The organism is Mesorhizobium sp. M7A.F.Ca.US.008.03.1.1 (assembly GCF_003997495.1).
In the GTDB taxonomy this organism is placed as follows: domain Bacteria; phylum Pseudomonadota; class Alphaproteobacteria; order Rhizobiales; family Rhizobiaceae; genus Mesorhizobium.
Window position 1 is genome coordinate 1 of record NZ_RZRU01000007.1, and the last position, 55,289, is coordinate 55,289.

The following is a 55,289-nucleotide window of genomic DNA, read 5'->3' on the forward strand; positions in this document are numbered from 1 at the left end:
GAACCATTCGACGGCAGGCAGAAACAGGCTTGGCGTGATTACCCGCGCTGGCGACGAGATGCTTCGAAGCGTGCTGGTGGCGGGCGCCACTGCCCTCATCCAGCACATGCGGCGCGGCAGCAAACGGATCTGGCCCTGGCTGCAGGCCCTGATTGCGCGCAAAGCCCCCAAGCTCGCGGCGGTGGCGCTGGCCAACAAGCTGGCGAGGATCGCTTGGAAGCTGATGGTCAGCGGCGAGCATTACAGCCCCATCGACGCCATCCGCCCGGAGCCTGTGCAGCCGTAAGAGCATTAAGCCAGTTCAGCTTGAGCCGCGCGCTCAAGCTGAGGCCGGAACTTGCAAGCAGAGGAGAAGATGGTGTGACCGGTCGAACCGGGACCAGCGAGGCATTCCGAGGTGCTCACCGGCAACCAATGCCGCGTACGTGTTTGGAACTCGCTATCCGTGAAGCCCATCTTGGCCAGCGCTCACAAATCCGCGCGCAAAAGGCCGGACATATGAGCGCAAGCGATCCGATCAAACTATCTCAGCCAAGCCTTGCAAGCAGGGGGCCGTCCACATATGAGCACCGGAAGCGCAGAAAACGCCATCAGATGGCCTCCGGAGTAGAGTTTCCAAACAGGCTCTCAGACCGTCCAGAAATAGCGTACAATGTGGAAGAACACCGGCGCAGCGAAGACCAGGCTGTCGGTGCGGTCCATCATGCCGCCATGGCCTTCGATGAGATGGCCCCAGTCTTTGACGCCCTGGTCGCGCTTGATGGCCGAGGCGACCAGCCCGCCGAGGAATCCCATCGAGCAGGCGACGAAGGCCACGGCTGCCGCCTGCAGTGGCGAGAAGGGGGTCACGAACGACAACAGCGCGCCGAGCAGGCTTGCCGACACCAGTCCGCCGATCAGCCCTTCCCAGGTTTTCGACGGCGAGACGTTCGGCGAAAACCGGTGTTTTCCAAAGAGCTTGCCGAAGATGTACTGCAGCACGTCGCTGCCTTGCACGACGATGATCAGGAAAGCGATCAGCAGCAGTGTACGGCCTTCGAAGCCCGGCACATTGAGTGTCAGCAGGGCAGGGACATGGCTGACGCAATAGACCGAGATCATCACCGCCCATTGCTGCGCGGCGATGCGCTCGAGGAAGCGTTCGGTGTCGCCATGCAGCGCCGTGATGGCCGGCATCAACAGGAAGCAGTAGACCGGAATGAAGATGACGAAGAGCCCGTACCAGGCGGTCCACACCAACCAGTACTGAAACGGGATGATGATGCCGAACATGCCAAGCAGCACCCAATGGTCGCTGCGGCGCGTATGCGTCAGCGTCACGAATTCGCGCAGCGCCGCGAAGGAGATCAGCGCAAACAGGATGGTCATCCCGTAACGACCGAAGAAGAAGGCGACCGTCATCAGCGCAACCATCACCCACCAGGCGTTGATGCGCTGGGTCAGATTGACCAGCGTCGAACTGAGCGGCTTCGGCGCTCGCGCCGAAAGTATGGTGGCGACAACGCTGGCGGTGGTCAAAACCGCCAGCAGGCCGATGATCAGGATGGAGATCTCGTGGCGCATCAATCGTCTCGCTCGGGACGCGGGTTGAGCGCCAGAAGCGTGGCGTGGGCGCGTTCGAGGAAGGCGCGGCGTTCCTCGCCCGGGCCAACCGCGACCGGCGCGCCGAAGACGACGCGGCACAGCAGCGGCACCGGCAGGAACTGGCCCTTGGGCAGCACGCGCGACATGTTCTCGATCCAGCACGGGATCAGCTCGACCTCAGGCCGCGCCGTCGAGAGATTGTAGAGCCCGGAGCGGAAAGCCAGCAGCGGCTCTTCGGTCATGTTGCGGGTGCCCTCGGGAAACAGGATCAGCGAGTGGCCCTGGTCGAGAACCGACAGCATGATCTCGATCGGGTTTTCCTCAGGTTTCGTCCATTGCCGGTTGATGAGCACGGACGACAGCATGTCCTGCGCGATGAAGCGGCGCAGCCGCGACTTCCCCCAATATTCGCCTGCGGCAACCGCGTGCGTGATCGCGCGCTCCCTTTCGCTGAGACAGGCCGACAGCAGGATGAAGTCGCCATGGCTGGTGTGATTGGCGAAATAGATGCGCTGCCGGTCGGACGGCAGGCTGCCGCTCCAGATCGGACGCACGCCGGTCACCATCCAGGCCAGCGCCGAGAGGCCGACGGACGTCACGGTCTGCAGCAAGGTGAAGGTTTTCAGCGAAAGCTTGTTCATCGCGGCGCCCAAAACCCCGCCGCCAGAAGCGCTGCGGCAAACAGCGCCAGGGCCGCGCGCTGCTTGAACAGCAAGCGGTTTGTGCCGGCCATGCGGTCTTCGAGCGAGCGTGTCGCGGACGGGGCCGGTTTCAGGCGCATGCGCGTCAGCATGTCATCCACCGCGCCGCCGCCGGAAGCTTCGTCGTCATGGCTCGCCATCACCCGGAACAGCAGCGCGTCGAATGCCAGCAGCGCCGACAGCGCCAGCACGGCGACAGCGCTCGCGGCGGTGATCGACAGGGCGAAGGCCGCCGGCAAGTTTTCGAAAGCGCCGCGCGTCGAGGCAGCCAGCGGCGCAAGAATATTCGCGGCCACCACGAGTGCAGCCGGCCAAGCGGCCTGCCGCATCAACATGCCGGCGAAGCGGTCGGTGCGGTCCTGATAGGGATTGCCGGTCATGACGCCACCCGCTCCGTGGCCTCGGCGAGATGAACCGGCCGGCCGGCGGCCGCGAGCATCTCGCGGGCAAGCGCTGGCGTCGTGGCCTTGCCGGTCGCCACCAGCCATTCGGCGACGACGCCAGCGCTGCGCTGGAAGCCAAGCGCGCAGCACACCAGGACGGTGCCGTCGCGACGCGCACTCTCCAGCGCGCCGGCTGCCTGCTGCCGTATCGCCGCCGGCGGTGGCAACAGGTCGACCATCGGAAAGCTGATCCAGCGGCAAGCGGCTGCCGCCGGCTTTTCAAGTTCGGCGGCGAGGTCGATGACCGTGCCGAAGCTGTTGGCCTCGCGTGCCGTGGGAAAGCGTCCGAGAAAGACGCCGTCGGCAATCGCCACCTGGGGAGCAAGATTGCGCGTCCACGCCCATATGTTTGCCCGGGCGCCGAGGCGGTAAGGCAAGAGCAGGACACGGCTTGCCAGCGTGATGCCGCCATCGGCGGATTTCTGGAACACTTTTTCGCCTGCCCCTGCATAGGCGAGGGCGACGATGGCCAGCGCCAGCGCCGGCCAAAGCAGGAAGAGCGCGACAGCGCAAACGAATGCACCGAGCGCAGCACCCGCCAACGCGAGCACGGCGCCCAGCGCGTAGAACCGCGCCAGCCGCCGCGCTTTCGCATCATTGGTCAGCCGGAAGCCTGAAAACGGCAACGCGCCGCTGCGCGGAAACAGCCACAGCGCAAAGAACCCGAGCAGCGCGCCGGTCGGGATGTCGATGAAATGATGCTGCCAGGTCGTCAGCACCGAGGCGCCGATGAGGAAGCACCAGCCATGCCAAAGCGGCAGGAGCAACCCGCCGAGTCGGTGGCGCCAATGATCCCAGATGATCACCAGAAGGGCGATGTGCAGCGAGGGCGCCTGGTTGAACGGCTTGTCGAAACCGCCGAGCACGGCAAACAGGAAGCCCGGCAGGCCGGTCGTCGCCGGTCGCACGAATGTCGCGGTCAGCGGGAACAGGATGAAGCAGATAACGGCGACGATCTGCGCGGTGAGATAGCGTGCGGCCAGACGGTCGACCCCTTGCCTGTCGTTGTTGAGCAGCAGCGACAGGCCGTAGAACAGGTTGATCGACCAATAGGGCACGATGGTCCAGGCGACGAACGGAATGCTGTGTTCGAAGGAGAACACGATGCTGCCGACATCGTCGCGCCGCGACGCCAGCCAGTTGGCGAAGCCGTAGCTGAGGTAGAAGAACGGCGCCAGGAATGCCAGCCAGAGGGCTGTCCTGACGACCACCCGGCTATAAGGTTCGGCACGCGCCATGGATGCAGGCGATGAGACCATGCTGTTCAGCGGCGCCGCGCGACCGAGACGGTGAAGATGCCCCATTGGTCGATGCGCTGGTCGAGCTTGTCGAAACCGGCAGCTTCGACGAGCTGGTCCATCTCGCCCTGCGTGCGCCGCCGCATCACCCAGGCTTCGCCGCCACGATGCGAGGTCAGGCTGCGTGCGATCATCTCGAGTTGCGGGTGCCAGGGCTGGTTGGTGTAAAGCAGCAGGCTGCCCGGCTGCATGGCGCTGGCCAGTCCACCGAGCGAGCGGGCGATCATCGCATTGTCCGAGAACAGCTCGTAGAGGCCGGAAACGATGGCAAGGTCCGGAGCCGGATCGATCGAAGCGAGCATGTCGGCATCGAAAGCGTCGGCGCGCTGGAACGAGACATCAGCCGCCAATTGCCGCTCAGCGATCAGCTTGCGGCCAAGCTGCACGTTGAGGTCGGAATAATCCTGCAGGCGCACGCTCGCCGGCTGGTCGGGGCTCTTCACGATGGCATCGAGAACATAGCGGCCGTGGCCGGCGGCGATGTCGAGAATGTGCGCCGGCCGACCTGCGGCCTTGAGCGTCGCCAGGCACGAGCCGATGAGTTCTTCGAGATGCAGCTTGCGCTGGCGGATGCCGCGCCAGCCGATGGCCTCCAGGAAGACACGGTCGACGACGCGGCCAAGAGGTGTGAGACCCCGCGCGTCGTTCTCATAGACATAGTCAAGCGTCGAGCCGGAATCGAAGCCGGTGGCGATGCCGGTCTTCATACCCATCGAGACCCAGGCGCCCATGCGGATGGAGGCGCGGCTGAATGCCCAATAGAGGCCTTTGGGCGACAACAGAGCGAGCGGCGAGGCAAGCCTGTCGGCCTCGTCGCGGGTGTAGCCGGCAATGTCCGCCTGCTTCAGGTCGACAGATACGTCTGGTGCTGCAAACTGCTTCGCCAGGAACGGCCGGATCAGGTCGAGGGCCTGCGCGCGGTCGCGCTCGCCCAGCGTGTCGTGGAAGAAACCCGGTAACACATGGCGTTCCTTGGCGCGGCTGCCGAGATTGACGAAAAACTCATGCTGCGGGCCGTGGCGCACCACCCAGTCGCTGCCCGAGAGCAGAAGCTGCGTCGGCACGGTGATGGCGCGGGCATCAGTGACGATGCGGGCGGCATGCTGGTAGAGTTCGACCAGGATGTTGGAGGCGATCGGCCGCGTGATCAGCGGATCGCTCTCGAAGGAGGCGATGCGCACCGGGTCATGGGTCAGGAATTTCGCCTTGACGTAGGAATTGACGAAGAAGCGGCCCTTGAGCTTCTGCCAGAGTGCGATGCCTTCCCTGGCGAAGGGCACGTAGAGTTTTACCGAGAAGGCCGGTGAGGCCAGCACCATGGCGCGCAACTTCGGCGCATAGTCATGCACCCAGGCGGCGGCCAGCACGGCGCCGAAGGACTGTGCGATCAGCGCGATATCCTGCGTGGCGAAGCCATCCCTGGCGGCAATCTCGCGCATGAAGCAGTCGATGTCGCGCACCAGCGCCGAGAAGGAAGGGGCATAGCCGCGCTCGCCGGACGAACGGCCATTGCCGCGCGCATCCCACGCATAGAAGGCGTGGTCCGGCATCCGCAATTCGTCGACGAGATGGGCCATGCGGCCGCCATGCTCGTGGCCGCGATGGAAGAGCACCACCGCACCTTTGGCATTGGCCGAAGCCGCCGGCCAGAATCGGTAGAAGATCTCCGTCCCGTCATGGCTGCGCAAGACCCGCTCCTGCGCTTGCCGCGCAAGGCTTTCCGTGGCCGCGGCGGCGATCGGTTCGTGCATCATGGTCTTTCCCTCTGGCGGCCCCACTGGCGGCATGGCGAGCCTCGATGCTCAGCTGGCGCTGCCAATAAGGCCGGCGCGTATCCGGTTTATGGCGGTCAGCAGCGAAAGCGTTGCCATGGCCGGAAACACACATGGCGCTATCGATGCCGGCCACAGCCCTGCGGCGTACAGCACGGCGACGACGCCGAGCGCCAGCGCCCTGTCGCTCTTGCCGAACGGCCCGGCGTAATTACGCTCGATCTTGGCGGCGACGCCGAGCACGCCGGCAAACTCGGTCAGCACGGCCGATATCGCGAAGGCGACGACGCCCCATGCGCCAAATTCCGGAAAGACGGCAAAAGGGAGTATAAGCGCGAGGTCCGAAACGACGTCGCACAACTCGTTCAGATACATGCCCAGCGTCGAGGCTTGGCCATGCTCGCGCGCCAGCATGCCGTCCACGGCATTCAGTGCCATGCGCACGAACATCACCGCGGGGATAAGCAGCAGGAGCCAGCGCCAATCATGCCAGATCGCAATGGCCGCGCCGGCAGTTATCGACATCACGGCCGCCAGGATGGTTACGCTGTTTGCGGTGACCCCGATTGCCGCCAGCCGATTGACCAGCGGCCGCAGTCGACCCTGAAAGGCCGGCTTGAGAGCGTAAAGCGTCGGCATTGCGTTGATCCCCCGATCCTGTTCAGCGGCTGTACATCAATATGCCGGACGCGGCCAGCGTAGACGGCGCGCGGCCATCATGCGTTCGCAAATCGCTAACCATGATTGGTCCGGCAAAGCCGTCATGGCACATTTGCCGGCTTCTTGTGCAACGCGGCATCTTGAATAGTAAGCACGCTTATTATATATGTCACTCATGGTTTCTGATGGCATCGACAGATTGGGCTTCTTGATCCACGACGTGCAGCGCCTGATGCGCAAGCGCTTCGAGGCGAGGGCCAGTGGCTTGGGTCTTTCTTCGGCGCAATGGCGGCTTCTGGTCCGCGTTGCCAAGGAAGACGGTGTCGCGCAGGCGCGGCTGGCCGAACTTCTCGAAATCGAGCCGATCAGCGTTTCGCGCCTGGTCGACCGCATGGAGGAGGGAGGCTGGATCGAGCGTCGTTCCGACGCCGCCGATCGTCGCGTCCGCATGATCTTCCTGACGCCCAAGGCAAGCGATGCCTACGCCGTGATCAAGAGCATTGCCGGAGAAGTCTATGAGGAATCGCTGGTCGGCGTGAAGCCGGAAGCCCGTCGCGTCCTCATCGAAGGGCTCGAGGCGATGGTCCGCAACCTGACCGACGACGAGACGCCGTCCATTGAAAAAGTGAAGAATACAGAGGGCGCAGCAGCATGAACGCGGTAGCCAAGATAGACGAGAAAGTGACTGAGCTGGAGATGGAAGCGCCGGAAAAGCCGGCCGCGGCCCCAATCCCAGCCGCAGCGGCGGTTGCTCCTCCGGTGCAGCCAGCCCCGGCACCGGTGAAGAAAAAGCGTCGGCTGGGCCGCTTCCTGCTGATGGTCGCGCTGCCTGCGGCATTGGCTATCGGCGGCGGTTATGTCTGGGTCACCGGCGGCCGCTATCAGGAGACGGAGAATGCCAATCTGCAGCAGGCCAAGGTGTCGATCGCTTCCGACACGGCCGGCCGCATCGTTAAGGTCGACATCTTCGATAACCAGCTGGTCAAGCAGGGTGACGAGCTGTTTGCCATCGACCCCGAGCCATACCGGATCGCGCTGGCGCAGGCCGACGCGGCGGTGGCGGGAGCGCGTCTCAATGTCGAGCAGTTGCGCGCGGCCTATGGCCAGTCGATGGCTCAGCAAAAATCCGATGCCAGCCAGGTCGCCTTCGCCCAGTCGCAGTTCGATCGCGCCGCCGATCTCGCCCAGAAGGGCATCAATGCCAAGTCGTCGCTCGACGAAGCCAAGAATGATCTCGACAAGGCCAAGCAGCAGCTCGCCGTTGCCGAGCAAGGCATCATCAGCGCCAAGGCAGCCCTTGGGGGCAATCCCGATATCGAGACCGACAAGCACCCGACCGTGATGGCCGCGCTCGCCGCGCGCGACAAGGCGGCCTACGACCTGGCGCAGACCACGGTCAAGGCGCCGGCGGACGGCATCGTCAGTCAGGCCTCGTCGTTCAAGGTCGGCCAGTATGTCGGTTCCGGCACGCCGCTGTTTTCGCTGGTCGAGACCGGCGACACCTGGATCGATGCCAATTTCAAGGAAACGCAGCTCACCCACATGAAGCCCGGCCAGAAGGCCGAGATCGTGGTCGACACCTATCCAGGGCGTACCTTCGAGGCGACGGTCAAGGCGATCGGCGCCGGCACGGGAGCCGAGTTCTCGCTGCTGCCGGCCCAGAATGCCACCGGCAACTGGGTCAAGGTCACACAGCGCATCCCGGTTCGTCTCGAACTGACCGATGCAGACGCCAAGATGGCGTTGCGCACCGGCATGAGCGCCACCGTTACCGTCGACACCGGCGTGGCGCGTGGCCTGCCTTCGATCTTCGGGCACGCCACGGCTGGCGAGGCCGCGCAGTAACGTCAACAGAATGCCGCAGGACCAGCGGCGGAGGTGAATAGCAGGATTGGTCTGATGGGAGGAGCTGGAGGATCAGCGTTTGGGCGCGCCGCGTAGCGGCCTGGCCGAAATCTGAAATCTCCGAGGCAGACCCGTCGGTCCTCATGTTTCCGGGCGGCAGGCATCCGCTCATCAGAGACTTTCAGTCGATGTAACCCCCACATCGACAATCGCGTCCCACCGCGACGAGGGTCTCTCAACGGAAGGCGTCGCCGCCCGGAAACCCCTTGTACACGTTTTTGTTACCTGCTGGAAGTTCCACGCCATGAGCACGCCCGAACCCTTCAAAGAAGTGCCGCATCGCGGCCTGATCACGGTCGCGCTCATGCTGGCGACGATCATGCAGGCGCTCGACACGACGATCGCCAATGTCGCGCTGCCGACTATGACCGGCGATCTCGGCGCCTCACCCGACAACATCAACTGGGTGCTGACCTCCTACATCGTCGCCGCCGCCATCATGACGCCGGTCACCGGCTGGCTGGCCGACCGCTTCGGCCGCAAGGAACTGTTCCTTGGGGCGGTTGTCGGTTTCACCGTGTTCTCGATGCTGTGCGGTATCGCCTGGAGCCTGGAGAGCATAGTGTTCTTCCGGCTGATGCAAGGCGTGTTCGGCGCCGCCATCGTGCCACTGTCGCAGACCTTCCTGCTCGACATCAACCCCAGGGAACGCCACGGCCAGGCAATGGCCATCTGGGGCGCCGGCATCATGCTGGGGCCCATCCTGGGTCCGACGCTCGGCGGCTGGCTGACCGAGAATTTCAACTGGCGCTGGGTGTTCTTCATCAACCTGCCGGTCGGCATCATCGCCTTCCTCGGCATGGCCGCCTATCTGCCGGCGGTTGCCCGGCGGGTGCGCAGCTTCGATTTCTTCGGCTTCGCCATGTTATCGCTCGGTGTCGGCGCGCTGCAGCTGCTGCTCGACCGCGGCGGCGAGGTCGACTGGTTTTCTTCGGTCGAAATCTGGATCGAGCTTGCTCTTTCGATCACCGGATTCTGGGTGTTCATCATCCATACGCTGACGGCGGAACGTCCTTTCATCGACCCCAAGATCTTCCTCGACCGCAATTTTGTGACCGGGCTGGCATTCATCTTCGTCATGGGCGTGCTGATCCTGGCCTCGATGTCGCTGCTGCCGCCGATGCTGTCGACCATCTTCGGCTATCCGACCGTCACCATCGGTGTCGTGTTGGGGCCGCGCGGTGTCGGCACCATGATTTCGATGCTTGTCGTGGGGAGGCTCATGAGCAGGATCGACGCCAGGATTCTTGTCGTCATCGGCTTTCTGCTCACGGCGCAATCGCTCTACACCATGTCCAGCTTCACGCCGCAGATGGACAATTGGCTGATCCTCAGCTCCGGCGTCATCCAGGGCCTGGGGATGGGAATGGTGTTCGTGCCGCTGTCGACCGTCGCCTTCGCCACGCTTGACGTGCGCTTCCGCACCGATGCCACGGCCCTGTTCAGCCTGGTGCGCAATCTTGGCTCGTCCATCGGCGTGTCGGTCGTGACGGTTCTCATGGTGCGCAATACGCAGGTCAACCACTCAGAGCTTTCGGCCTTCATCAACCCGTTCAATCCGAATCTGTGGGCGGTCTCTCCAGCCGCCGCGAGCGGCGATCCGACGGCGCTTTCGCAGGTCGATCGCCTGGTCAATCTCCAGGCGATGATGATCTCCTACGTCAACGACTTCAAAATACTCATGGTGATGACGCTGCTTGCCATTCCGTTTGTTTTCCTGCTGCGCAAGCCGAAGCAGGCGCCTGCCGGCGGCGCGCCAGCCGCGCATATGGACTAGCTTTCCATCAAATCATCTTGGGTGTGGCGCACGAAGCCGGCACGTTTTTCCTATTTCCCGAGCACCAGGCTCCAGTAACGGAGCTTGCTGTCGCCGCCGTCGCGCACATAGGCAAGGCCGAAGCGTGTGAAGCGCGGGTCGAGCATATTGCGGCGATGGCCCGGTGAATGCACCCAGATGTCGAACAGCTTCTCGAGGTCGAAACGACCCTCGGCGATGTTCTCCGCCGCGGCACCGGAAATTCGATTGTCCTTGACGCGCGAGGCGAAATCCTTGCCCCAGCCGGTGGTGTGGCTCATGCGGCGGCGCTGCGCCATGTATCCTGCCTGCTGCAAGGCGGCCTGTTCGAGCTGCCGGTCGGGGACCAGCGGCGCGAGCCCGACCGAGGCGCGGATGCTGGCCAGCGTGCTGGTGGCGGAGGAGGAGACCCCGGCGCCTTCGCCGGTTGGCAGTGAAACGGTGCTGCAGGCGGCGAGGCCCGCCAGGGCCGCGAGGCCGGTCAGCACCATGCGCCTGTTCAGATTCGGGATCGGGTGGTTTTGGATTTTCGCAATGGTCATGCCCCTGAGATAACGTCGATCATGGCTTTTGCCGGGCAGTGCAGCGAAAATCGAAGATGTCAGGCGGCTGTTTCGAGATCTGCGTCCGAGGAAATGCCCATCCGGTCGTCTTCCGTATCCACCCACCACGAGCCCAGCGCGTCGATGAGCGGTACAAGCTTGCGGCCAGGCGCGGTAAGGTCGTAGTCAACCCGCAGCGGATAACCCGGACGAACCGTGCGCCGCACGATGCCGGCTTCCTCCAGCTTGCGCAGTTCCAGCGTCAGGATGCGATGCGACACCGTCGGGTTGTCGCGTCTCAGATCGCTGAACCGCTTGGTGCCGTCCTTCAGATAATAGAGCAGCAGTGTGGGCCAGCGACCACTGAGCACGCGCATGGTCTCTTCGATCGGGCAGCGTGAGACGACGTCTTTCATGGGCGGGTCCTGGTTACAGAATTGTGCGTAATTTACATGGGACGACCAGCGTTTAGGGTCAAGTTTCGCTGCGCGGCGTGATCCCCTCAATCACGGAAGAAAACAAATGGAACCTATCCTGCTTTATGGCTTCCCGGCGGGAAGCTCGATGGGGCTCGTCGCTGCCTTCGAACGCGTCGGGCAACCCTATCGCCTGTGCCGCGTCGACATGCTCACCGAGATGAAAAATGATGCCTATGCCAGCATCAACGACCGTCAGGAAACGCCGGTGCTGATCACCGACGAAGGCCGGGTGCTCACCGAGACAATGGCCATCGCCGCATGGCTCGAAGCCCGTGACACGCAGCGCCGCATCAGCTTCGAACCGCGCACGCCGCAAGCCGACCGCATGCACCAGCTGATGGCCTTCGTGAACACCGGTTTCACCGCCGCCTTCAGCCCGCTCTGGGTGGCATTGGAAATGGCGGCGGATGAACCGGCGCTGAAGGCGACCTTGCGGGAGTTCGGTCGCAAGGCCGTTGCGGAACGTCATGATCGGCTCGAGGCGATGATCGCCGATACGGATTTCCTGGTCGGCGACGGGCTGACTCTTGCCGATACCACGCTGATCGGCGTGGCACGCTGGGCGGAATTTCACCAGGCGATCGACGGCGCCGCCTATCCCAAGCTGGCCGAATTGCGCCTTCGCATCGAAGCCGATCCGGCCGTGCGTTATGCCCTGGCTGTCGAGGATGGCGAACAGCCCGCCGGTTCTGGCGCCTGCCTTGGCCACGTCCCCCTTATCGAGGTGATCGATCGCTTCGCGGCACCGGCGCAATCGTAGCGATACTCTATTTCAACCAGGATGTGCCTTTGTGAGAGGCACTGATCTGCCGGAGTGCGGTCGCCGCACTCCGGCATTGTTAAACGCGACCGCCATTTTTCTCAACGCTATCGCTTGCGCCGCCTGACGTCAGTCGTTTCTCATTTCACCAGAGTGATCATCCGATCGGCATACATTGTGCGATTTCCAAGCGCCGCCGCGCAGTCCGACTTGACGGACGAGTTTCCGGTCATCTGTATCGTATTGCCGACAAGCCTGAGACAGTCGCCCTGGGCGCTCATATCGGAGTTGCCGGCGTAGGAAATCGGCGCGTCCGGCGCGTAGATGAAACCGCTGAGCACCGAATTTGCGCCGCCATTCAATGTCAGGGCAGACGTGTTGCCGTGGTCCTGGAAAATGGTGATGCCGGCATAAGGGCCGCTGGTGGGTGGGGAAAGGTTCACCTTCTCATTGGCATTTATGTACATCTGAGCGCTTTCCATGAGGAATATGGTCACGCCCTGGCCAGCCAGGCTGCCGTTCCCCCCCGGCTTTATGGTGGTGCCGCGCATGATGTAGACGCCCGGATTGAGCGTGATGTCCCCCGACAATGTCTTGTCGCAGTAAGTGCCGGGCGACAGCGTGTAGGTTTTGCCGTTCGGGACAGGCAAACACAATGTGTAAGGGGGAGGAACGACGTCGGCCAATGGATCAAAGGATGCGTACCTATGTTCGTGCGGCGTTCCGCAGGCGAGACTGGCGCTGGGTGGCAACAGCCCGCTGGTGCCGCCGACGGTTGAGACACAGCCGGCTGAAACCAGTGCGGAGCCACCCCTGTTGACGGAATCGGACGCGTCCGAGTTCGCTGCGATCACGCAATTGTCCATCGAGACGTTGGTCGAGCCCTGCAGGTTCACGGCGGCGGACGCATGCGGATCGAGCGCCAGCACGCAGGCCTGCGCGCCAGGTTTTATCTTGACCGAGGCCGAGCGATAGGCCTGCCAGGGGGCCGAGGCGCTGATGAAGCTTGGGCGGCTTATGCTGGACGACAGCGAGATAAAGTAGGCGCTGGGGCCGCCGCTTGCCGTTGCCGCGAAAGCGGAGACGCTGCCCAGATATTCCTGCTGGTCGGCCACGCTCATATTGGCGGCGAAGAATTGCAGCCCAAGCTGCTGGACATCGCCGGCCGCCATATCGGGAGAGAACTTCGTGCCGATGGCTAGCCCGGCCGCGTCCAGCGAGTTCTGCAGTTGCGATGCGTCATGGCTCGTGCCGATCAGATCAACGGCGCCGGCCAAACCAATCATTATCGGCAGCATCGCGATGGCGGTGGTTATGGCAAAGTTGCCGCGCTCCGAAGACCAGAAGCTTTTCAACGCGAACATCGCCCCTCGCCGAACTTCGTAAAGCTCAGGTGATACGCCAGGGGTCTCTACGAGTAATTTAAGTAAATGCTAAAATACGTAAATGCTAAAATGCGGCACAATGTTTGGCCAAAACGAAGCCTGCCAAGGCACGACCATATGAGAGGTGATACGGAGAGTTGAGCACAACGAGGAACTTCTCCGTAGTCCATCGACGCGGCGACAATCGTCGCCAACTGTGCTATCGTGCCCTCTCGTTCTTGAAGTGGCAGCTCTGGCGGCCATCCTGGCGGTGACCGCCCCGACACACGGGAGGAAGGTTATGGCCGGCTTTCATGTCATGGCGGACGCACGTGGAATGCATGTGCAGCCAACGGTGCGCCGCATCACCACGTCGGACCTTTGGGATGCGCTGCGCCTCGGCGTCGAGGATTTCTGGGCAAAACCATCGCACTATGTGTTCCTGTGCCTGATCTATCCCATCGTCGGCCTGATCCTGACGCAGTGGACGTCCGGCGCCAACGCGATCCAGCTCATCTATCCCCTGATGTCGGGTTTCGCGCTGCTCGGGCCATTTGCGGCGCTCGGCCTTTACGAGATCAGCCGCCGGCGCGAACTCGGCATGAACACCTCCTGGCGGCATGCGTTTGATGTGCGGCGCTCGTCCGCGGTTCCGTCGATCGCTGTCATCGGCATCATGCTGGTGGCGCTGTTCCTGTTGTGGCTCTACACCGCGCAATCGATCTACACTGGCCTGTTCGGCGACCAGCCGCCGGCCTCGATCGGTGGCTTCATCCGCGACGTGCTGACCACCAGCAAGGGCTGGACGCTGATCCTTGCCGGCAATGCTGCGGGCTTTGTCTTTGCCGTAATCGTGCTGGCCACCACCGTGGTTGCCTTCCCGCTGCTGCTCGACCGGGACGTCGGCGCCGTTTCGGCGATCGAGACCTCGGCGCGGGCGGTGATGGCCAACCCGCTGCAGATGGCGCTCTGGGGCTTGCTGGTCGCCGTGCTTCTGGTGATCGGTTCGATCCCGCTGTTTGCCGGGCTAGCCGTCGTCATGCCCATCCTCGGCCATGCCACCTGGCATCTCTACCGCAAGGTGGTCGAGCCGGAGCGGGCGCAGCAGACAAGACGGCCGATGTAAGGTCTGCGCTCTCAGCGCTGCGCGTCGGTCGCCATCTTCAGCGCCAGTGCCGCCAGCACCGTGCCCATCATCCAGCGCTGGATGACCAGCCACAATGGCCGTCCGGCGAGGAAGGTGGCGATCGAACCGGCGGTCACCGCGATGACGGCATTGACGCTGAGGCTGATCGAAATCTGTGTCGCGCCGAGCACCAGGAGCTGCGACAGGACATGGCCCTTGCTGGGGCTGATGAACTGCGGCAACAGCGACAGGTAGAGCACGGCCACCTTCGGATTGAGCAGATTGGTCATCAGGCCCATGGCGAAAAGCTTGCGCGGCCGGTCCCTCGGCAATTCGCGCACTTCGAACGGCGAGCGTCCGCCCGGCTTCACCGCCTGCCAGGCCAGCCACAGGAGATAGAGCACGCCGGCAAAGCGCAGCGCATCATAGGCGTAGGGTACGGCGAGCAGCAGCGCGGTGATGCCGAATGCCGCCGCCAGCACATAGAAGACAAAGCCGAGTGCCACGCCGCCAAGCGAGATCAGCCCCGCCTTCGGCCCCTGCGACAGGGAACGCGAGATCAAATAGATCATGTTGGGGCCAGGCGTCAGCACCATGCCGAGGCAGACCAGCGCGAAGGCGAGATGATTGGCTGTTTCGGGCATCTGTTCTTCCCCAGCGCGCCGCGAATGGATGCACGATCCGGCAGGCGGCCCACATGTGCCTGTCGCTGCAGGCGCGCGCAAGTGCATGGCGGCGCCAGCCGTTCTTCCAGCTAGCCCGATGCCTACGGATCAGCCGACGATGCGCAGGTTCGACAATTCGTTGCCGATTTCCTTGAAATCGTTCGACAAGCTGGCGCCGGTGGCGTTCCAGAACAGTTTTGCCGGCTTGCTCGCGTCCGTCGGATCCTTGCGGAAGCGCGAGTTCGACGAGCAGGATTTCAGCGCCTCGATCGCCTGCTGATCGGCGGTTTTGGTCGTGGACAGGTCGAGCGCCACCGTCATCACCATGATGTTGGCTGCCTTGGCGTTGTTGCAAAGCGTCGCCATCTGCTCGTTGAGCGCGTTGGTATAATTGCCGTTCGAATAATCGAATTGGCCAATGGTGCTCGATGTGCCCATGAACAGGCGGCCCACCGACGTGCCGTTGTAGCCGGGTTTGAGATAGCCGTAGGACGCATAGGTCGACTTCGAATCGGCGGGGTCGGAATAGCCGAGCGAGGAAGGCGTGTAGTAGGTGTTGGCGCCGTCGGTCAGCACGATGACGACCTTGTCGTTGCCTCTCTCGGTTTCCGGGCGGCCTTGCGTGAACGGCTCGCCGCTCGAAACCACCCGCCAGCCCCAGGCCATGCCTTCGGGAACATTGGTGCCGCCATCGGGCTGCATCAGATCGATCGCGGCCTTGATCGCGTTAAGCCCAGTCGCAACGCTGACATCGGTCAGCGGCGTGATCGGGTTGGTGGAGCAGCTGTAGTTCGGCCCGTTGCCGGCGGCCAGCGCGGGCGCATTGATCGGCCGCGGCTGGAAATATTTGGCCATGTTGCGCAGCCGGGATTGGCCGGCGCTGCTTGTCGGGTCGTCATTCCACCAGCTGTTGATAGCGCCATAGGCCGTCGGCGCGGCCTCATCCGGATCCTGAGTGATCTTCCAACGGTTGCCGGGTTCGTCCGGGGCGAACATCGGCACGAACATCGTCGCCGGATCGCCAACCCCTATGCCGGTGTTCGCAGAGCCGCCGGAAGGCGCCGCGTCGTTGATATTGTAGGGATAGGGCCTGGCCTCGACGCAACCCTGCCAACTGGCGAACGGGCCATACGAATCGATGTAGTCGTATTCGTCGTGGTCGCGTTTGCAGGTGTTGTTCGAGTTGTATTCGTCGCACACCACGCGCTTGCTGTTGACGACACGCTCATGGTTGGTGACGACCTTCATGTCGCGGTAGAGCGAAAACCGGGTCAGCATCTGGCCTTCGTCGGTACCCCATCCGGTGCCGCGCTTGTACCAGATGCCGTTGGTCTGCTGGGCGTATTTGTCGGCTGCGTTCAGCGTCGACCAGTCGAAATTCTCGTTCGATACCGGCGACAGTCCTTCGGTGTCCATCCAGGACGCGTTACCGTTGCCGGGTCCGACATTGACCGAGGCGGCAAACGGCACGAGGCCGAACTGCACCGGCCTGTCGACCTGCTTGATCATCGCCGCCTGCTGGGCCAGCGTGTCGACCAACTGTTTGGCCGCGGTCTTGAGAAGGTCGATGCGCGTTTGCCCCGAGCCCGTTCCGGTCTTGGTCATCGAACCGGAATTGTCGAGCACCAGGGCGACTTCAAGAGTGTTCTTCAGCCGCACTTCGGAGGTGACGTTGAAGCTGATCCTCTGGTTGGCGTCGGTTTCGGATTTGCCGACGAGCTGGCCGAAGACCGGATAGAAATAGGGCTTGTAGTCAAGCCGCGCACTCATCTTGAGCAAGCCGCCCCCGGTGGTGTTGCTTGGCAGGGTGACGGTGAGCGTCGTGCTGGCGGGGTTGATCTTGTTGAGGTTGGCATTGAAGAAGTCGAGCGCATAGGCCCTCAACTGGTCGTCGGTAGCACCCTCCGTCAGCCGGCGCGCCGTGGCGAAGTTTGCGGCATCGAGCGCATTCGAAACCGTCTGTTTTTCGCGGCTCATCTCGGTGAAATCGACGGCAATTGCCAGGGCGCCCATAAGCGGAACCATCGCGACGACGGTCATAAGAGCATAGTTGCCGCGCTGGTCGCGGCAGAACTGACGCCAAAGTTCATGCATGTCTTGCAGCGGCCCCCGCCGGCGGATTCTCGATCGATGCCAGCTTTCCACAAAACGCTGAAGGCCGCGTTTGGGGAATCGCTCGATTGCCGGGGCAGCGCTTCACCAACCGCTAACCAATCGTGCCTGGCGAAAGCTGATGACAGGCCGGGGCGGTTCGGCTAATCCGAACCGGCTGCGGCGAACCGTCGGTCGCGGCGATCGCAACGATCATGACTGAAGGAAACGGCATGGCGGATTCGCCTGAAATCATCGGCTCGCTCGAAGACGTGTCGAGGGCCTATTTGGCAATCCTGTGCGACGTCTGGGGCGTGGTGCACAATGGCGAAACGCACTTCCCGGCGGCGGCCTCCGCACTGGCAAGGGCTCGAGAGGCGAAAATCCCCGTCGTCCTGATCACCAATTCGCCGCGCAGAAGTGCCGATGTCGTGGCGCAGATGAACGCGATCGGTGTTCCACCGTCAGCCTACGACCGGGTGGTTACCTCAGGCGACGTGACCCGGGATCTGATCGCCGAAGGGCCGCGCAAGATTTTCCATATCGGCGCCGACCGCGACTTCACCCTCTATGAAGGTCTCGACGTCGAGCTTGTCGAGGAGTTCGAGGCGTCCGGCGTCGTCTGCACCGGCCTGTTCGACGACGAGGTCGAGAAGCCCGAGGATTACACGGAGCTCCTGCGGCGGCTGCGCGCCCGGAACCTGCCTTTCATCTGCGCAAATCCCGACATCGTGGTCGAGCGTGGCGAACGCATCATCTGGTGTGCCGGCGCGCTGGCGCGTGACTATGCCCAGCTCGGCGGCCGCACATTGATCGCTGGAAAACCTTACGCGCCGATCTACAATCTCGCGATGAAGGAGGTTGCCGAGATTCTTGGCCGGCCGGTCGAGCGCGGCCAGGTGCTGGCCATCGGCGACGGCATGATGACCGATGTGAAGGGCGCCGCCGACAATGGCTTCGATGTTCTTTATGTCTCCGGCGGTATCCATGCCCGCGACTATGGCGATGCCCTGCAACCGGATCCGGCAAGATTGGCGGCGTTCCTGGAAAAGCATGGCTATGGTCCGGTGGCCGTCATTCCCAGACTTCGGTAGGTGACGATGGCAGCCTTCCAGCGCATCCTGGCAACCGCGCCGCTTCCCGCCAACCTGCGCGGCGGCGTGGTGGCGATCGGCAATTTCGATGGCCTCCATCGCGGCCATCAGGCGGTGCTCGATCGCGCCTCGGCCGAGGCCGGACGGCGCGGCGTACCGGCCTTGGTGCTGACATTCGAACCGCATCCGCGCAAGATCTTCAGGCCTGATATCCCGTTGTTCGTGCTGACGCCGCCGCCGATGAAGGCGCGGCTCCTGTCGCTGCTGGGCTTTGCCGCGCTCGTCGAGCAGCCGTTCACGCGCGACTTCGCCTCGCTGTCGGCGGAAGCGTTCGTGACGGATGTGCTGGAGAGGAATCTTGGCATTACCCATGCCGTGACCGGGTTCGACTTCCATTTCGGCAAGGATCGTCAAGGCGGTCCGGCCTACCTGATGGCGGCGGGCGAGCGTCACGGCTTCGGCGTCACGCTCGTCGACGCCTTCCGCGACGAGGGCGCCGAAGTGGTGTCGTCCAGCCGCATCCGCGGATTGCTGGGCGAGGGCGAGGTGGCTGAAGCCGCCGGGCTGCTCGGCTACCGGTTCACCGTCGAAAGCGAGGTGGTCGGCGGACAGCAGCTTGGCCGCACGCTTGGCTTTCCAACCGCGAATATGAGGCTGTCGGCTGAAGCCGCACTCAAGGAGGGCATCTATGCCGTCCGCTTTCGCCGCGCCGACGGCACGCTTCACGACGGCGTCGCCAGCTTCGGCCGTCGCCCGACCGTCGATGACAATGGCGCGCCGCTGCTTGAAACCTTTGTTTTCGACTTCTCCGGTGACCTCTATGGCGAGGTTTGTCAGGTTTCCTTCTTCGGTTTCCTGCGCCCGGAGGTGAAGTTCGATGGGCTCGATGCGCTGGTCGCGCAGATGAAGCGCGATGAAGCCGAGGCACGCGCGCTGCTTGCCGGTGTCAAGCCGCTCTCCGACCTCGACGCGGCCATGGCTTTTTGAGCCAGGCGTGATCCCGGCTACTTCTTCAGTGCCAGGCCGACGGCGACGAAGGTCCAGCCCTGGAAGATCAGATCGATCGCAAGGAACAGACCGAGCACCCACAGGCTGTTGACCGGCCAGCCCATGGCGATGATCAGGCCGGCAAGGGCGCTGACGACACCGGCAGCGACGATCCAGCCCCAGCCGCGTTCCGGCCGATGGCTGTAGCCGACCCAGGCCCTGAGCACCCCTGACGCGACCAGCGCGATCGCCAGCAGGAACGTCAGCACCGCTGAGGCAAGCAACGGATTGCCGAAAGCGAAGAAGCCGGCAACGGCGTACAGCAGTCCGCTGAGCAGCCAGTAGAAGAAGCGGCTCCAGGTCTTGACGCCGAACGCATGCACGATCTCGATGATGCCCCCCATCAGCATCAGCCATCCCACGACGTAGACGGAAGCCACCGTGGCGACGAACAGATTGGCAAAGGCAATGCCGCCGAAGATGAGCAGCAGCACACCGAGCGCGACAAACCATCCCCATTTTGTCCGTGTCTGTTCGATCGCGATCTTCAAGGCGTCGCCATGCAGGGTCATTGTCGCGGTCTCCATCGAGGGCTGCGGAATACTGCGGATGGAAGGTAATCCGGGCGCGGGCCAACGTCCAGTCGATGACCGGCAGCCGGATCGCGGCAAAGCGCGAACGTATGTCTCGGGTTTAAATCAAATTTTACCAAACGACCGTCAAAGCTGTCATCGATAATCATATGCGTTGTGTTAGTGGAGTGGCCATGAGTCCGGTCGGAAGAATCTCTCTGGTGTTGGCCGCTGCGATGCTGGGTGGGGCGGGTGCCGCCAATGCGGGCGAGGGCAGTTGGCTGTCCGGCGACTGGTATCTGACCGTTGGCGCCACCGGCATGGTGGCGCCGAATTTCGAGGGCGGCAAGAAGTACCTGCTCAGCGCCTCGCCGATCATTTCGCTGGGCAAGGCCGGACCGGCGGCCCGCTTTGTCTCGCGCAACGACAACATCTCGCTGGCGCTGGTCGACGATGGCGGTGTCCGCGCCGGCCTGACCGGCAAGTTCCTGTTTTCCCGTGACGATGACAACGCCGATGAGCTGAAGGGCCTCGATCCGGTGCGCTGGGGCGGCGAAGTCGGCGGCTTCTTCGAATTTTATCCGACGGACTGGCTGCGCGCCCGCGCCGAGCTGCGCCACGGCATTCGCGCTCACAACGGCTTTGTCGCCGACATTGCCGCCGACGCCTTCTACGATGTGACGCCAACCGTCAGGATTTCGGGAGGACCGCGTGTTTCCTTCGCCTCAGGCAACTATTTCGACGCCTATTATGGCGTCAACGCGCAGGAAGCGGTGGCCTCCGGCCTGAGCGAATACCATCCCGGTGGCGGGCTGAAATCGACCGGCCTCGGCGGCGCCATAACCTGGAAGGTGACCGAGCCGATGACTGCCAGCCTGTTTGGCGAATATTCGCGCCTGTTGGGACCGGCGGCCGATTCCAGCCTGGTCAAGGAGCGTGGCGACCGCAACCAGTTCACGGTCGGCGTCTCGACCACCTACCGCTTCGATTTCACGATGTAGGTGAATCGAACGAGAGACGCTTTATTCCTGCGTCTATCTCCGCTAAAAGCCCACCAATGACGAGCTTTTCGCGCCTTCGCGTGCTGACGATACGAATTACCGGCCCGGTGTTCCGGGCGGCCTGAGGGTCGCCGGAGCCGCCGGGAATTCTGCGCGCGGCCTCTCGCGCTTTTTCCAGATCATCAGGCATGTCGCCCAAAAGTGGCCCCGGTTTTGGGAAAACGACATGCGCAAAAGTATAGTTCAACGCCCGAGCTCTTTTGCCGCCGGGCAATGCACATGGCAGACCAATGACCGATACAACTGAAACGATCGACTATTCCAAGACGCTTTACCTGCCGCAGACGGACTTCCCGATGCGCGCCGGTTTGCCGGAGAAGGAGCCGCTGCTGGTCAAGCGCTGGCAGGACATGGATCTCTACCGCAAGCTGCGCGAGAGCGCTGCCGGTCGCACGAAATACGTGCTGCATGACGGCCCGCCCTACGCCAACGGCAACATCCATATCGGCCATGCACTGAACAAGATCCTCAAGGACGTCATCACCCGCTCCTTCCAGATGCGCGGTTACGACTCGAACTATGTGCCCGGCTGGGACTGTCACGGCCTGCCGATCGAATGGAAGATCGAGGAGCAGTACCGCGCCAAGGGCAAGAACAAGGACGAGGTGCCGGTCAACGAATTCCGCAAGGAATGCCGTGAGTTCGCCGCGGGTTGGATCACGGTGCAGGGCGCCGAGTTCCAGCGCCTCGGCGTCATCGGCGACTTCAAGAATCCCTATACGACGATGGCTTTCCATGCCGAGTCGCGCATCGCCGGCGAGCTGTTGAAGTTCGCCATGTCGGGTCAGCTCTATCGCGGCTCCAAGCCGGTGATGTGGAGCGTGGTCGAGCGCACGGCGCTGGCCGAGGCCGAGATCGAGTACCACGACTATGAGAGCGACACGATCTGGGTGAAGTTTCCGGTCGCCAGCCTGGTGCGTCGCATCGACGATGGCGAGACCAAGCTGACGGAGGGCGCGCTTGATCTGCTCCAGGCTCACGTCATCATCTGGACGACGACGCCGTGGACGATCCCCGGCAACCGCGCTGTCAACTATTCGCCGCGCATCAACTATGGGCTCTATGAGGTCACGGCAGCCGAGAACGCATTCGGCCCCCAGCCGGGTGAAAAACTGATCTTTGCCGACGCACTGGCCGAAGATGCCTCGGCCAAGGCCAAGGTCACCTTGAATCGTCTCCGCGGTGTTTCGGCGCAAGAGCTTGGAAGCCTTACGCTTTCGCATCCGTTCAAGGGCCTGGGCGGCGGCTACGAATTTGCCGTTCCGATGCTCGCCGGCGACCATGTCACCGACGATGCCGGCACCGGCTTCGTCCACACCGCGCCCGGTCACGGCCGCGAGGACTTTGACGCCTGGATGGACGCGGCGGTGGATCTGCGCGCACGCGGCATCGATCCCGCCATCCCGTTCACCATTGACGACGGCGGCTTCTTCACCAAGGACGCGCCGGGTTTCGGCCCCGACCGCGAGGGTGGGCCGGCGCGCGTCATCGACGACAACGGCAAGAAGGGCAACGCTAACCAGGCCGTCATCGACGAGCTGATCAAGCGCAACGCACTGTTCGCGCGTGGCCGGCTGAAGCACAGCTATCCTCACTCCTGGCGGTCCAAAAAACCGATCATCTTCCGCAACACGCCGCAGTGGTTCGTCTATATGGACAAGGACCTCGGCGATGACTCGACGCTGCGCAGCCGGGCGCTCAAGGCCATTGACGAAACCCGTTTCGTGCCCGCCGCCGGCCAGAACCGCATCCGCGCCATGATCGAGGAGCGCCCGGACTGGGTGCTGTCGCGCCAGCGTGCCTGGGGCGTGCCGATCGCCGTCTTCGCCGATGCCGACGGTAATGTGCTGAAGGACGAAGCGGTCAACCGGCGGATCATGGACGCCTTCGAGCAGGAGGGCGCCGACGCCTGGTTCGCCGCTGGCGCCAAGGAGCGTTTCCTCGGCAATCACGATGGCTCGAAATGGAAGCAGGTGATGGACATCCTCGACGTCTGGTTCGATTCGGGCTCGACGCATGTCTTCACGCTGGAGGATCGCCCTGACCTGAAATGGCCGGCCGACGTCTATCTCGAAGGCTCCGACCAGCATCGCGGCTGGTTCCATTCCTCGCTGCTGGAAAGCTGCGGCACCAGGGGCAGGGCGCCCTACGATACTGTCGTCACCCATGGTTTCACCATGGATGAGGATGGCCGCAAGATGTCGAAGTCGCTCGGCAACACCGTGGTGCCGCAGGACGTCATCAAGCAGTCGGGCGCCGACATCCTGCGTCTGTGGGTGGTAACGACGGACTACTGGGAGGACCAGCGGCTCGGCAAGAACGTGCTGCAGACCAACATCGACGCCTACCGCAAGCTGCGCAACACCATCCGCTGGATGCTCGGCACGCTCGCCCATGACGATGGCGAAGAGGTGCCGCTGGAGAAGATGCCGGAGCTGGAGCGGCTGATGCTGCACCGGCTCTCCGAACTCGATGAGGTCGTGCGCTCGGGCTACGACGCCTTTGAGTTCAAGCGCATCACCCGCATGCTGCTCGATTTCATGGTGGTCGAGCTGTCGGCATTCTATTTCGACATCCGCAAGGACGCGCTCTACTGCGACGCGCCGTCGAGCCTGAAACGCAAGGCTTCGGTGCAAGTGGTGCGCCATCTCTTCGATTGCCTGGTGAAATGGCTGGCGCCGATGCTGCCCTTCACCATGGAGGAGGCCTGGCTCGATCGTCATCCCGGGGCCGTCTCGGTGCATCTCGACCAGTTCCCGCAAATCCCGGCGGACTGGAAGAACGAGGCGCTGGCGGAAAAGTGGCGCCAGGTGCGGCAGGTGCGGCGCGTCGTCACCGGCGCGCTGGAGATCGCGCGTGCCCAGAAGGTGATCGGGTCGTCGCTGGAAGCGGTGCCGGTCGTCACAATCAACGACGCAGCGCTCGAAGCGGCGATTTCAGATGTCGATATTGCCGAGATGGCGATCACCAGCGATCTGGTCATCGCTCATGGGCAAGCACCTGCGGGTGCCTTCACACTTGACGACGTCAGGGGTGTCGCCGTGGTGGTCGAGAAGGCTTGGGATCGCGGCCTGGTGAAATGCGCACGCTCCTGGCGCTACACCGACGATGTCGGCCAGGATCCGGAATTCCCGGATGTTTCGGCTAGGGATGCGGCGGTGCTGCATGAATTGAAAGCGCTTGGCCGGCTTTGACGGCCGGAACGGTGCACAAATGCCACGCCGGGCGGGCGAAAACCGCCCGCGCGTTGCCCTTAACGAGTGGTTGAGGTAAACACGCGAAACTCCGGAAGACAAATTGTCGCCGGATTTCCGTCGCAAGTGCTTGGACGATGGGGACCCGGCCACAAGGCCGGCGGCAATCGAGAGGCTGTCTAGAGTGGGACTTTTTGGCATGACCGAGAGATATAATGCGCGCTTGGCGCTGCTGGCGCCGCTTGTCGCGTCGGGCCTCGCTTTGTCCGGCTGCATGGGCTCTCCGACCTACGGCACCGACAAGACCGCCGGCGAACAGCTGGCCGGAGACATTTCGGGCGCCTTTTCATTCGCGCCGAAGCGCAAGGAACAGATCGACTACAAGCCGCGTCCGACGCTTGTGAAGCCTGCGCCAGGCCAGAAGGAAGCGCTGCCGGCCCCGCAGGACAGCATCGAGACGGCGAGCGCCGAATGGCCCGAATCGCCCGAGCAGCGCCGCGCCCGCTTGCGCGCCGACGCCACCGCCCATCAGAACGACCCGGCCTATCAGTCTGAGATCGTCGACGACGTGCAGACGGACCCGGCGTCGGTGAAGAAGGCGATGGCGGAGTCAGGCTCGAGCCACCCGCCGGCATGGACACCGGCCGATTCCGACAAGGGCCGTGCCGCCGAGATCCAGCGCCGCCTCGCCGACAGCAAGCAGGGCGATCCGAACACCCGCAAATATCTGAGCGAGCCTCCAGTGCAGTATCGTACCGCGGCCGGCACCGCGCCGCAGAACGAGCTTGGCGAGGACGAATACAAGAAGGAGCGCCGCCTCAAGAAAGAGGCGGAAGGCAAGAAGGGCAGCGGCTGGTTCGATTGGCTGTAAAAACGCCGAATTGCGTCGCCGGGCGTTGCGCCCGGTTCAGCCGCGCCGCTCCCGAAAAAAATCTTTGAGCAGCAGGGCTGCTTCGGTCTCGCCCATGCCCGGATAGATGTCGGGTGCGTGGTGGCAGGTCGGCGAGGCGAAAAAACGTACGCCATTGACCACAGCGCCGCCCTTGTCGTCGGCGGCGCCGAAATAAAGCCGGCGCAGCCGGGCGAATGAAATGGCGCCGGCGCACATGGCGCACGGCTCCAGCGTCACATAGAGATCATGCCCGGTGAGCCGCTCGGCCGACAGTTTGCGGCAAGCTTCGCGGATGACCAGCATCTCGGCATGCGCCGTCGGGTCGGCAAGTTCGCGTGTGCGGTTGCCGGCGCTGGCGACAACACCAGCGCCATTGGCGATGACGGCGCCGACCGGCACTTCGCCTCGCAAGGCGGCAGCTTCGGCCTCCTTCAGCGCCAGCGCCATGAAATCGGGCCGCTTCACGCGATTTCCACTCCGATTATCTCCTCGCCACCTGACGGTGATCCTGTTATTGAGCGCAAGACCTCGAAAATCGGGACTCGGTTTTCGAAAATGATCATGCGCCACATCAAAAGTGCTACAGCGTTCGTTGCGCGCCCGAAAGGATGCGCCACGCTGTAGCAGCGCAAACGGATAAAGGCCACATGGACGACAACGACAAGAAATTCCGACCCAGAAAGGGTCCGGCCAAGAGTGGGCCGAAAGCCGCGGGACCGCGCAGCCGTGATGGCGCCGCGGGCAAGGGCGGCAAGCCGTCCTTTGGCGCCAAGAAGCCTTACGCACCGCGTGGCGATCGACCGATGGCTGCCGATGGCGAGCGGCCGAAGCGCGATTTCAAGGGCGGCGACAAGCCTTTCAGCAAAGGCCCGCGACCCGAAGGCAAGCCTTTTGAGAAGCGCGAGGGGCCGCGCAAGCCGTACGCACCGCGCGGCGACCGCCCGGTGGCCGCTGAGGGCGAGCGCAAGCCCTATGAGAAGCGTGAAGGCCCACGCAAGCCCTATGCGCCACGTGGCGACCGGCCAATGGCGGCCGAAGGCGAGCGCAAGCCATATGAAAAGCGCGAAGGCCCACGCAAGCCCTACGCACCGCGCGGCGACCGCCCGGTGGCCGCTGAAGGCGAACGCAAACCGTATGAGAAGCGCGAAGGGCCGCGCAAACCCTATGCACCGCGGGGCGACCGGCCGGCTGCGGCGGCAGCGGGCGGCGAAAAGCGTTTCGACCGTCCCAAGCGTGATTTCAGTGACCGCGCGCCGCGCGACGCCGGCGATCGACCGAAGCGTGACTTCAGCGATCGCCCGAAGCGGGATTTCAATGATCGGCCGCAAGGCGCGTCAGGCGGCAGCTTCAAGCCACGCCCGCGTCCCGCCGAGGCCGCGGAAGAGGCAGGCGAGCGCATCGCCAAGCGGCTGGCCCGCGCCGGCCTGGCCTCGCGCCGCGATGCCGAGGAGCTGATCGCCGCCGGCCGCGTCAAGGTCAATGGCCGCGCCCTGACTTCACCGGCCTTCAACGTGATGCCTGATGACATCATCCATCTCGACGGCATGGAAATCCCGCCGATCGAGCGCACCCGGCTGTTCCTGTTCCACAAGCCGGCCGGGGTCGTCACCACCAACCGCGATCCCGAGGGCCGCAGGACCGTCTTCGACGTGCTGCCGGCTGAATTGCCACGGCTGATGACCATCGGCCGGCTCGACATCAACACCGAAGGCCTGCTGCTGCTCACCAATGATGGCGGCCTGTCGCGCGTGCTCGAACTTCCAGCCACCGGCTGGCTGCGCCGCTACCGCGTGCGCGTCCACGGCAAGGTCGAGGAAAGCGCGCTTGCGGGCCTGCGTGAGGGCATTGCCGTCGACGGCGTGTTTTACGGTGCCATCGAAGCGACGCTCGACCGCGAGCAAGGCACCAATGCCTGGCTGACGATCGGCCTGCGCGAGGGCAAGAACCGCGAAGTCAGGAACATCCTGGGTTCGCTCGGCCTCGACGTGACGCGGCTGATCCGTATCTCTTATGGGCCGTTCCAGCTCGATGACCTCGCCGAGGGCCATGTGCTGGAAATCAAGGGCAGGGTGTTGCGCGACCAGCTTGGCGAGCGCCTGGTCGAGGAATCCGGCGCCAATTTCGACGCCGATGTCACCAAGCCGTTCTCCAACAAGCCGGTGCGGCGCACGGAAGTTCGCGAGCCGGAGCCGGAGCGGCCGAAATTCACCCGCGACGGCGAGCGCCGTCCGATCGGTGAGGGCGGCTTGATCAAGAACCGCAAGCGCCGCGAAGGCAGCCGCGACGAGGCTCTGGGCAAACTGTCGACAAGTCCCGACAGAAGCACGGAGAAGAGTTTTGGCGAACGGGGCCCGCGTCCCGAACGCAGCTTTGGCGACAAGCCGCGTGGCAATTTCGGCGACAAACCGCGCGGTGGCTTCGGTGACAAGCCGCGTGGTGCTTTTGGCGGCAAGCCGGGCGGCGGCAAGAAATCCGAGCGCGAGCAGCGGCCGATCGAGCCGCCCGGCCAGCGCAAGGCCAATGTCTGGATGGCGCCGGGCGCGCGGCCGATCGGCAAGGTCAGGGCCGACGCCGATGCCGCCAAGGCGGCTGAAGCCAAGGCGCGCAAGGCATCGTTCAAGCCGACCTATGGCAAACCGGCCGGTGCAAAGCCGTTCGGTAAGCCGCGCGGCGAACGTCCGGGCGGGGCCGGCGGCGGTGAGCGTCCGCGCAATGGTCCCCGAGGCCCCAAAGCGAGATGAGAATCGTCGGCGGTGAGTTTCGTGGGCGTCCGTTGGCGACGCCGCGCTCGAGCGCCATTCGTCCGACGACCGATCGCACCCGCGAGGCGGTCTTCAACGTGCTGGCGCATCGCTTCGCCGAGCAGTTGGACGGCGCACGCGTGCTCGACCTGTTCGCCGGCACCGGTGCGCTGGGGCTCGAAGCGCTATCGCGCGGTGCCTCCTACGGCGTCTTCATCGAGGAATCGGCGGAAGGCCGTGGCCTCATCCGCGACAATGTCGAGGCCTTCGGGCTGACCGGCCGCACCAAGATATTCCGCCGCGATGCCACGGGCCTCGGCGAGGCTGGCACGCTGGCGCCGTTCGGCCTCGTCTTTGCCGACCCGCCCTATGGCAAGGGCCTTGGCGAGCGCGCCTTGCAGTCGGCGAAAGCCGGCGGCTGGCTCCGCCCCGGCGCGCTGTGCGTGGTCGAGGAGGCGGCGGTGGCACCCTTCGAGCCTGGTCCCGGCTTTTCGGTGCTGGACGAGCGCAACTATGGCGAGACCGTTATCCGCTTTGTCGAGGCGGTCTGATAACCTGCACCCTTGGCCGGGCATCCATGGCCGGCCTCTTTGCCGCCGCCTTTGCCGGCAACATGACCAACAATTCACTTTGCTTGTCGCCAGCACCTTGCCTATCGTCCGCCAGGAAAACCGGAGCCATCGATGACATTTCAGGCCGAATGGCTGCGGGGGACGCTGTTGGCGACCTCTTTGGCTTTTGCGATAACCGGTCCGGTGCTGGCCGAGAGCCCCGTCTTGCCCAACACGGTTCCGGCCGAGTTCAAGGTCACGGATTTCCTGCTCGACAACGGCATGGAGGTGGTCGTCATTCCCGACCACCGTGCGCCGATCGTCACCCACATGGTCTGGTACAAGATCGGCAGCGCCGACGAGCCGCCCGGCAAATCCGGCATCGCGCATTTCTTCGAGCATCTGATGTTCAAGGCGACGACCAACCATGCGGCCGGCGAGTTCGACCGCGCCGTCTCCGATATCGGCGGCTCCAACAACGCCTTCACCTCCTACGACTATACCGCCTTCCACGAGACGGTGGCGCCGTCGGCGCTCGAGCTGATGATGAGCTTCGAGGCTGATCGCATGCGAAATCTCATTCTCACCGACGATGTCATCAAGACCGAACGTGATGTCATCCTCGAGGAGCGCCGGTCGCGCATCGACAACAGCCCCGAGGCCGTGCTGGACGAGGAGGTCGATGCGACGCTGTGGCAGAACCAGCCCTATCGCATTCCGGTCATCGGCTGGATGCAGGAGATGCGGCAGCTGAACCGCGTCGACGCCACCGCCTTCTACGACAAATACTACCGGCCCAACAATGCGGTGCTGATCGTCGCCGGCGATGTTGAGCCGGACACGGTACGGGCATTGGCCGAGAAGACCTATGGCAAGGTGGCGCGCGGCCCTGACCTGCCGCCCCGCATCCGCCCGGTCGAGCCGGAGCAGAACACCAAGCGCACGGTCACGCTCTCCGACGCCCGCGTCAGCGTGCCGAGCTTTTCCACACAATGGGTGGTGCCGTCCTATCATTCGGGCAAGCCGGGCGAGGCGGAAGCGCTCGACCTCTTGGCGGAGATCCTCGGCGGCGGCAATCGCAGCCGGCTCTACCAGGCGCTCGTCGTCCAGCAAGGTATCGCATCCAGCGCCGGCGCCTTTTTCCAGGGCACCATGCTCGACGACACCAACTTCACCGTCTACGGCGCGCCGCGCGGCGATGCCGAGATTTCCGACGTCGAAGCGGCGGTCGATGCCGAGGTGGTGCGCATCGTCAAGGATGGTGTCACGCCATCGGAACTGGAAAAGGCCAAGGACCGCTATGTCAGGTCGATGATCTTTGCCCGCGACAAGCAGGATTCCATGGCCAACATCTACGGCTCGACGCTGGCCACCGGCGGCAATGTGCAGGACGTCCAGCAATGGACGGACCGCATCCGCAAGGTCACCGCCGACGAGGTCAAGGCCGTCGCCGCGCGCTATCTGGTGCTCGCCCGGTCGACCACCGGCTATCTCTTGCCGCAGCAACAGGCGGGGAATTGATGATGACGAGCACGAACGCGGTACGCGCACCCCTCGCAACCCTCTTCCTCTCCGTCCTCTTCCTCATCCTGCCGGCACTCACCGCGCGGGCCATGGACATCCAGTCCGTCACGTCGCCGAAGGGCATCACCGCCTGGCTCGTCGAAGACTATTCCGTGCCGGTCGTCGCCATCCGTTTTGTCTTCGGCGGCGGCTCGACGCAAGATCCGCCGGGCAAGGAGGGCCTGGCCAATCTGATGACCGGCCTGTTCGACGAAGGCGCCGGCCCGCTCGACAGTGAAGACTTCCAGATCAAGCTCGACGATGCCGGCGCCGAGATGAGCTTCGACGAGAGCCGCGACGGCATCTACGGCTCCATGCGCATGCTGGCCGAGCAGCGTGACCAGGCATTCGACCTGTTGCGGCTGGCGGTCAACGAGCCGCGCTTCGACCAGCTGCCGATCGACCGCATCCGCTCCCAGATCCTGTCCGGCATCATTGCCGGCGAGAACGACCCCGACACGGTGGCGCAGAACAAATGGGCGCGCGCCCTCTACGGCGATCATCCTTATTCCCGCTCCGACCAGGGCACCAAGGAAAGCATCGCCGCCATCACGCCCGATGATCTCAAAGCATTGCACAAAGGGGTGTTCGCCCGCGGTGGCCTGCATGTCGCCGTCGTCGGCGCCATCGACGCGGAGACGCTGAAGAAGAAGCTCGACATGGTGTTCGGCGACCTGCCGCAAAACCAGGCGCTGAGGCCGGTGGCCGATATCGACCCGAAGCTGGCGCAGCATATCGAGGTCGACTACGACCTGCCGCAGACCTCGCTGCAGCTCGCTTTTCCCGGCGTGAAGCGCAAGGCGGCGGATTTCTTTCCCGCCGTGCTGATGAACGAGATCCTCGGCGGCGGCACCTTCACCTCGCGCCTGTTCCAGGAGGTGCGCGAGAAGCGCGGGCTGGCCTATAGCGTCAACTCCTCGCTGATCAACCAGGACCACGCCAGCGCGCTGATCGTCAGCACCGGCACCCGCTCCGACCGCGCGGCCGAGACGCTGGGCATCGTGCGCGACGTCGTCAAGCAACTGGCCGAAGAAGGCCCGACCGAAGCGGAACTGGCGGCGACCAAGAAATACATGATCGGCGCCTACGCCATCAACAATCTGGACTCCTCGAGCGCCATCGCCTCGACGCTGGTCGAACTGCAGCTCGACGATCTCGGCATCGACTACATGCAGCGCCGCGCCGGCTACATCAACGCGGTGACGCTCGATCAGGTCAAGGCGGCGGCGAAAAAGCTGCTGACCGCCGAGCCGACCATCATGGTGATCGGGCCGAAACTGGCCGGAGCCGGCAAGGGATGACCCCCACCTTCGGCATCGCCTTCGGCGGCGGCGGCGCGCGCGGGCTGGCGCATATCCATGTCATCGAGGCGCTGGACGAGCTGGGCATCAAGCCGGTGGCCATAGCCGGCTCGTCGATCGGCGCCATCATGGGCGCCGGCATGGCATCGGGCATGACGGGCAAGGACATAAACGACTATGCCCGCTCGATCCTCGGCCGTCGCGCCGAAGTGGCGAGCCGCATGTGGCGGGCACGGCCGGGCACCATCGCCGAAGCCATGCAGAACGGCATCCGCGTCAGCCAGTTCAACGTCGAGCGCGTCCTGAAAGCTTTTCTGCCCGAGGCCATTCCCGAAACCTTCGCCGAGCTGAAGATCCCGCTCAAGGTGACGGCGACCGACTATTTCGGCCACAAGCTTGCCGTTTTCGAGGACGGCGACCTGCACTCCGCGTTGGCGGCGTCAGCGGCTATTCCAGCCGTGTTCCGGCCGGTGACGCGCGACGGCAGGCTGCTGATCGACGGCGGCATCTACAACCCCGTGCCGTTCGACCTGATCGAAAACGATGCCGACATCATCATCGGCGTCGACGTCGTCGGCGCGCCGGAAGAGGCCGACCGCAAACAGCCGACCTCCGTCGACCTGATGTTCGGCGCCACGCAACTGATGATGCAGTCGATCATCGCCAACAAGCTGAAGCAATGCCGCCCCGACATCCTGGTCCGCCCGGCAGTGTCGAGATACCGCGTGCTTGATTTCCTGAAGATCGACGCCTTGATGAACGAGACGGTGGATATCAAGGACGAGCTGAAGCGGCAGGTTGAGAAGGCGGTGGAGGCGCGGAATAGTGCCGCCATCAAGGGGAGACGGGGGAAGCAGGTCGGGTGAGGATGCATCTTCCCCATTCGATCTGAAAGGCTCCAACCGATTTACGACTTTGCCACCACCGGCGCATACTCCAGCGCCACAACGCCGTTGCTGAACGGCGTGGCCGAAATCAATTCGAACGGCAGCGACTCGCCGGCTGGGAATAGCGGCTTGCCCCGGCCGACGGTGCCTGGATAGCTGAGCAGCCTGACGCGGTCGACCAGGCCATGGCGCAGCAATTCCTGCGCGACGTTCAGGCTGCCATGCACATAGATGTTGCCGCCGCTGCTTTGCTTCAGCGTTCTGACCGCCTCCGGCAGCGGCCCTTTCAGCAATTCGGCCGGCTTCCAGTCGAGCGCCTTCAGGCTGCTCGAAGCGACATATTTCGGCAGCGCGTTGAACCGGTCGGCAAAATCTCCGGTTTCCTTGGGCCATGAACCGGCAAAGATCTCATAGGTCGTGCGCCCCAAAAGCATGGCGCCGCTATCGGCAAGCTCGTCTTCCTTGAACCTGTTCATCTCGTCGTTCCAGATCACGCTGGGCAGCTTCTCGACCTCGGCGATGCCATCGACGCTGATGAATTCTGTGACGATGAGTTTTCGCATGGTGCTCTCCTTCTTCCGTCAGAGGACGGACGGCGCGGGGCTTTTGCGACACGCTTCATGAAATATATCGCTGCGCCTCGTTGCAGGGTGGAGCTTTCAGCGCGAGCCCGCGAAAGATCGATACCATGGGGAAGTGAGACCGGCCTGGACTAAACCCCAAGTTCGGCTTTTGATGCCACATCTGAAGAAGTTATTCCCAACAACGCATTGCAGGAAGATCCATGGGATTCGGGGTTTTCATTCATCGCTCGGATTCGCGATACAACGACCGCCCCGCAGAGCAATACCAGTTTCCTCGCCCGTATCTGCGCCGCGTTGAAGCGTGTGTCGGCAAGTGGATCATTTACTACGAGCCCAGCAAGGTAAACGAGACACGGGGCTATTACGCCGTAGCGAAAGTCCAGCAGATCATTCCCGATCCTGTGACATCAGACATGTACCTCGCGCTGATTGAGCCCGGAACCTACCTCGATTTCGTCAATCCTGTTCCATTTAGCGGATCGGATGGTCTCGTCGAGCGAGGCCTGCTCAACGATGAGGGACGGATTTCCGGCCGTGCCCAATCTGCCGTCCGCACCCTTAGCTCAAGTGACTTCAACCGCATTATCGATCTGGGCCTGGACACGAATGAGTTGTTGCTGCCGCGCGTTGATCAGGTCGGCATATCTGCCGGCTTTCAGGATGAGCAGGCGCCATTCGAATTCGAGCAGAGTCGTGATCGCGTAAGCTACATCGGATCGCGAATCGTGCGGGACCGCATTTTCCGTCGCGTCGTCTTACGCGCCTATGACGAACGCTGCGCGATCACAGGTCTCAAGCTGATAAATGGCGGCGGCCGGGCAGAGGTTTCTGCCGCACATATTCGACCGGTTGAAGCTAACGGGCCGGATGTTATCAACAATGGGATCGCACTGTCCGGTACCGCGCATTGGATGTTCGATCGCGGGTTGATCAGCCTATCGGACGATTTGGAAATCCTGATCTCCAGACAGGTCAATGACTTCGACAGCGTGCATGGCTTCATAAACAAGACGCGCCGCGCGCTTCCGCCCCGCCGACAGCTCGAACACCCGCATCCTCATTTCTTGCAATGGCACCGCGAGCATTGTTTCAAGCAATAAAGCGGTGTCTCGAAGCTGCCCCTGTCTATGTTGCTTGCAGGCCCTTTGGTAGGGAAGCCCCCTCAGTCCTTCGCCCGCTCCACATAAGCCCCATCAGCCGTCATCACCACCACGCGGGTGCCCGGCGCGATGTGCGGCGGCACCAGGGTGCGCACGCCGTTTGAAAGCACAGCCGGCTTGTAGGAGGACGAGGCCGTCTGGCCCTTGGTCGTCGGCTCGGTTTCCACCACTTCGAAGGTGGCGCGCTGTGGCAGTACCAGTGAAATGGCAATGCCGTTGAACTGCGACACCTGCACGGCCATACCCTCGATCAGGTAGGGCGCCATGTCGCCGACCACGGCTTCCGACACCGCGACCTGATCGTAGCTTTCCGGGTTCATGAAATGAAAGCCTTCGGCGTCGCTGTAGAGGAAGGTGTGCTCGCGCTCTTCGACATAGGCGCGCTCCACCGTTTCGGTGGTGCGATAGCGTTCCGACACCTTCACCCCGTCGCCGATGCGGCGCATGTCGAGCTGCGTTACCGGCGTGCCCTTGCCTGGGTGGATGTTTTCGGCAAAGAGGATCACATAAAGCTTGCCGTCCTTGTCGACGACATTGCCTTTGCGGAGCGAACTGGCGATGACTTTCACCACGGTTTTAAATCCTGCGAGAGTTGACTGGCATTTAGTTGACTGGCGTTTGCCGGCTAGTGCGGCGCTGGATGGGGGCCTACCGCATCTTGGCCGCCGCCGCCAGCCCCCTTCCACCATGATCCGAGCCGCATGACCGAAGCTTCGCCCTGGTGGACGCCGCATGTCCATGCCGACCGCCGCCCGCGGCTGATGCTGCGCAACGGCATAGCCGCCGGCCTGCGCGACTGGTTCGCCGCCCATGATTTCGTCGAGGTGGAAACGGCAGCGCTGCAGGTCTCGCCCGGCAACGAGGCGCATCTGGCGGCTTTCGCCACCGAAGCGGTCGGGCCGGACGGTGCAAGGGCGCCGCTCTATCTCCACACCTCGCCGGAATTCGCCTGCAAGAAGCTGCTCGCCGCCGGTGAGGTCAGGATATTCAGCTTCGGTCCGGTCTATCGCAACCGCGAGCGCGGCCCCTTGCACCATCCCGAATTCACCATGCTCGAATGGTACCGGGTGGGTGAAGGCTATGAGAGCCTGATGCTGGATTGCGCCGCCTTCCTGACGCTGGCCGCGACAAGGGCAGGGGCAACTCTTTTCTCCTTTCGGGGCCGCGACTGCGATCCGTTCGCCGAGCCCGAACGGCTGACGGTGGCGGACGCTTTCACCCACTATTCCGGCATCGATCTGCTGGCCACGGTCGCCGCCGACGGCACCACCGACCGCGACGCGCTGCACGCCGCCTTGACCCATGCCGGCCTGCGCACCGCGCATGACGACAGCTGGGCCGATCTGTTCAGCCGGGTGATGGTGGAAAAGATCGAGCCATTCATCGGGCAGGGCCGCGCGACCATCCTGTGCGAATATCCGGTGGCCGAGGCGGCACTGGCCCGGCCGAGCCCCCGCGACTCGCGCGTGGCGGACCGCTTCGAACTCTATTGCTGCGGCGTCGAACTCGCCAACGGCTTTGGCGAACTGACCGATGCCGGCGAGCAGCGCCGGCGCTTCGTCATCGAGATGGACGAGAAACAGCGCATCTATGGCGAGCGCTATCCGCTGGACGAGGATTTTCTTGCCGCCCTCGCCATCATGCCGCAAGCCAGCGGCATCGCGCTCGGCTTCGACCGGCTGGTCATGCTGGCCACCGGAGCGCAAAAGATCGAGGACGTGATCTGGACGCCTGTGGCTTGAAGGCGGGAAAGTCTGGCCCATTCGATTTGAGGGATGAAGACTGGACCGTGACCCCGAACCAAGCGACCACATGAGCGGCACGCGGGACCGAGAGTAGTAGCTTGCGGTCAGACAGGAAGATCCAACAGTGGCAGTTTCAGAAACGGTCGAAATCGCCATTGTCGGCGCCGGTGTTGTCGGACTGGCGACGGCGCTTCGCCTTGCGGCCGAGGGGCGCGAAATTCTGCTCATCGATCCCAACGAGCCGGGCTCCGGCGCCTCATCAGGCAATGCCGGAACGATCGCCGAATACGCCTGTATGCCTGTCGGCACGCCTTCCGTGCTGCGCGCGCTGCCAAAGCTGCTGCTCGATCCCGACAGCCCGTTTTCGCTGCGCTGGCCGGCGCTGTTGCAGCTTGCGCCCTGGTTGGTCCAATTCATGCGGCAATCGTTGCCGGCGGCCACCCGCGCCAACGCGCTGGCACTGGCCGGACTGCTGGCCGACGCCTTGCCGGCCTGGGAGGACATGGCTGGGGAAGCCGGCCTGGAAGACCTGCTGCGTCGCAATGGTTGCCTCTATCTCTATCGCCGCGAAAGCGATTTTGCGGCTGCCGCCGGCGGCCGGACAATGCGCGCCGGATTCGGCATTAATCAGGAGATTCTGACGTCGGACGAGGTGGCAGCTCTTGAGCCCGGCCTGCCGGCGACCGCAACGCATGGCTCGTTTTTTCCGGACTCGATCAACCTCACCGATCCGGCAACGGTGATGCGGCGGCTGCTCGATGCCGCGACCGACCGTGGCGCCTCGGTGAGGCAAGCGACAATCACCGGGCTGCAGGTCGAGACCGGCGCTGTCCGGCTCAGCGGCCCCGGCTTCAGCATCAAGGCGGGCACGGTCGTGATTGCCGCCGGTGCACGGTCGCGCGCACTGGCCGCGCAGGCCGGCGACAGGATCCCGCTCGAGACCGAGCGCGGCTATCACCTGGAATTCCAGACCGACGCTCCGCTGCTGACCCGGCCGGTGTGTCCGGTCGATCTCGGTTTCTACATGACGCCGATGGCCGGACGGCTGAGGGTCGCCGGCACCGTGGAGCTCGGCGGCCTTGCTGCCCCGCCAAATCCGCGCCGGCTGGCGCTGCTCGACCGTGGTGTCAGGCAGTTCTTCCCCAGGCTCGGCCCGCCTTCATCGGAATGGCTCGGCTTCCGGCCGTCCCTGCCGGATTCCAGGCCGGTCATCGGCTCTTCGCGCGGCAATTCCCGGGTGATTCATGCTTTCGGCCATGGCCATCTCGGCCTGACGCTGGCCCCGATCACGGCGCGTCTGGTCGCCGACCTGATCGGCGGACGCGGCGATCCCGCGCGCCTCGCACCCTTTGCGGCGGATCGTTTCGGTCGTTGACCAATTGGTGCTGCGTCCTGACTAATGCGCGAAAACCTGCTCCAGCGAGCGAAAACCCTTGAATTCCAGGGCATTGCCCGAGGGGTCGCGGATGAACAGCGTTGCCTGTTCGCCCGGCTCGCCCTTGAAACGGATCATCGGCCGTTCCAGCCAGTCGATGTCGTCGCGCGCCTCCAGCCGTGTCGCCAGGCGCTGCCAGTCGTCCATCAGTAGCACGGCGCCGAAATGCGGGATCGGCACGACAATGCCGTCGACCTTTCCGTCACTGGGTGCCTGTGCGGCCTGCGGCCGCAGATGTGCCGACATCTGGTGGCCATAGAGATCGAAGTCGACCCAGGTCGCCGATGAACGGCCGATCGCACAGCCCAGCACCTCGCCATAGAAAACGCGGGTTTCATCGAGATCACGGACCGGGAAGGCGAGATGGAAAGGCGTCATCGAAAATGCTCCGTGCAGGCTGCAGACTGATTTTGCGTCACAGGGTTCGCGATTTGAACCGTCCGCACCGCATTTTGATTGAAGCCTATGCCATTGCACAAGCCGGACTGGAACAATAGATGGGTGGGCAACGGCCGCATACCGGCCGCACCAGCAGGATTTCAGGCATGACCGATATATCAGACGCAGCAAAATTGCCCGACCGCGTCGCGGCCCTGGTCGAGGCTGCCAAAAAGGCCGGCGCCGATGCCGCCGACGCGGTGGCCGTGCGCGGCCGCTCGACCGGGGTGTCGGTGCGTCTCGGCAAGGTCGAGGCTACCGAAGCCTCCGAGAGCGAGGATGTGGCGCTTCGCGTTTTCGTCGGCGGCCGCGTGGCAAGTGTCTCCGCGACGGCAGCGTCCGACCCGAAAACACTGGCCGAGCGCGCCGTGGCGATGGCGAAAGTGTCACCGCAGGATCCCTATCAAGGGCTGGCCGACCCGGCATTGCTCGCCAAACGGACGCGCGATCTCGACCTGTTCGACGCCACCGAGGTATCGGCCGACCAGTTGAAAGAGGCGGCACTCGCGGCGGAATCGGCCGCCCTTGCCGTCAAGGGCGTCACCAATTCGGCCGGCGCCAGCGCCGGCGCCGGTCTTGGCGGCCTGGTGCTGGCCACCTCGCACGGCTTCCTCGGCCACTATGTCGGCTCGCGTTTCTCGCGCTCGGCCAGCGTCATCGCCGGCGAAGGCACCGGCATGGAGCGCGACTATGAATTCTCCTCGCGCCAGCATTTCGCCGATCTCGATGCGCCCGAGGACATCGGCCGCAAGGCCGGCGAACGCGCCGTGCGCCGCATTGGCGCGCGCAAGGCGGCGACCGGGCCGGTCGACGTGGTCTTCGACCCGCGTGTCGCGCGCGGCATCGCCGGCCATCTGGCCGGTGCCATCAACGGTGCCTCGGTGGCGCGCAAGACGTCCTTCCTGCGTGACATGATGGGCAAGCAGGTGGCCGCATCCGCCATCACCGTCACCGACGAGCCGCTCCGGCTGCGTGGCCAGGCCTCGCGGCCGTTCGACGGCGAAGGCGTCGAAGGCGAAAAGCTGTTGATGGTCGAGAAGGGCGTGCTCAACCACTGGTTCCTGTCGACCTCGGCTGCAAGGGAACTGGGCCTCGTCACCAACGGCCGCGGCGCGCGGGGCGGCTCTTCCGTCACGCCATCCTCCACCAATCTCGCCATCGAACCGGGCGAGCGGTCGCCCGAAGAGCTGATCAAATCGCTCAAGACCGGCTTCTACGTCACCGAGGTGTTCGGCCAGGGTGTCGACATGGTCACCGGCGAATACAGCCGTGGCGCCTCGGGCTTCTGGATCGAGAATGGCGAACTGGCCTATCCGGTCGCCGAGGTCACCATCGCCTCGAACCTGAGGACCATGTTCCTCAACATGGTGCCGGCCGATGACCTCGACCGCAATTTCGGCACTGCGGCCCCGACGCTCCTGATCGAAGGCATGACCCTTGCCGGAGCATGACCTCACCATAGCCGGGGCCACCGAAGACTTGCCGCTGCTGCGCGATGCCGCCCGCGAGGCGGGGGTCATCGCCATGCGCTACTTCGGCAACAGCCCGCAAGTCTGGATGAAGGGCGGCACATCGCCGGTGAGCGAGGCCGACCATGCCGCCGACGCCTATCTGCGCGAAACGCTGCTGGCGGCCCGGCCCGACTATGGCTGGCTGTCGGAAGAAACGGTCGACGATCCGGTTCGGCTTTCGGCACACCGCACCTTCGTCGTCGATCCGATCGACGGCACGCGCGGTTTTCTGGAAGGCCAGCGCACCTGGTGCGTCAGCGTCGCCGTCGTCGAGCATGGCCGCACACTTGCCGGCGTGCTGGAATGCCCGGCGATGGAGGAGACCTATTGGGCGCTGCCCGGCCAGGGCGCTTTCCGCAACGGCAAGCGCATTGCGGTGCGCAAGCTGGCCAATACGGCCGAGATTTCCGGGCTGAAGCAGTTGACTGACCTGATGCCGGCCGAATGGCAGGCGCGGCTGAAGCGGGCGCCCTACAGCCCTTCGCTCGCCTATCGGCTGGCCATGATTGCCAATGGCGCGCTGGACGCCACCTTCGTCAAGCCGAACGCGCATGACTGGGACATTGCGGCGGCCGACCTCATCCTGCGCGAGGCTGGCGGCCAGCTGCTCGACCAGCATGGTCGCGCTCCGCTCTATGCCGGCGAGGTGACCCGTCACGGCGCCCTTGCTGCCGGCAGCGGTGAATTGCTGGCCGTGCTCGCCGGCGTCATTGCCGGGCTGGATGCGTGAAAGGGTTTTCCCAGGCGAGATGAATTCATCTCGCCCTAAAGGTTCCAAAGTCGGCGGCTTTGGTCTAGACCTGTCACAAACTCACGATATGTGAAGGACCGACATGGCCGCGGAAGACGGAAAGAAACAGCTTTTGCATCTGGTGTTCGGTGGCGAACTGAAGAAGCTTGGCGGCACCGAATTCCGCGATCTCGAGGGGCTCGACATCGTCGGCATCTATCCCGACTATCAATCCGCGCACACGGCGTGGAAAGCCAAGGCGCAAGCCAGCGTGGACAACGCCCACATGCGTTACTTCGTCGTTCATCTGCACCGGCTGCTGGACCCCGACAACAAGGCTGCCGGTTGACTTCGATGGAGCATGACCTGGCGAAAGGGCCAGCAAGCGATGCCGCGCCCACGGGCAGGGGACGCAGCCGCACGACCAAGGCCTTCTGGCGCAAGATTCGCCAACCGCTGGCGCAGTCGCGATTCGTCAAGAACGCCATCGCCAGCCTGTTCGCCCAGTTCGTCCGCTTCGTGCGCCTCACCAATCGTGTCGTCGAGGGATCGGCACGGTTTTCGGGCGGTGCCTATACCGAGTTCGAGCCTGGCATCATCGCCTTGTGGCATGGCCAGCATCTGCTGACGCCGGCCTATTACCCCAAGCGCAAGCCGCTGGTCGCCATGGTTTCGCGCAGCGCCGATGCCGAACTCAACGCGCTGATGCTGGAAAAATTCGGCATCGAGGCGGTGCGCGGCTCCGGCGGGCGGGAAAATGCCAGGCACCTCGACAAGGGTGGGGCAAAAGCACTTATCGCCCTGAAAAAGTCGCTCAGTGCCGGCAAGAACGTCGCCATGATCGCAGACATTCCGCACGGTACGCCGCGAGACGCGGGGCTTGGCATCGTTCTCCTGGCGCGGCTCTCGGGCCGGCCGCTTGTGCCCGTCGCCATCACCACTAGCCGCCGCAAGGTGCTGGAGAAGAGCTGGGACAAGACCACCATCAACCTGCCGTTCGGCCGTTCGTCGATCGTCATCGGCCAGCCGATCTTCGTGGCTGCCGGCGCCGATGACGCCGAAATGGAGCGCAAGCGCCAGGAAGTGACGACCGCGCTCAATGCTGCGACCACCGAGGCCTACCGTCTCGTGGATGCCCCGCGATGAGCGGCCGTTGGGCACGGGCCATGCTGTCGGCATACCGGTTCGCGGGTGCGGCAGCCTATCCGCTGGTCGGACCCTACGTTGCCTGGCGCACCTCGCGCGGCAAGGAAGACCGCTACCGCCGCCGCGAGCGCTATGGCGTCGCCGGCCGCGCGCGCCCCGACGGGCCGGTGATCTGGATCCATGCCGCGAGCGTCGGCGAGACCATAGCCGTCGTGCCGCTGGTTGAAAGCATTCTCGACTACGGCGTCAACATCGTGCTGACGACCGGCACCGTCACCTCGGCGCAGGTCGCCGACGAGCGTCTCGGTGACCGGATCATCCATCAATATGTGCCGCTCGATCTCAAGCCGGCGGTCAGCCGGTTCCTCGATCACTGGCGGCCGGATCTGGCGATCATCGCCGAATCCGAGATCTGGCCGATGACCATCCTCGAGCTTGGCGCGCGCCGCGTGCCGCAGGTGCTGGTCAATGGCAGGCTGTCCGACCGCTCGTTCAAGTCGTGGAAGAAACGGGCCAACATCGCCGAGGCGTTGTTCGAGAACCTGGCTCACGTCGTGGCGCAGTCCGATGTCGATGGCGAGCGGTTTCTCGCTCTCGGCGCCCGGCCGGTCACCGTGTCGGGCAATCTCAAGGTAGATACTTCGCCGCCGCCCGTCGACGAACGGACGCTGGCGACGCTGCGGCGGCAGATAGGCACGCGCCCGACCTGGGCGGCGATCTCGACCCATGACGGCGAGGAAGTGGTCGCAGCTGAAGTCCACGCGACACTGCACCGACGTCACCATGGTCTTCTGACGATCGTCGTTCCGCGTCATCCCGATCGCGCCGAGGCGCTTGCGGCGCAGATTTCCGGCATGGGCCTGAAGGTCGCGCGGCGCAGCAAGGGCGACAGGATCGCTGCCGACACGGACATATTGCTCGGCGACACGATCGGCGAGATGGGGCTCTATCTCCGGCTGACGGAAATCGCCTTCGTCGGCCGCTCGCTGACCTCCGAGGGTGGCCAGAACCCGCTTGAGCCGGCCATGCTCGACACGGCGGTTCTCGCCGGCCGCAATGTGCAGAATTTTCGCGAGGCCTACCAGCGTCTCCTCGACAGCGGCGGCGCCAAGCTGGTGCGCGATCGCGACATGCTGGCCGGCGCCGTCAATTTTCTCCTGACCAACGAAGTGGCGCGCCACGAGATGATGGCGGCGGGTGTGGCGACCGTCGACGAGATGCGCGGTGCGCTGGCGCGCACGCTGAAATCGCTCGAGCCCTACATCCAGCCGCTGGTCGTCAAGTCGCGCCTGAAGGGCGCGAACGGGCGCTAGCGTGGCCTCCGAAGCACCACCATTCTGGTGGGAAGAGCCGGACTGGCGGGTCCTGGCGCTATCACCGCTGTCGGCCATCTATGCCGCCGCCGCCGGCCGCGGCATGCGGCGGGCCAGGCGTGAGAAGATCGAAGCACCCGTTCTGTGCATCGGCAATTTCACGGTTGGCGGCACCGGCAAGACACCGGTGGCCATCGCGCTCGCCCAACAGGCCAAGCGCATGCACCTGAAACCTGGCTTCCTGTCGCGCGGCCATGGCGGCTCCTTCGCCGAGCCGCACGTGGTCGATATCGACCATGACAGTGCCCGGCATGTCGGTGACGAACCGCTGCTGCTGGCCGAACACGCTCCGGTGGCGGTGACACCGAACCGCGCCGCCGGCGCCCGGCTGCTGCTGGAACGGCATGGCTGCGATTTCCTGATCATGGACGATGGCTTCCAGAGCGCCCGCATCCACATCGACTATGCGCTGGTCGTCGTCGATGCGCGCTATGGGATCGGCAACGGCCGCGTTATTCCCGGGGGGCCGCTCAGGGCCAAAATCGTCGACCAGCTGGTCTTCACCAGCGGGCTGTTGAAAATGGGCGAGGGCACCGCCGCCGATAGCGTGGTCCGCCAGGCGGCACGCGCCGGCCGGCCGATCTTCGAGGCCCATACAGAGCCGAGCGGCAAGGCGGGGCTTGCCGGCAAGCGGTTCCTCGCCTTCGCCGGTATCGGCCATCCCGAGAAATTCTTCGACACGGTGCGCGAAGCCGGCGGCGAGCTGGCATTGACGCGGCCGTTTCCGGACCATCATTTCTATGCCGAGGACGAGCTTGCCGAGCTGGCGGCGACCGCGCACGCCGAAGGGCTGGTGCTCATCACCACTGCCAAGGACGCCGCCCGGCTGCGCCATGGCGCCTCACAGCACTTTCTCGACCGGCTCGAGGTGCTGGAGATCGACACGGTTTTCGAGCTCGACAATGTTCCCGAGCGCATCATCGGCGAAACGCTCGATGCCTGGCGCCAGCGCAAGCTGAAGGGTTAACCGCGCTTACGCAGCTCCGGATGCATCTCGATTTCGCGGCGCAGCGAGGCGGTGGCGCTGATGTAGGGCTCTTGCCTGGCGACGCTCCAGTATTTCAACTCGTCGAGCGGAATGCTTTCGCCTGTCACCGCGCAGCGCACGAACGCGCCGGGACTGGTAACCTGGAAGTCGCCATCCAAATAGCGGATGCGGGCTTCCTTGCCGCCGGGGCCTTCGAAACGGTTCATCATGCGGGGACGCCAGGGTTCATGAGGATTTCATCGCCATAAATTGCGAGCAAGGTCAAGCATGCGACAAGCCTGAGACAATGCTGAACGCCTATTGTGAAGGGGAAAAATGGTGTTGGTGGGCCGCAATGGACATTTCCTCCACTCGTCTTCCCGCCCTGCTTAGGGAAGTGGTGACGCCGCAGGCCGTGCCCTCGGGGCAGGCTGATCCAGTCATCACGGCACTGGTCAAGGCGCTGGTCCAACCGCCGGCGCCGTCTCTGCTTGCGCAACAGACAGCGCCTGCGCTGTTGACTTTGCCGGCGGCGCCGATGGCCGTCGAATCGCAGCAGATCGCATCGGCTGGCATCGTCGATGCCTATCTTGCCCAGCTTGAGACGGGCGAAGAGGCGGCGCTGGCAACGGGCGTGGCGAGAAAGGCAAAACCCGAAGCCGAAACGCTGCGAGCCTTCTTGCCGCTTTCGACAACGGCCAATGACAATGCCGCCGCCAGGGTTGCGGGGATGTCATTGCTGTCGCTGATCCCGCCGCAGGTTCCAGTCCCGCGCAACGCTGCCGCCCCGGGTACATTGGCGGGCAGGCACAGGGCGGCCAATCAATCCCATGGTGCGGCGCCGAGCCCTGAGCAGCTGCTGGTGAAAATTGGCTTTGTTTCGATAATGGCCGGTTTGCTGGGAACCGTGATCCTTGGCTTCGTTCTCTTGTTGCTTCGCTGAGCGTCGAATCGGCTGGTATCTCGCTACATGTCCGGAAGGCCTATCGTTCGGCTTCGATAAACGCCTCGATCTTTTCCGGCGCCAGCCCGGCCTCTGCAGCGATGCGGCGGGCGAGGTCGGCCGCGGCGGCACGCGGCCGACCCATCGGCCGGTCGAGCCAGTAGGACACCGGGTTGAGCGCCGTGCGCTCATCTACGGGCGTGATGCGGCCCGACTCTAATTGATGCCCGGTCAGGGGTGGGCGTGCCAGCGCGATGCCGAGCCCATAGGCGGCGGCGTCGAGCACCAGATTGTAGTCCTCGAAGCGGCGGTCCTGCGGGCGCGGGCGGTAATCCATGCCTTGCGCGGCAAACCAGGCGCGCCAGGCAGACGCGTCGGAATCGTTGATCAGCGAAAATTTGAGCAGCCGGGCAGGGTCTCCGAGGCCGATCTCGCGGGCAAGCTCGGGCGAGGCAACGGGAAAGACATGTTCCTCGAAAAGCTGCACCGAGACGCGGCCCGGAATGCCGCCGCGGCCACAGCGGATGGAGAGATCGATGCCCTCATCGGCAAGGTCGGCCTGACGGATGTCGACGTCAAGCACGATGCGCAGCTTGGAGGGGTTGTTCTCCAGCGCCGCCATGCGCGGCATCAGCCACAGCCCGCTGACCGAGGGGATCGAGGTCAGTCGCACCACGGCGGTGCCACGCGGCTCGACCCAGCGGTCGGAGTGGGTTGAGATCAGCGCAAAGGCTTCCGCCGTGCGCAGATGCAGCCTGTTGCCTTCGATCGTCAGCGAGACGCCGCGCGCACCACGGTCGAAGACTTTCAATCCCAGCCAGTCCTCGAGCTTGGCGATCTGCCGGCTGACGGCGCCATGGGTGATATTGAGCTTTTCGGCGGCCGCCGAAAAGCTGCCTGTCCGCGCCGCCGCATCGAAGGCGCGCAGCGTTTCGAGCGGCACCATTGTCTCCGAGCTGTGATCCATAGTCACAGGTGATCCTTGATTTGGTCGTTTGTCAACCGGGGTGAAAAGGCGTTTTCTGCCTCTCAGGACCGAAGAATACGAGGGCGGTGAGATGAGTGGGATGACGGGCACGTTGAATTCGACACAGCGGATGGACACCACGGCAGCCATCGCGGTGGCGCTGACGGTGGTTGGTTGGGCCTCCGCCTTTCCGGCCATCCGCGCCGGTCTCGCGGCCTTCGGACCGCTGGAACTCGGCGCGTTGCGCTTTGCCATCGCCGCAGTGCCGGCGGCGATCTTCCTTGCCATCAAGCGCCCGGCGCTGCCAAGGCTCGACGAAGTGTGGCGCCTGGTCTTTGGCGGCGCCATCTTCGTCGCGCTCTACACCGTCATGCTCAATTTCGGCGAACTGACCGTCTCTGCCGGTGCCGCCGGCTTCATCATCAATGTCAGCCCGATCTTCACCGCCATCATGGCGATGGTCCTGTTGGGCGAACGTTTTTCGGGCATGGCCTGGGCCGGCACGGTGATTTCCTTCGCCGGCATTGGCGTCATCGCCATGGCCGACGGGCACGGCCTCTCATTCAACACCGGTGCTCTTCTGGTGCTTGGTTCGGCCTTGTGCTCGGCCGTCAACACAATCGTCCAGAAGCCGCTGTTTGCCCGCCACCATCCGTTGACCATTTCGGCTTCGAACATGGTGCTCGGCGCACTATGCTTGGCGCCCTTCCTGCCGTCGGCCTTTTCGCAGGCGGCGGTCGCCGACACGGCAGGCCTCGGCGCCGTCATCTTTCTCGGTATCGTGCCCAGCCTCATCGCCTATGCCGCCTGGGCGACCGCGCTGTCGCGTCTGCCGGCGGCACGTGCCTCCAACTTCCTCTATCTGGTCTCGCCGATGTCCGCGCTGATCGGCTTCTTCTGGCTGGGCGAAGTCCCCACGCTGCTCGGCATAATCGGCGGCGCGCTGGCGCTGGGCGGTGTCATCGTGGTGAATTTGAAGAGATGAATTGTTAAGTCGGAGCTATTCCTGGGCAAAGTTGCGCCTTGGCCCGCCTTGCTGGTCATCCGGCCGTCCGCTTCCCTCATTCGGAACGATCCCTCGGTCAAAGGCGTTTAGCCGGTGTTTATTCGACGGAGGTCCGAATGCCGGGTGCAACGACGCACCGACGCCTGCAACTGGATGATCTATCCATTTTTTATCGCGAGGCGGGGCCCCCAGAAGCACCTGTCTTGCTCTTGCCGCACGGCTATCCCTGTTCTTCGTTCCAATTCCGCCGACTGATGCCGGCGCTCGCCGACCGTTGGCGAACGATTGCATTCGACTGGCCCGGCTTCGGATACAGTGGCACACCCGATCCGGCCGCCTTTGGCTATGATTTCGACGCCTATTGCGACGTGCTTTCCAAGCTTGCCGATGAATTCGGTCTCGAACGCTACGCCTTGTGGCTGCACGATTATGGCTCGCAGATAGGACTCCGGCATGCGATCTCGCACCCGGAGCGGATCAGTGCCCTGATCATCCAGAACGGCGACATCTACGAGGACGTGCTTGGTCCCAAATACGCCACGATCAAAGCTTGGTGGACCGACAAGACGCCCGACAAGCACCGTCCGCTCGAGGCTGCGGTGAGCGAGGACGGGTTCCGGGCCGAGTTCATCGGGGAAGTGGCTGACGACGTAGCCACGCGTGTGCCGCCCGATCTCTGGAATCTTCACTGGCCATTGATGAACACTCCGGTTCGTCGGCAGATCGCCGTCGGTCTGATGGAGAAGCTGGAAGCCAATCTCACCTGGTTCCCGCGCTACCAGGCTTATTTGCGTGAACACCATCCGCCGACGCTGATCGTTTGGGGGCCAGAGGACGGCTATATGCCCGCAGCGTCGGTGCGGGCCTATCATCGCGATCTGCCCGATGCGGAACTGCATCTGATCGAAGGGGCGGGTCATTGGCTGCTCGAGACACATTTCGACGACGCGCTGCCGCTGGTCCGCGACTTCCTGGCTCGTGTTCGCGGCTGACCCCAGCCGACGCCCCGCTATGTCCAGTTGCTGTCGCTTGACTGAAGGAGAACCTCATGCCGACCAAACCGACCATCGCGCGCATCTGGCGCGGTCGCACCCGCCGCGACATCGCCGACGCCTATGAGCCATACCTGCGTGCCGAGGGTATTCCGCCCCTCGAGAAGACGGCGCTTGGCGTCCAATTGCTGCGCGAAGACCGAGGTGACGAGACGTGGTTCACAACCATCTCGTATTGGGCCGACATGCAAGCGATGACCGCCTTTACCAAAGGCGAACCGACCAAAGTCCATCATCTGGACCGCGATGCCGAGTTCCTGATCGAGCTGCCGGAGCGGATCGACATCCACCGGATACTTGTCGATCGTCAGGGACTGCGCTGAACGGCGAATCTGGTGGTTCGCAATCTCGCCTTCTTCGTGGTGATGTCGCTGATCTGGGGGCTGACCTGGGCAGCGATCAAGCTCGGTCTCAATGACGTGCCTCCGCTACTGCTGGCGGCGGCACGCTATTTGCTGACCGCCGCGCTTCTGGCAGCAGCGGTGCGTGGAGCCGGCGCGGCATTCGCCCACGGGCGAACGGGGCGGACGGTGGTCTCGGCATTGCTGGTCAATACCGGCACCTACGGTCTGCTTTTCTGGGGAATGCAGCATGTGCCCTCGGGATTGTCGGGGCTGGTCAACCTGGCGCTGATCCCGATCCTGCTGTTCGCGATTGCCGCATTTACCGGCGAGGAGCGACCGACCTGGCGCCACGCTTGCGCGCTCGCTATCGGCAGCATCGGGCTGATTGGGCTGTTCTGGACGCGGCTTGGCGCGGGAAGCGGTTCGAGCGGCATCGGACTCGCCGCGATCGTCGTTGCGACAGCCTGTTACTGCGTCGGCAGCGTGGTTTCGCGCCCGCTGGTGGGCGCGGTCAAACCGCTGGCGCTGACAATGGTCCAGGCTGCGATCGGCGGTGTGGCACTGCTTGCGCTGTCGCTCGTGCTGGAGCCGATCTCGGGTGAGACGCTCAAGGCGCTGCTCACGCCGGCCGCCATCGGCAGTCTGCTGTTCCTGTCGCTGTTTGGCACGATCGTCGCCTATACGCTCTATCTCGTGTTGATGCGTGACTGGGGTACGGTGCGTGCCGGGCTCTACGCCTTCGTTTCGCCGATTGTCGCTTTAGCGGCAGGAGCCTGGCTCTTCGGCGAGGCGGTCGGCTGGGCTGAAATCGCCGGGGCGATCCTCCTGCTGGCGGCGGCTGCGATCGCGCTGCTCAAGCCGCGAGGCGAAAATCGCGGGTGACCACATTGTCGGCCGGCCTGGGACCTGCCGGCCTCGAGCGCGGAAGCGATAGGCCAGCAATCCGTCCGCAGCTATCGCCGCCCGAAAAGCCGTTCGATATCCGCCAGCTTGAGTTCGATGTAGGTCGGGCGACCGTGGTTGCAGGTGCCCGAGCCGGGCGTCGCCTCCATCTGCCGCAGCAGCGCGTTCATCTCCTCGGCCTTGAGCAGGCGGCCGGAGCGCACAGAGCCGTGGCAGGCCATGGTCGCGGCTATTCTGTCCAGCCGCTCCTTCAGCGTGTCGATCGTGTCGTTGTCGGCGATCTCGTCGGCGAGGTCGCGCACCAATTGCTGGACATTGGTTTCGCCGAGCATCGACGGGGTCTCGCGCACCGCGACGGCGCCGGGGCCGAAGCGCTCGATGCCGAGACCGAAGCGGGCCAGCGTTTCCGAATGCAGCGCAAGCCGCTCGGCATCCTCCTCCGGCAGGTCGATGATCTCGGGCAGAAGCAGCATCTGCGAGGGCACCGGGCGCGAGTGCAGCGCATTCTTCAGCGCCTCGTATACCAGCCGTTCATGCGCCGCATGCTGGTCGACGATGATGAGCGAATCCTTGGTTTGGGCGACGATGTAGTTCTCATGCACCTGGGCGCGCGCCGCACCCAGAACCGCGCCGAGCAGGGTCTCGGCCGCTTCATCCTGCCCTGCGCGTGCATCGGCGCTGGCAAGCGGACCGGCATCGAAAGCCGCTTGCTCGTTTTCACGCAAGCCGCGCTGCTCGAAGCCCGCACCCTCGAAACCCATATCGAGCGGCCGCTGCGACGACCGGGCGGGATCGAAGCCGGACGAACCCGACGCGCGGTAGGCCGCGTCGTAGCTGCGGTGGCCGTTTGCCGGTCCGCCGTGGCCGTAGGATGCGGCCCCTGGCCGGAACGCCGCCATCATGCCGGCGGCCCCCGTGGTGGCGGCGCGGACGCCGGCATCGGCCAGTGCCTGTCGGATTCCCCCGACGATCAGTCCGCGCACAAGGCCGGGATCGCGGAAGCGCACATCGGCCTTGGCTGGATGGACATTGACGTCGACGATGGCTGGGTCGAGCGTCAGGAACAGCACCGTCACCGCATGGCGGTCGCGCGGCAGGACGTCGGCATAGGCACCGCGTATGGCGCCGGCGATCAGTTTGTCGCGCACCGGACGGCCGTTCACATAGGCATATTGCTGCAGCGCGTTGGCGCGGGTGAAGGACGGGATCGACACGTGGCCGGTCAGATGTACGCCATCGCGCATCGCGTCGAGGGCAATAGAATTGTCCGGAAAGTCGGCGCCCATCACCTGGGCGACACGGCGCAGGCTGCCTGCCGCGCTGTCATCCGCCACCGGCAATTCCAGCGTCGAGCGGTCCGAGCCGGCCAGCGTGAAGCGCACGGCGGGGAAGGCGATGGCGATGCGCTTGACCACATCGCTGGTGGCCGAGCTTTCAGCGCGCTCGCCCTTCATGAACTTTAATCGGGCCGGCGTTGCGAAGAACAGGTCGCGCACCTCGACCGTGGTGCCGCGATTGGCCGCCGCCGGCCTGACAGGCAGGACGCGGCCACCCTCGATGCCGATCTCGGCGGCGCTGTCACTTGCTGCCGTGCGCGAGCGGATCGAAAGTCGCGACACCGAGCCGATCGACGGCAGCGCTTCGCCGCGGAAGCCGAGTGAGCGGATGTCGTTGATATCCTCGGTGAGCTTGGAGGTGCAATGACGTGCGATCGCCAGCGCCAGCTCCCGTTCGGGAATGCCGGAGCCGTCATCGGTGACGCGGATCAGGTTCAGCCCGCCGCCGGCTGTGACGATCTCGACGCGCGAAGCACCGGCATCGAGCGCATTCTCGACCAGTTCCTTGACGACGCTCGCCGGACGCTCGATGACTTCGCCGGCGGCGATCTGGTTGATCATCGTTTCTGAAAGCTGGCGGATGGGCATGGCAGCACTATAGGCGGATTCGGGTCGTGCGGGAGGGGCAGAAATTGTGGATCAGTGGAAAACGAACTATGCTTGCTCCGCCAGCCAGTCGCGCACCTTGCGGGCGTTGTCGCTGAGTTCCCGGTTCTTCGGCCAGACGACATAGAACGCCTTGCCGGTCTTCAGCACATGATCCGTCACCGGCACCAGCAGGCCAGATGCCAGCAGCCGCTCGGCGAGATGCCGCCAGCCGAGAGCGATGCCTTGGCCTTCCATGACGCCCTGGATCACCAGGCCATAGTCGTTGATGCGCAGGCCGCGCGCGGTATCGCTGAAATTGGCGCCGGCCGACTGGAACCATTCGTCCCAACTGGCCGCCTCGCGATACGGCTCTTCCAGATGGATGAGGCGATGCGTGGCCAGTTCGGCAGCGGATTTGGGCAGGCCGAACTTTGCCGCGTAGCTGGTGCCGGCGACGGGAAATATCTCCTCGTCGGCCAGCGGCAATGAGTGATAGTCCGGCCAGTCCCGCGGCGCGCCGCCGCGCACGCCGAGCGGAATGCCTTCCGCGATGATGTCTAGGTCGCGGTCGGCGGTCTGGATGCGCAGGTCGATGCCCGGCAGTTCGTCGCGGAACTGCTGCAGCCGCGGCATCATCCAGAAAGAACCGAAGGCGGTCGACGCGGCCAGCGTCACATGGCCGCCGCTTGCCTGCAGGCGCAGATCCTCAGCCGACTTGCGGATATGCGAAAGGCCGAGCGAAACGTCGGCGTGGAAGCGCTCGCCGGCCTCGGTCAGGATGACCTGGCGGTGGCGGCGCTGGAACAGCTTGGCGCCAAGCTGTTCTTCCAGTCCTCGCACGGCATAGGAGACGGCGGCCTGCGTCATGCCGAGCTCGCGCCCGGCGGCGGTGAAGCTCGACAGCCGCCCGGCCGCCTCGAAGACGATCAGGCTGCCGGCCGAGGGCAAGAGGTGGCGCAGGCTTCGCATAAGCTGAGCTTATACAAGAGATCAGGATTTTCCAGCGTCACATCACCATTTTGTCGCGCTAGGCTCCCTCTTGAGTGGAATGGAGTTGCCATGAACGCACCGGCCCCTGAAGTGACTGAACATGCCAACCGCCGCAGTGGCGGCCGCCTGGGGCGCAAGGCCCTGCGCGGAGCTCCCGTAACCTCGTTCCCGACCCTGGTCCGCCAGATCCCCGTCTACCAGATGGTTCCCGATGAGGCGGTCGAGCTGATCCACCAGGAGTCGCTCTTGATCCTCGAAGAGGTGGGATGCGAGTTCCGTGACGACGAGGCTATCGCACTGTGGAAGGCGGCGGGTGCGGATGTCTCGGAAACTCGTGTGCGGATCGACCGGGCCCTCTTGATGGAACTGGTATCGAAGGTCCCGTCGGAGTTCACGCTCAATGCGAGGAATCCGCAGCGTACGGTGCGGGTGGGCGGCAACAATACCATCTTCGTGCCGATGTATGGCGCGCCTTATGTTCGCGATCTCGACAACAACAGGCGCTACGGCACGCTGGCCGACCTCAACAATTTCCACAAGCTCGCCTACATGGCGCCGGCGCTGCATTCATCGAGTTCGGTCATTTGCGAGCCGATGGAAATCGCGGTACCGAAGCGTCACCTCCACATCATCCATTCCGCGCTCAAGCATTCCGACAAGCCGTTCATGGGCATCGTCACGTCCAAGGAGCGGGCGGAAGACACGATGGCGATGGCAGGCATCGTGTTCGGCGAGGCTTATGTCCGCGACAATCCGGTCCTGGTGTCGATCACCAACTGCAATTCGCCGCTGGTGTGGGACGCCACCATGCTGGACGCGATGAAGGTCTATGCCCGAAGCAACCAGCCACTGATCCTCGCACCCTTCGCACTGTGCGGCGCCTCGACTTCGGCGTCGGCCGTCGGGGCAGTCGCGCAGGTCAATGCGGAAGCGCTGGCGGGCGTCGCCTTCACGCAGCTGCTGCGCCCGGGTTCGCCGCAGATCTACGGACAGTTCATGGTCACCGTGGACATGAAGACCGGCGCTCCGATGGGCGGCACGCCCGAGGCGGCGCAGATGATGTATCTGATGGGAGCGCTGGCGCGCAAATACCGGCTGCCGTGGCGCACGTCCGGCTTCCATGTCGGGTCGAAGCTCAATGACGCCCAGGCGGGTTACGAGGCGAACATGCTGATGCATGCCGCCATCCTCGCCGGCGCCAACTACATCTGGCACTCCGCGGGATGGCTCGAGGCCGGCCTGACCTGCGGCTATTCGAAATTCGCCACCGACTGCGAACAGCTCATCGGCTGGTACAAATATGCCGGCGGTCTGCCGTTCGACGATTTCAAGGAAGCCATGGCGGCCATCCGCGAGGTCGGACCGCAGGGCCATTTCCTCGGCACCCAGCATACGCTGGAACATTTCGAGTCCGCCTTCTTCATGCCGTCGATCATGGACTTCAATTCGTTCGAACAGTGGAAGGCAGAAGGGGCGAAGGACCACGATACGCGCGGCCGCGAGAAGGCGCGCAACATGCTGGCGGATTACGAGGAGCCGAAGCTCGACGAAGGCATCGCCGATGGCCTGACGGATTTCATCGCGCGGCGCGAGGAGAAGCTGCCGGACAGCGTCAGTTGAGACGAAGACCCAAGATCAAAGGGAACCAGACGGGAGGAAAAAAATGGCATTCTTCAGAAGCAGTGGCGATCGCGTGCCGAGCGCTATCGAGGCGATGGCGGTCGAAGCTCGCGCGGGTCGTGTCGACCGGCGCGAGTTCCTGGCGCTGGCAAGCGCCTTCGGCGCATCGACGGCGCTTGCCTATGGCATGATCGGCCTTGCCGTGCCGGGTCGGGCCTTGGCCGAAGAGCCGAAGAAAGGCGGAACGCTGCGCGTCTCGATGTCGGTGAAGGGGCAGAAGGATCCGCGCACCTACGACTGGGTGGAACTGGCGAACATTTCGCGCTGCTGGCTGGAGCCGCTTGTCCGCTACACCAGGCAGTTCACCTTCGAACCGGTCCTGCTCGAAAGCTGGGATATCAACGACGACGCCACCGAATACGTGCTGCATGTGCGCAAGGGGATCACATGGAACAATGGAGATGCCTTCAACGCCGATGACGTCGCTCACAATCTGACGCGCTGGTGCGAGAAGAATGTCGCCGGCAATTCCATGGCCGCCCGGGTCGGCGCGCTGATCGACGCAAAGACCGGCAAGGCCAGGGATGGCGCGATCACCAAGGTCGACGACAACACTGTCAAGCTGAAGCTAAGCGAACCCGACATTTCACTGATCCCGAATTTCACCGACTATCCGGCGCTCGTCGTCCATCGCAGCTTCGATGCCGACGGTGCCGATCCGATCAAGAAGCCGATCGGCACGGGACCGTTCGAACTGGTCTCCTACGATGTCGGCCAAAAGGCGGTCGTCAAGCGTCGTGAGAATGGCAAATGGTGGGGTGGTGAGGCGCCGCTCGACAGCGTCGAGTTCATCGACTACGGCACCGATTTCAACGCCACCGTGAACGCGTTCGAATCTGGTGAGATCGACCTCAATTTCGAGTCGCCCGCCGACTTCATCGACATTCTCGACAAGATGGATCTGGTGAAATCGGAGGTGGCGACGGCGACGACGCTGGTTGCCCGCACCAACATCACTCACAAGCCCTACGACGACAAGCGGGTGCGCAACGCCCTGCAAATGGCGGTCGATAACAATGCGGTCCTCCAACTTGGGTATGCCGGGCGAGGCACCCCCGGCGAGAACCACCACGTTGCCCCGATCCATCCGGAATACTACCCGCTGCCCAAGAAGACACGCGACGCCGCCGGCGCCAAGAAGCTGATGGCGGAAGCCGGACAGGCTGACTTCGAGCATGAGCTGATCACCATCGAGGACGATTGGCAGAAGAATACCGGCGACGCCATTGCCGGCCAGCTGCGCGATGCCGGGATCAAGGTGAAGCGCACGGTGCTGCCGGGTTCGACCTTCTGGAACGACTGGACGAAATATCCCTATTCGATGACGATCTGGTACATGCGCCCACTTGGCGTCCAGGTGCTGGCGCTCGGCTATCGCACCGGCGAGGCCTGGAATGAATCGGCATATTCCAACCCCGATTTCGACGCCAAGCTCAAGCAGGCGCTATCGCTCATCGACGTGGAGAAACGACGCGAGGTCATGAAGGATGTCGAGCAGATCCTGCAGGATTCGGGCGTCATTATTCAGCCGTTCTGGCAGAAGCTCTACAGCCACCAGAACAAGAAGGTGAAGAACTATGGTGTCCACCAGACATTCGAGATGGACCTTCAGAACGTCTGGCTGGACGGCTGAAACAAGGCGCTGCAGGACTTCATGAGCCGCAAAAAAGCCGATATGCAGGATACGTGGTATTGATAGGCTCAAGCCATCAAAAGCCGGAGATTCTGCATGAGACTGACAGTGCTCGCTGCCGCCCTTTCGATAGCCTTGCCGGCGGCCGCCGTCGCCGGACCGGCGTCCAACGCCGTGAAGTTCTTCTATGTGCCGGCAGTCAAGTTCGAGGCCGACGAACAATATCGGGACCGGTTCACCGAGCCGGTGACGAAACTGTTCGACCTGAACGACCAGGCAACGAAAAGGAACCCGGACCAGGTTGCCTGCATCGATTTCGATCCTGGTCTCGACGCCCAGGATTTCGATCAGAAGACCGTCTCGAAAACGCTGAAACTGTCTGAAAAGCTGGATGGCGACAACGCAGAGGTTACCGCGACGTTCAGCCTTTTTTCGGAAGGCGACGATTCCAAACGTGAAATGGTCTGGTCGCTCAAGAAGATCGACGGCAAGTGGAAAATATCGGACATCGCCTCCAAGACCAGCGACTGGACGCTCAGCGCGCTGGAATGCATGGCCGGCCAGACACCGGAGTAATGCGATGGCCCGTCGCCCGTTCCTGGCACTGTCGACCATGTGCCTGCTGGCGGTGGGCCTGAGCGGTGCCGACGCCCAAGGTTTGTTGGGTCCGCCGCCGGCAAACGCCCCGGCTGACGCTGCGCCGGGCAACAGCGGGGCGCCGCCCGCAAA

Annotated in this window: 55 protein-coding genes (1 of these 55 running past the window's edge); 34 read left to right on the top strand and 21 right to left on the bottom strand. The window is 63.9% G+C overall.

The features are described from left to right. A partial coding sequence (locus EOA16_RS11155; RefSeq protein WP_164754224.1) for a transposase occupies positions 1-286 on the top strand: 286 nt, incomplete at its 5' end. Between the two features lie 341 nt (positions 287-627). Here the strand turns inward: EOA16_RS11155 and EOA16_RS11160 are convergent. From EOA16_RS11160 to EOA16_RS11185, 6 genes are read right to left on the bottom strand one after another with little or no spacing between them, the layout of a single operon-like run. Then, positions 628-1,563 (bottom strand): phosphatidate cytidylyltransferase, encoded by a 936-nt coding sequence (locus EOA16_RS11160; RefSeq protein WP_127257922.1) that lies wholly within the window; start codon positions 1,561-1,563, stop codon positions 628-630. Beyond that, on the bottom strand, positions 1,563-2,225 hold the full coding sequence (locus EOA16_RS11165; RefSeq protein ID WP_127257924.1) for a lysophospholipid acyltransferase family protein: 663 nt from the start codon (positions 2,223-2,225) through the stop codon (positions 1,563-1,565). Before EOA16_RS11165 ends, EOA16_RS11160 begins: the two co-directional genes overlap by 1 nt. Further along, entirely contained in the window at positions 2,222-2,665 is a 444-nt protein-coding gene (locus EOA16_RS11170; protein WP_127257926.1) for a hypothetical protein, read from the bottom strand. Before EOA16_RS11170 ends, EOA16_RS11165 begins: the two co-directional genes overlap by 4 nt. Further along, the gene (locus tag EOA16_RS11175; RefSeq protein WP_127257927.1) at positions 2,662-3,987 is read right to left on the bottom strand and encodes a phosphatase PAP2/dual specificity phosphatase family protein; all 1,326 of its coding nucleotides are present in this window, start codon (positions 3,985-3,987) and stop codon (positions 2,662-2,664) included. Before EOA16_RS11175 ends, EOA16_RS11170 begins: the two co-directional genes overlap by 4 nt. A 5-nt stretch (positions 3,988-3,992) precedes the next feature. Next, positions 3,993-5,780, bottom strand: a complete 1,788-nt coding sequence (locus EOA16_RS11180; RefSeq protein WP_245455907.1) for a bifunctional alpha/beta hydrolase/class I SAM-dependent methyltransferase — start codon at positions 5,778-5,780, stop codon at positions 3,993-3,995. 48 nt (positions 5,781-5,828) lie between these two features. Continuing rightward, positions 5,829-6,437 (bottom strand): CDP-alcohol phosphatidyltransferase family protein, encoded by a 609-nt coding sequence (locus EOA16_RS11185; RefSeq protein WP_127257931.1) that lies wholly within the window; start codon positions 6,435-6,437, stop codon positions 5,829-5,831. Positions 6,438-6,633: 196 nt separating this feature from the next. Between EOA16_RS11185 and EOA16_RS11190 the strand changes: the two genes are divergently transcribed. The 3 genes from EOA16_RS11190 to EOA16_RS11200 all read left to right on the top strand — a co-directional run bounded on the left by EOA16_RS11190 (position 6,634) and on the right by EOA16_RS11200 (position 10,140). Further along, positions 6,634-7,113, top strand: coding sequence for a MarR family transcriptional regulator (locus EOA16_RS11190; protein WP_027038640.1), 480 nt, complete (start codon positions 6,634-6,636; stop codon positions 7,111-7,113). Continuing rightward, positions 7,110-8,303, top strand: a complete 1,194-nt coding sequence (locus EOA16_RS11195; protein ID WP_127257933.1) for an HlyD family secretion protein — start codon at positions 7,110-7,112, stop codon at positions 8,301-8,303. The genes EOA16_RS11190 and EOA16_RS11195 overlap by 4 nt, the downstream gene beginning before the upstream one ends. A 304-nt stretch (positions 8,304-8,607) precedes the next feature. Further along, positions 8,608-10,140, top strand: coding sequence for a DHA2 family efflux MFS transporter permease subunit (locus EOA16_RS11200; RefSeq protein ID WP_127257934.1), 1,533 nt, complete (start codon positions 8,608-8,610; stop codon positions 10,138-10,140). A 50-nt stretch (positions 10,141-10,190) separates the two neighbouring features. On the opposite strand, the gene EOA16_RS11205 is transcribed toward EOA16_RS11200, so the two are convergent. After that, positions 10,191-10,700, bottom strand: a complete 510-nt coding sequence (locus EOA16_RS11205; protein ID WP_127257936.1) for a CAP domain-containing protein — start codon at positions 10,698-10,700, stop codon at positions 10,191-10,193. 59 nt (positions 10,701-10,759) lie between these two features. Next, positions 10,760-11,116, bottom strand: a complete 357-nt coding sequence (locus EOA16_RS11210; protein WP_127257938.1) for a helix-turn-helix domain-containing protein — start codon at positions 11,114-11,116, stop codon at positions 10,760-10,762. 106 nt (positions 11,117-11,222) lie between these two features. Between EOA16_RS11210 and EOA16_RS11215 the strand changes: the two genes are divergently transcribed. After that, on the top strand, positions 11,223-11,939 hold the full coding sequence (locus EOA16_RS11215; protein ID WP_127257940.1) for a glutathione S-transferase family protein: 717 nt from the start codon (positions 11,223-11,225) through the stop codon (positions 11,937-11,939). A gap of 140 nt (positions 11,940-12,079) precedes the next feature. Here EOA16_RS11215 and EOA16_RS11220 read toward each other — a convergent pair whose 3' ends face one another. Further along, positions 12,080-13,303, bottom strand: coding sequence for a TadE/TadG family type IV pilus assembly protein (locus EOA16_RS11220; RefSeq protein WP_127257942.1), 1,224 nt, complete (start codon positions 13,301-13,303; stop codon positions 12,080-12,082). Positions 13,304-13,604: 301 nt separating this feature from the next. On the opposite strand from EOA16_RS11220, the gene EOA16_RS11225 reads away from it, so the two are divergent. Beyond that, positions 13,605-14,429: a DUF2189 domain-containing protein gene (locus EOA16_RS11225; RefSeq protein ID WP_127257944.1), complete on the top strand. Its 825-nt coding sequence runs from the start codon at positions 13,605-13,607 to the stop codon at positions 14,427-14,429. A gap of 11 nt (positions 14,430-14,440) precedes the next feature. On the opposite strand, the gene EOA16_RS11230 is transcribed toward EOA16_RS11225, so the two are convergent. Then, complete coding sequence (locus EOA16_RS11230) at positions 14,441-15,073, bottom strand: LysE family translocator (protein ID WP_127257946.1); 633 nt, start codon at positions 15,071-15,073, stop codon at positions 14,441-14,443. Between the two features lie 129 nt (positions 15,074-15,202). Then, positions 15,203-17,188 carry a TadE/TadG family type IV pilus assembly protein gene (locus EOA16_RS11235; RefSeq protein WP_206517331.1) on the bottom strand — a complete coding sequence of 662 codons (1,986 nt, stop codon included), beginning with the start codon at positions 17,186-17,188 and terminating at the stop codon, positions 15,203-15,205. A 230-nt stretch (positions 17,189-17,418) separates the two neighbouring features. Here EOA16_RS11235 and EOA16_RS11240 point away from each other — a divergent pair, with 230 nt between their 5' ends. Together EOA16_RS11240 and EOA16_RS11245 are read left to right on the top strand one after the other, a co-directional pair. Continuing rightward, a complete protein-coding gene (locus EOA16_RS11240) occupies positions 17,419-18,279 on the top strand; it encodes a TIGR01459 family HAD-type hydrolase (protein ID WP_164754226.1) in 861 nt (286 codons plus the stop codon). Positions 18,280-18,285: 6 nt separating this feature from the next. Continuing rightward, positions 18,286-19,266, top strand: coding sequence for a bifunctional riboflavin kinase/FAD synthetase (locus EOA16_RS11245; protein WP_127257950.1), 981 nt, complete (start codon positions 18,286-18,288; stop codon positions 19,264-19,266). A 17-nt stretch (positions 19,267-19,283) separates the two neighbouring features. Here EOA16_RS11245 and EOA16_RS11250 read toward each other — a convergent pair whose 3' ends face one another. Further along, positions 19,284-19,838: an HdeD family acid-resistance protein gene (locus EOA16_RS11250; protein ID WP_127257952.1), complete on the bottom strand. Its 555-nt coding sequence runs from the start codon at positions 19,836-19,838 to the stop codon at positions 19,284-19,286. 194 nt (positions 19,839-20,032) lie between these two features. On the opposite strand from EOA16_RS11250, the gene EOA16_RS11255 reads away from it, so the two are divergent. After that, complete coding sequence (locus EOA16_RS11255) at positions 20,033-20,839, top strand: MipA/OmpV family protein (RefSeq protein ID WP_127257954.1); 807 nt, start codon at positions 20,033-20,035, stop codon at positions 20,837-20,839. Here the strand turns inward: EOA16_RS11255 and EOA16_RS11260 are convergent. Then, a complete protein-coding gene (locus tag EOA16_RS11260) occupies positions 20,829-21,086 on the bottom strand; it encodes a hypothetical protein (RefSeq protein WP_127257956.1) in 258 nt (85 codons plus the stop codon). The two genes, EOA16_RS11255 and EOA16_RS11260, sit on opposite strands and share 11 nt — an antisense overlap. Positions 21,087-21,129: 43 nt before the next feature. Here EOA16_RS11260 and ileS point away from each other — a divergent pair, with 43 nt between their 5' ends. Together ileS and EOA16_RS11270 are read left to right on the top strand one after the other, a co-directional pair. Further along, positions 21,130-24,093, top strand: a complete 2,964-nt coding sequence (gene ileS / locus EOA16_RS11265; RefSeq protein WP_127257958.1) for an isoleucine--tRNA ligase — start codon at positions 21,130-21,132, stop codon at positions 24,091-24,093. 199 nt (positions 24,094-24,292) lie between these two features. Further along, complete coding sequence (locus tag EOA16_RS11270) at positions 24,293-24,964, top strand: hypothetical protein (protein ID WP_127257960.1); 672 nt, start codon at positions 24,293-24,295, stop codon at positions 24,962-24,964. A 36-nt stretch (positions 24,965-25,000) separates the two neighbouring features. On the opposite strand, the gene EOA16_RS11275 is transcribed toward EOA16_RS11270, so the two are convergent. Next, on the bottom strand, positions 25,001-25,450 hold the full coding sequence (locus tag EOA16_RS11275) for a nucleoside deaminase (protein WP_127257962.1): 450 nt from the start codon (positions 25,448-25,450) through the stop codon (positions 25,001-25,003). Between the two features lie 182 nt (positions 25,451-25,632). Between EOA16_RS11275 and EOA16_RS11280 the strand changes: the two genes are divergently transcribed. The 5 genes from EOA16_RS11280 to EOA16_RS11300 all read left to right on the top strand — a co-directional run bounded on the left by EOA16_RS11280 (position 25,633) and on the right by EOA16_RS11300 (position 32,007). Further along, positions 25,633-27,726, top strand: a complete 2,094-nt coding sequence (locus EOA16_RS11280; protein WP_127257964.1) for a pseudouridine synthase — start codon at positions 25,633-25,635, stop codon at positions 27,724-27,726. Beyond that, a complete protein-coding gene (gene rsmD / locus EOA16_RS11285) occupies positions 27,723-28,277 on the top strand; it encodes a 16S rRNA (guanine(966)-N(2))-methyltransferase RsmD (protein WP_127257966.1) in 555 nt (184 codons plus the stop codon). Before EOA16_RS11280 ends, rsmD begins: the two co-directional genes overlap by 4 nt. Before the next feature lie 132 nt (positions 28,278-28,409). Next, positions 28,410-29,798, top strand: coding sequence for a pitrilysin family protein (locus EOA16_RS11290; protein ID WP_127257968.1), 1,389 nt, complete (start codon positions 28,410-28,412; stop codon positions 29,796-29,798). Positions 29,799-29,800: 2 nt separating this feature from the next. Further along, the gene (locus tag EOA16_RS11295) at positions 29,801-31,141 is read left to right on the top strand and encodes a pitrilysin family protein (RefSeq protein ID WP_127257970.1); all 1,341 of its coding nucleotides are present in this window, start codon (positions 29,801-29,803) and stop codon (positions 31,139-31,141) included. Then, on the top strand, positions 31,138-32,007 hold the full coding sequence (locus EOA16_RS11300; protein ID WP_127257972.1) for a patatin-like phospholipase family protein: 870 nt from the start codon (positions 31,138-31,140) through the stop codon (positions 32,005-32,007). Before EOA16_RS11295 ends, EOA16_RS11300 begins: the two co-directional genes overlap by 4 nt. Positions 32,008-32,048: 41 nt before the next feature. Here the strand turns inward: EOA16_RS11300 and EOA16_RS11305 are convergent, their stop codons facing one another. After that, positions 32,049-32,591: a dihydrofolate reductase family protein gene (locus EOA16_RS11305; RefSeq protein WP_127257974.1), complete on the bottom strand. Its 543-nt coding sequence runs from the start codon at positions 32,589-32,591 to the stop codon at positions 32,049-32,051. A 221-nt stretch (positions 32,592-32,812) separates the two neighbouring features. Here EOA16_RS11305 and EOA16_RS11310 point away from each other — a divergent pair, with 221 nt between their 5' ends. Further along, positions 32,813-33,712 (top strand): HNH endonuclease, encoded by a 900-nt coding sequence (locus tag EOA16_RS11310; RefSeq protein WP_127257976.1) that lies wholly within the window; start codon positions 32,813-32,815, stop codon positions 33,710-33,712. 62 nt (positions 33,713-33,774) lie between these two features. On the opposite strand, the gene efp is transcribed toward EOA16_RS11310, so the two are convergent. Then, positions 33,775-34,344 carry an elongation factor P gene (efp, locus tag EOA16_RS11315; RefSeq protein ID WP_127257978.1) on the bottom strand — a complete coding sequence of 190 codons (570 nt, stop codon included), beginning with the start codon at positions 34,342-34,344 and terminating at the stop codon, positions 33,775-33,777. A 129-nt stretch (positions 34,345-34,473) separates the two neighbouring features. On the opposite strand from efp, the gene epmA reads away from it, so the two are divergent. Further along, on the top strand, positions 34,474-35,514 hold the full coding sequence (epmA, locus tag EOA16_RS11320; protein WP_127257980.1) for an EF-P lysine aminoacylase EpmA: 1,041 nt from the start codon (positions 34,474-34,476) through the stop codon (positions 35,512-35,514). 127 nt (positions 35,515-35,641) lie between these two features. Beyond that, positions 35,642-36,892, top strand: a complete 1,251-nt coding sequence (locus EOA16_RS11325; protein WP_127257982.1) for an FAD-dependent oxidoreductase — start codon at positions 35,642-35,644, stop codon at positions 36,890-36,892. A gap of 21 nt (positions 36,893-36,913) precedes the next feature. Here EOA16_RS11325 and EOA16_RS11330 read toward each other — a convergent pair whose 3' ends face one another. Then, positions 36,914-37,330 carry a VOC family protein gene (locus EOA16_RS11330; RefSeq protein ID WP_127257984.1) on the bottom strand — a complete coding sequence of 139 codons (417 nt, stop codon included), beginning with the start codon at positions 37,328-37,330 and terminating at the stop codon, positions 36,914-36,916. Between the two features lie 167 nt (positions 37,331-37,497). Here EOA16_RS11330 and EOA16_RS11335 point away from each other — a divergent pair, with 167 nt between their 5' ends. The 6 genes from EOA16_RS11335 (at position 37,498) to lpxK (ending at position 43,117) form a co-directional block, all read left to right on the top strand. Continuing rightward, entirely contained in the window at positions 37,498-38,841 is a 1,344-nt protein-coding gene (locus EOA16_RS11335; RefSeq protein ID WP_127257986.1) for a TldD/PmbA family protein, read from the top strand. Next, a complete protein-coding gene (locus EOA16_RS11340; RefSeq protein WP_127257988.1) occupies positions 38,828-39,631 on the top strand; it encodes a 3'(2'),5'-bisphosphate nucleotidase CysQ in 804 nt (267 codons plus the stop codon). The genes EOA16_RS11335 and EOA16_RS11340 overlap by 14 nt, the downstream gene beginning before the upstream one ends. Positions 39,632-39,734: 103 nt before the next feature. Beyond that, positions 39,735-39,980, top strand: coding sequence for a DUF4170 domain-containing protein (locus EOA16_RS11345; protein ID WP_127257990.1), 246 nt, complete (start codon positions 39,735-39,737; stop codon positions 39,978-39,980). 5 nt (positions 39,981-39,985) lie between these two features. Next, entirely contained in the window at positions 39,986-40,777 is a 792-nt protein-coding gene (locus EOA16_RS11350; RefSeq protein WP_127257992.1) for a lysophospholipid acyltransferase family protein, read from the top strand. Beyond that, complete coding sequence (waaA, locus tag EOA16_RS11355) at positions 40,774-42,090, top strand: lipid IV(A) 3-deoxy-D-manno-octulosonic acid transferase (RefSeq protein WP_127257994.1); 1,317 nt, start codon at positions 40,774-40,776, stop codon at positions 42,088-42,090. Before EOA16_RS11350 ends, waaA begins: the two co-directional genes overlap by 4 nt. 1 nt (position 42,091) lies before the next feature. Next, on the top strand, positions 42,092-43,117 hold the full coding sequence (gene lpxK, locus EOA16_RS11360; RefSeq protein WP_127257996.1) for a tetraacyldisaccharide 4'-kinase: 1,026 nt from the start codon (positions 42,092-42,094) through the stop codon (positions 43,115-43,117). Here the strand turns inward: lpxK and EOA16_RS11365 are convergent. Beyond that, positions 43,114-43,347, bottom strand: a complete 234-nt coding sequence (locus tag EOA16_RS11365) for a DUF2093 domain-containing protein (protein ID WP_031213688.1) — start codon at positions 43,345-43,347, stop codon at positions 43,114-43,116. The genes lpxK and EOA16_RS11365 overlap by 4 nt on opposite strands. Positions 43,348-43,424: 77 nt before the next feature. On the opposite strand from EOA16_RS11365, the gene EOA16_RS11370 reads away from it, so the two are divergent. Next, entirely contained in the window at positions 43,425-44,060 is a 636-nt protein-coding gene (locus tag EOA16_RS11370) for a hypothetical protein (protein WP_245455908.1), read from the top strand. Between the two features lie 40 nt (positions 44,061-44,100). Here EOA16_RS11370 and EOA16_RS11375 read toward each other — a convergent pair whose 3' ends face one another. Beyond that, positions 44,101-45,027 carry a LysR family transcriptional regulator gene (locus tag EOA16_RS11375; RefSeq protein WP_127257998.1) on the bottom strand — a complete coding sequence of 309 codons (927 nt, stop codon included), beginning with the start codon at positions 45,025-45,027 and terminating at the stop codon, positions 44,101-44,103. A gap of 91 nt (positions 45,028-45,118) precedes the next feature. On the opposite strand from EOA16_RS11375, the gene EOA16_RS11380 reads away from it, so the two are divergent. The 4 genes from EOA16_RS11380 (at position 45,119) to EOA16_RS11395 (ending at position 48,311) form a co-directional block, all read left to right on the top strand. After that, positions 45,119-46,012 carry a DMT family transporter gene (locus EOA16_RS11380; RefSeq protein ID WP_127258000.1) on the top strand — a complete coding sequence of 298 codons (894 nt, stop codon included), beginning with the start codon at positions 45,119-45,121 and terminating at the stop codon, positions 46,010-46,012. Positions 46,013-46,149: 137 nt separating this feature from the next. Then, positions 46,150-47,025, top strand: a complete 876-nt coding sequence (locus EOA16_RS11385) for an alpha/beta hydrolase (RefSeq protein ID WP_127258002.1) — start codon at positions 46,150-46,152, stop codon at positions 47,023-47,025. A 56-nt stretch (positions 47,026-47,081) separates the two neighbouring features. Further along, a complete protein-coding gene (locus tag EOA16_RS11390) occupies positions 47,082-47,408 on the top strand; it encodes a hypothetical protein (RefSeq protein ID WP_127258004.1) in 327 nt (108 codons plus the stop codon). A 12-nt stretch (positions 47,409-47,420) separates the two neighbouring features. Beyond that, positions 47,421-48,311 carry an EamA family transporter gene (locus EOA16_RS11395; RefSeq protein ID WP_127258006.1) on the top strand — a complete coding sequence of 297 codons (891 nt, stop codon included), beginning with the start codon at positions 47,421-47,423 and terminating at the stop codon, positions 48,309-48,311. A gap of 71 nt (positions 48,312-48,382) precedes the next feature. Here the strand turns inward: EOA16_RS11395 and mutL are convergent, their stop codons facing one another. Together mutL and EOA16_RS11405 are read right to left on the bottom strand one after the other, a co-directional pair. Continuing rightward, positions 48,383-50,257 carry a DNA mismatch repair endonuclease MutL gene (gene mutL, locus EOA16_RS11400; protein ID WP_127258008.1) on the bottom strand — a complete coding sequence of 625 codons (1,875 nt, stop codon included), beginning with the start codon at positions 50,255-50,257 and terminating at the stop codon, positions 48,383-48,385. A gap of 66 nt (positions 50,258-50,323) precedes the next feature. Beyond that, positions 50,324-51,226, bottom strand: a complete 903-nt coding sequence (locus EOA16_RS11405; protein ID WP_127258010.1) for a LysR substrate-binding domain-containing protein — start codon at positions 51,224-51,226, stop codon at positions 50,324-50,326. A gap of 90 nt (positions 51,227-51,316) precedes the next feature. Between EOA16_RS11405 and EOA16_RS11410 the strand changes: the two genes are divergently transcribed. From EOA16_RS11410 to EOA16_RS11425, 4 genes are all read left to right on the top strand, one after another. After that, the gene (locus EOA16_RS11410) at positions 51,317-52,867 is read left to right on the top strand and encodes a trimethylamine methyltransferase family protein (RefSeq protein WP_127258011.1); all 1,551 of its coding nucleotides are present in this window, start codon (positions 51,317-51,319) and stop codon (positions 52,865-52,867) included. A gap of 43 nt (positions 52,868-52,910) precedes the next feature. Next, positions 52,911-54,560, top strand: coding sequence for an ABC transporter substrate-binding protein (locus tag EOA16_RS11415; protein WP_127258013.1), 1,650 nt, complete (start codon positions 52,911-52,913; stop codon positions 54,558-54,560). Positions 54,561-54,656: 96 nt separating this feature from the next. Continuing rightward, complete coding sequence (locus tag EOA16_RS11420) at positions 54,657-55,136, top strand: DUF3828 domain-containing protein (protein ID WP_127258015.1); 480 nt, start codon at positions 54,657-54,659, stop codon at positions 55,134-55,136. A 4-nt stretch (positions 55,137-55,140) separates the two neighbouring features. Next, on the top strand, positions 55,141-55,289 hold the 5' portion of the coding sequence (locus EOA16_RS11425; RefSeq protein ID WP_127258017.1) for a hypothetical protein. 466 nt of this gene lie beyond the right edge of the window; only the first 149 of its 615 coding nucleotides appear in the window; its start codon is at positions 55,141-55,143; its stop codon lies off the right edge, out of view.

What these genes read in the sequence shown, in the direction of transcription:
- EOA16_RS11290 (WP_127257968.1), top strand. Translation starts at nt 28,410, where the DNA reads ATGACATTTCAGGCCGAATGGCTGCGGGGGACGCTGTTGGCGACCTCT.
- EOA16_RS11370 (WP_245455908.1), top strand. Translation starts at nt 43,425, where the DNA reads ATGCTGAACGCCTATTGTGAAGGGGAAAAATGGTGTTGGTGGGCCGCA.
- EOA16_RS11305 (WP_127257974.1), bottom strand. Translation starts at nt 32,591, where the DNA reads ATGCGAAAACTCATCGTCACAGAATTCATCAGCGTCGATGGCATCGCC.
- EOA16_RS11230 (WP_127257946.1), bottom strand. Translation starts at nt 15,073, where the DNA reads ATGCCCGAAACAGCCAATCATCTCGCCTTCGCGCTGGTCTGCCTCGGC.
- EOA16_RS11300 (WP_127257972.1), top strand. Translation starts at nt 31,138, where the DNA reads ATGACCCCCACCTTCGGCATCGCCTTCGGCGGCGGCGGCGCGCGCGGG.
- EOA16_RS11165 (WP_127257924.1), bottom strand. Translation starts at nt 2,225, where the DNA reads ATGAACAAGCTTTCGCTGAAAACCTTCACCTTGCTGCAGACCGTGACG.
- epmA (WP_127257980.1), top strand. Translation starts at nt 34,474, where the DNA reads ATGACCGAAGCTTCGCCCTGGTGGACGCCGCATGTCCATGCCGACCGC.
- EOA16_RS11415 (WP_127258013.1), top strand. Translation starts at nt 52,911, where the DNA reads ATGGCATTCTTCAGAAGCAGTGGCGATCGCGTGCCGAGCGCTATCGAG.
- EOA16_RS11410 (WP_127258011.1), top strand. Translation starts at nt 51,317, where the DNA reads ATGAACGCACCGGCCCCTGAAGTGACTGAACATGCCAACCGCCGCAGT.
- EOA16_RS11215 (WP_127257940.1), top strand. Translation starts at nt 11,223, where the DNA reads ATGGAACCTATCCTGCTTTATGGCTTCCCGGCGGGAAGCTCGATGGGG.
- EOA16_RS11365 (WP_031213688.1), bottom strand. Translation starts at nt 43,347, where the DNA reads ATGATGAACCGTTTCGAAGGCCCCGGCGGCAAGGAAGCCCGCATCCGC.
- EOA16_RS11405 (WP_127258010.1), bottom strand. Translation starts at nt 51,226, where the DNA reads ATGCGAAGCCTGCGCCACCTCTTGCCCTCGGCCGGCAGCCTGATCGTC.
- mutL (WP_127258008.1), bottom strand. Translation starts at nt 50,257, where the DNA reads ATGCCCATCCGCCAGCTTTCAGAAACGATGATCAACCAGATCGCCGCC.
- EOA16_RS11195 (WP_127257933.1), top strand. Translation starts at nt 7,110, where the DNA reads ATGAACGCGGTAGCCAAGATAGACGAGAAAGTGACTGAGCTGGAGATG.
- EOA16_RS11375 (WP_127257998.1), bottom strand. Translation starts at nt 45,027, where the DNA reads ATGGATCACAGCTCGGAGACAATGGTGCCGCTCGAAACGCTGCGCGCC.
- EOA16_RS11235 (WP_206517331.1), bottom strand. Translation starts at nt 17,188, where the DNA reads ATGCATGAACTTTGGCGTCAGTTCTGCCGCGACCAGCGCGGCAACTAT.
- EOA16_RS11335 (WP_127257986.1), top strand. Translation starts at nt 37,498, where the DNA reads ATGACCGATATATCAGACGCAGCAAAATTGCCCGACCGCGTCGCGGCC.
- EOA16_RS11190 (WP_027038640.1), top strand. Translation starts at nt 6,634, where the DNA reads ATGGTTTCTGATGGCATCGACAGATTGGGCTTCTTGATCCACGACGTG.
- EOA16_RS11345 (WP_127257990.1), top strand. Translation starts at nt 39,735, where the DNA reads ATGGCCGCGGAAGACGGAAAGAAACAGCTTTTGCATCTGGTGTTCGGT.
- EOA16_RS11210 (WP_127257938.1), bottom strand. Translation starts at nt 11,116, where the DNA reads ATGAAAGACGTCGTCTCACGCTGCCCGATCGAAGAGACCATGCGCGTG.
- EOA16_RS11270 (WP_127257960.1), top strand. Translation starts at nt 24,293, where the DNA reads ATGACCGAGAGATATAATGCGCGCTTGGCGCTGCTGGCGCCGCTTGTC.
- EOA16_RS11245 (WP_127257950.1), top strand. Translation starts at nt 18,286, where the DNA reads ATGGCAGCCTTCCAGCGCATCCTGGCAACCGCGCCGCTTCCCGCCAAC.
- EOA16_RS11185 (WP_127257931.1), bottom strand. Translation starts at nt 6,437, where the DNA reads ATGCCGACGCTTTACGCTCTCAAGCCGGCCTTTCAGGGTCGACTGCGG.
- EOA16_RS11200 (WP_127257934.1), top strand. Translation starts at nt 8,608, where the DNA reads ATGAGCACGCCCGAACCCTTCAAAGAAGTGCCGCATCGCGGCCTGATC.
- EOA16_RS11380 (WP_127258000.1), top strand. Translation starts at nt 45,119, where the DNA reads ATGAGTGGGATGACGGGCACGTTGAATTCGACACAGCGGATGGACACC.
- EOA16_RS11295 (WP_127257970.1), top strand. Translation starts at nt 29,801, where the DNA reads ATGACGAGCACGAACGCGGTACGCGCACCCCTCGCAACCCTCTTCCTC.
- ileS (WP_127257958.1), top strand. Translation starts at nt 21,130, where the DNA reads ATGACCGATACAACTGAAACGATCGACTATTCCAAGACGCTTTACCTG.
- EOA16_RS11280 (WP_127257964.1), top strand. Translation starts at nt 25,633, where the DNA reads ATGGACGACAACGACAAGAAATTCCGACCCAGAAAGGGTCCGGCCAAG.
- EOA16_RS11350 (WP_127257992.1), top strand. Translation starts at nt 39,986, where the DNA reads ATGGAGCATGACCTGGCGAAAGGGCCAGCAAGCGATGCCGCGCCCACG.
- EOA16_RS11175 (WP_127257927.1), bottom strand. Translation starts at nt 3,987, where the DNA reads ATGGTCTCATCGCCTGCATCCATGGCGCGTGCCGAACCTTATAGCCGG.
- rsmD (WP_127257966.1), top strand. Translation starts at nt 27,723, where the DNA reads ATGAGAATCGTCGGCGGTGAGTTTCGTGGGCGTCCGTTGGCGACGCCG.
- EOA16_RS11390 (WP_127258004.1), top strand. Translation starts at nt 47,082, where the DNA reads ATGCCGACCAAACCGACCATCGCGCGCATCTGGCGCGGTCGCACCCGC.
- EOA16_RS11250 (WP_127257952.1), bottom strand. Translation starts at nt 19,838, where the DNA reads ATGACCCTGCATGGCGACGCCTTGAAGATCGCGATCGAACAGACACGG.
- EOA16_RS11330 (WP_127257984.1), bottom strand. Translation starts at nt 37,330, where the DNA reads ATGACGCCTTTCCATCTCGCCTTCCCGGTCCGTGATCTCGATGAAACC.
- EOA16_RS11385 (WP_127258002.1), top strand. Translation starts at nt 46,150, where the DNA reads ATGCCGGGTGCAACGACGCACCGACGCCTGCAACTGGATGATCTATCC.
- EOA16_RS11420 (WP_127258015.1), top strand. Translation starts at nt 54,657, where the DNA reads ATGAGACTGACAGTGCTCGCTGCCGCCCTTTCGATAGCCTTGCCGGCG.
- EOA16_RS11205 (WP_127257936.1), bottom strand. Translation starts at nt 10,700, where the DNA reads ATGACCATTGCGAAAATCCAAAACCACCCGATCCCGAATCTGAACAGG.
- EOA16_RS11160 (WP_127257922.1), bottom strand. Translation starts at nt 1,563, where the DNA reads ATGCGCCACGAGATCTCCATCCTGATCATCGGCCTGCTGGCGGTTTTG.
- EOA16_RS11220 (WP_127257942.1), bottom strand. Translation starts at nt 13,303, where the DNA reads ATGTTCGCGTTGAAAAGCTTCTGGTCTTCGGAGCGCGGCAACTTTGCC.
- EOA16_RS11180 (WP_245455907.1), bottom strand. Translation starts at nt 5,780, where the DNA reads ATGATGCACGAACCGATCGCCGCCGCGGCCACGGAAAGCCTTGCGCGG.
- waaA (WP_127257994.1), top strand. Translation starts at nt 40,774, where the DNA reads ATGAGCGGCCGTTGGGCACGGGCCATGCTGTCGGCATACCGGTTCGCG.
- EOA16_RS11240 (WP_164754226.1), top strand. Translation starts at nt 17,419, where the DNA reads ATGGCGGATTCGCCTGAAATCATCGGCTCGCTCGAAGACGTGTCGAGG.
- EOA16_RS11255 (WP_127257954.1), top strand. Translation starts at nt 20,033, where the DNA reads ATGAGTCCGGTCGGAAGAATCTCTCTGGTGTTGGCCGCTGCGATGCTG.
- EOA16_RS11225 (WP_127257944.1), top strand. Translation starts at nt 13,605, where the DNA reads ATGGCCGGCTTTCATGTCATGGCGGACGCACGTGGAATGCATGTGCAG.
- EOA16_RS11310 (WP_127257976.1), top strand. Translation starts at nt 32,813, where the DNA reads ATGGGATTCGGGGTTTTCATTCATCGCTCGGATTCGCGATACAACGAC.
- EOA16_RS11170 (WP_127257926.1), bottom strand. Translation starts at nt 2,665, where the DNA reads ATGACCGGCAATCCCTATCAGGACCGCACCGACCGCTTCGCCGGCATG.